The organism is uncultured Brevundimonas sp. (assembly GCF_963977465.1).
GTDB lineage: Bacteria > Pseudomonadota > Alphaproteobacteria > Caulobacterales > Caulobacteraceae > Brevundimonas.
Map to the genome: position 1 here is coordinate 723,991 of NZ_CAXBOQ010000001.1, position 40,537 is coordinate 764,527.

At 66.6% G+C, this 40,537-nt stretch carries 38 protein-coding genes, 1 tRNA gene and 2 pseudogenes (1 of these 41 cut by a window edge); 16 read left to right on the forward strand and 25 right to left on the reverse strand.

Annotated features, from left to right (window positions below; genetic code table 11):
• The 3 genes from AAC067_RS03785 to AAC067_RS03795 form a co-directional block, all read left to right on the forward strand.
• Window positions 1-183 carry the 3' end of an acyltransferase gene (locus AAC067_RS03785; protein WP_339929669.1) on the forward strand. 942 nt of this gene lie to the left of the window's left edge, so only the last 183 of its 1,125 coding nucleotides appear in the window; its start codon lies off the left edge, out of view; it ends in the stop codon at window positions 181-183.
• Window positions 184-391: 208 nt separating this feature from the next.
• Window positions 392-892 carry a DUF305 domain-containing protein gene (locus AAC067_RS03790; RefSeq protein WP_339929671.1) on the forward strand — a complete coding sequence of 167 codons (501 nt, stop codon included), beginning with the start codon at window positions 392-394 and terminating at the stop codon, window positions 890-892.
• Window positions 893-1,349: 457 nt separating this feature from the next.
• The gene (locus AAC067_RS03795; RefSeq protein ID WP_339929790.1) at window positions 1,350-1,613 is read left to right on the forward strand and encodes a hypothetical protein; all 264 of its coding nucleotides are present in this window, start codon (window positions 1,350-1,352) and stop codon (window positions 1,611-1,613) included.
• Here the strand turns inward: AAC067_RS03795 and AAC067_RS03800 are convergent.
• Window positions 1,542-1,811: a manganese efflux pump gene (locus AAC067_RS03800; protein WP_339929673.1), complete on the reverse strand. Its 270-nt coding sequence runs from the start codon at window positions 1,809-1,811 to the stop codon at window positions 1,542-1,544. The two genes, AAC067_RS03795 and AAC067_RS03800, sit on opposite strands and share 72 nt — an antisense overlap.
• Window positions 1,812-1,829: 18 nt before the next feature.
• Between AAC067_RS03800 and AAC067_RS03805 the strand changes: the two genes are divergently transcribed.
• Window positions 1,830-3,776 carry a cytochrome c/FTR1 family iron permease gene (locus AAC067_RS03805; RefSeq protein WP_339929675.1) on the forward strand — a complete coding sequence of 649 codons (1,947 nt, stop codon included), beginning with the start codon at window positions 1,830-1,832 and terminating at the stop codon, window positions 3,774-3,776.
• A gap of 203 nt (window positions 3,777-3,979) precedes the next feature.
• Here AAC067_RS03805 and AAC067_RS03810 read toward each other — a convergent pair.
• A pseudogene (locus tag AAC067_RS03810) lies at window positions 3,980-4,279 on the reverse strand (HipA N-terminal domain-containing protein); the annotation flags it as partial.
• A 326-nt stretch (window positions 4,280-4,605) separates the two neighbouring features.
• Here AAC067_RS03810 and AAC067_RS03815 point away from each other — a divergent pair.
• The 3 genes from AAC067_RS03815 (at window position 4,606) to AAC067_RS03825 (ending at window position 9,118) form a co-directional block, all read left to right on the forward strand.
• Complete coding sequence (locus tag AAC067_RS03815) at window positions 4,606-6,810, forward strand: ATP-binding protein (protein WP_339929677.1); 2,205 nt, start codon at window positions 4,606-4,608, stop codon at window positions 6,808-6,810.
• 920 nt (window positions 6,811-7,730) lie between these two features.
• Window positions 7,731-8,609, forward strand: a complete 879-nt coding sequence (locus tag AAC067_RS03820; RefSeq protein ID WP_339929679.1) for a hypothetical protein — start codon at window positions 7,731-7,733, stop codon at window positions 8,607-8,609.
• 77 nt (window positions 8,610-8,686) lie between these two features.
• Window positions 8,687-9,118, forward strand: a complete 432-nt coding sequence (locus AAC067_RS03825; protein WP_339929681.1) for a ribonucleotide reductase subunit alpha — start codon at window positions 8,687-8,689, stop codon at window positions 9,116-9,118.
• A 48-nt stretch (window positions 9,119-9,166) separates the two neighbouring features.
• Here AAC067_RS03825 and AAC067_RS03830 read toward each other — a convergent pair whose 3' ends face one another.
• From AAC067_RS03830 to AAC067_RS03840, 3 genes are read right to left on the reverse strand one after another with little or no spacing between them, the layout of a single operon-like run.
• Window positions 9,167-10,621: a TolC family protein gene (locus tag AAC067_RS03830; protein ID WP_339929683.1), complete on the reverse strand. Its 1,455-nt coding sequence runs from the start codon at window positions 10,619-10,621 to the stop codon at window positions 9,167-9,169.
• Window positions 10,621-13,878 carry a multidrug efflux RND transporter permease subunit gene (locus AAC067_RS03835; protein ID WP_339929685.1) on the reverse strand — a complete coding sequence of 1,086 codons (3,258 nt, stop codon included), beginning with the start codon at window positions 13,876-13,878 and terminating at the stop codon, window positions 10,621-10,623. Before AAC067_RS03835 ends, AAC067_RS03830 begins: the two co-directional genes overlap by 1 nt.
• Window positions 13,879-13,883: 5 nt before the next feature.
• Window positions 13,884-15,086 carry an efflux RND transporter periplasmic adaptor subunit gene (locus AAC067_RS03840; protein WP_339929687.1) on the reverse strand — a complete coding sequence of 401 codons (1,203 nt, stop codon included), beginning with the start codon at window positions 15,084-15,086 and terminating at the stop codon, window positions 13,884-13,886.
• A 147-nt stretch (window positions 15,087-15,233) separates the two neighbouring features.
• On the opposite strand from AAC067_RS03840, the gene AAC067_RS03845 reads away from it, so the two are divergent.
• Window positions 15,234-15,803, forward strand: coding sequence for a TetR family transcriptional regulator (locus tag AAC067_RS03845; protein WP_339929689.1), 570 nt, complete (start codon window positions 15,234-15,236; stop codon window positions 15,801-15,803).
• Window positions 15,804-15,860: 57 nt separating this feature from the next.
• On the opposite strand, the gene AAC067_RS03850 is transcribed toward AAC067_RS03845, so the two are convergent.
• Window positions 15,861-18,158 (reverse strand): caspase family protein, encoded by a 2,298-nt coding sequence (locus tag AAC067_RS03850; protein ID WP_339929691.1) that lies wholly within the window; start codon window positions 18,156-18,158, stop codon window positions 15,861-15,863.
• A gap of 195 nt (window positions 18,159-18,353) precedes the next feature.
• Between AAC067_RS03850 and AAC067_RS03855 the strand changes: the two genes are divergently transcribed.
• Window positions 18,354-20,540, forward strand: coding sequence for a DEAD/DEAH box helicase (locus AAC067_RS03855; protein ID WP_339929693.1), 2,187 nt, complete (start codon window positions 18,354-18,356; stop codon window positions 20,538-20,540).
• A 521-nt stretch (window positions 20,541-21,061) separates the two neighbouring features.
• Here the strand turns inward: AAC067_RS03855 and AAC067_RS03860 are convergent.
• Together AAC067_RS03860 and AAC067_RS03865 are read right to left on the reverse strand one after the other, a co-directional pair.
• On the reverse strand, window positions 21,062-21,481 hold the full coding sequence (locus AAC067_RS03860) for a cupin domain-containing protein (protein ID WP_339929695.1): 420 nt from the start codon (window positions 21,479-21,481) through the stop codon (window positions 21,062-21,064).
• A 101-nt stretch (window positions 21,482-21,582) separates the two neighbouring features.
• Window positions 21,583-22,308 carry an alternative oxidase gene (locus AAC067_RS03865; RefSeq protein WP_339929697.1) on the reverse strand — a complete coding sequence of 242 codons (726 nt, stop codon included), beginning with the start codon at window positions 22,306-22,308 and terminating at the stop codon, window positions 21,583-21,585.
• A gap of 213 nt (window positions 22,309-22,521) precedes the next feature.
• Here AAC067_RS03865 and AAC067_RS03870 point away from each other — a divergent pair, with 213 nt between their 5' ends.
• The 3 genes from AAC067_RS03870 to AAC067_RS03880 are packed head-to-tail and all read left to right on the forward strand — an operon-like array spanning window position 22,522 to window position 23,389.
• Entirely contained in the window at window positions 22,522-22,797 is a 276-nt protein-coding gene (locus AAC067_RS03870; RefSeq protein WP_339929699.1) for a DUF4160 domain-containing protein, read from the forward strand.
• Window positions 22,794-23,075 carry a DUF2442 domain-containing protein gene (locus tag AAC067_RS03875; protein ID WP_339929701.1) on the forward strand — a complete coding sequence of 94 codons (282 nt, stop codon included), beginning with the start codon at window positions 22,794-22,796 and terminating at the stop codon, window positions 23,073-23,075. The genes AAC067_RS03870 and AAC067_RS03875 overlap by 4 nt, the downstream gene beginning before the upstream one ends.
• Entirely contained in the window at window positions 23,072-23,389 is a 318-nt protein-coding gene (locus tag AAC067_RS03880; RefSeq protein ID WP_339929703.1) for a hypothetical protein, read from the forward strand. Before AAC067_RS03875 ends, AAC067_RS03880 begins: the two co-directional genes overlap by 4 nt.
• Here AAC067_RS03880 and AAC067_RS03885 read toward each other — a convergent pair.
• From AAC067_RS03885 to AAC067_RS03935, 11 genes are all read right to left on the reverse strand, one after another.
• Window positions 23,386-24,804: an NAD(P)(+) transhydrogenase (Re/Si-specific) subunit beta gene (locus tag AAC067_RS03885; RefSeq protein WP_339929705.1), complete on the reverse strand. Its 1,419-nt coding sequence runs from the start codon at window positions 24,802-24,804 to the stop codon at window positions 23,386-23,388. The genes AAC067_RS03880 and AAC067_RS03885 overlap by 4 nt on opposite strands.
• Window positions 24,805-24,827: 23 nt before the next feature.
• Window positions 24,828-25,217, reverse strand: coding sequence for a hypothetical protein (locus AAC067_RS03890; protein WP_339929707.1), 390 nt, complete (start codon window positions 25,215-25,217; stop codon window positions 24,828-24,830).
• A complete protein-coding gene (locus tag AAC067_RS03895) occupies window positions 25,214-25,507 on the reverse strand; it encodes a hypothetical protein (RefSeq protein ID WP_339929709.1) in 294 nt (97 codons plus the stop codon). Before AAC067_RS03895 ends, AAC067_RS03890 begins: the two co-directional genes overlap by 4 nt.
• A complete protein-coding gene (locus AAC067_RS03900) occupies window positions 25,504-25,806 on the reverse strand; it encodes a hypothetical protein (protein WP_339929711.1) in 303 nt (100 codons plus the stop codon). Before AAC067_RS03900 ends, AAC067_RS03895 begins: the two co-directional genes overlap by 4 nt.
• Window positions 25,803-26,126, reverse strand: coding sequence for an NAD(P) transhydrogenase subunit alpha (locus AAC067_RS03905; protein ID WP_339929713.1), 324 nt, complete (start codon window positions 26,124-26,126; stop codon window positions 25,803-25,805). Before AAC067_RS03905 ends, AAC067_RS03900 begins: the two co-directional genes overlap by 4 nt.
• Before the next feature lies 1 nt (window position 26,127).
• Complete coding sequence (locus AAC067_RS03910; protein WP_339929715.1) at window positions 26,128-26,358, reverse strand: hypothetical protein; 231 nt, start codon at window positions 26,356-26,358, stop codon at window positions 26,128-26,130.
• Window positions 26,355-27,488, reverse strand: coding sequence for a Re/Si-specific NAD(P)(+) transhydrogenase subunit alpha (locus AAC067_RS03915; protein ID WP_339929717.1), 1,134 nt, complete (start codon window positions 27,486-27,488; stop codon window positions 26,355-26,357). The genes AAC067_RS03910 and AAC067_RS03915 overlap by 4 nt, the downstream gene beginning before the upstream one ends.
• 87 nt (window positions 27,489-27,575) lie before the next feature.
• Window positions 27,576-29,162 (reverse strand): ATP-binding protein, encoded by a 1,587-nt coding sequence (locus tag AAC067_RS03920; RefSeq protein ID WP_339929719.1) that lies wholly within the window; start codon window positions 29,160-29,162, stop codon window positions 27,576-27,578.
• A 152-nt stretch (window positions 29,163-29,314) separates the two neighbouring features.
• On the reverse strand, window positions 29,315-29,566 hold the full coding sequence (locus AAC067_RS03925; protein WP_339929721.1) for an aa3-type cytochrome c oxidase subunit IV: 252 nt from the start codon (window positions 29,564-29,566) through the stop codon (window positions 29,315-29,317).
• Between the two features lie 78 nt (window positions 29,567-29,644).
• Window positions 29,645-30,988, reverse strand: a complete 1,344-nt coding sequence (locus tag AAC067_RS03930) for a serine hydrolase (RefSeq protein ID WP_339929723.1) — start codon at window positions 30,986-30,988, stop codon at window positions 29,645-29,647.
• A gap of 59 nt (window positions 30,989-31,047) precedes the next feature.
• Entirely contained in the window at window positions 31,048-32,853 is a 1,806-nt protein-coding gene (locus AAC067_RS03935) for a M3 family oligoendopeptidase (RefSeq protein ID WP_339929725.1), read from the reverse strand.
• A gap of 128 nt (window positions 32,854-32,981) precedes the next feature.
• Between AAC067_RS03935 and AAC067_RS03940 the strand changes: the two genes are divergently transcribed.
• The 3 genes from AAC067_RS03940 (at window position 32,982) to AAC067_RS03950 (ending at window position 36,928) form a co-directional block, all read left to right on the forward strand.
• Complete coding sequence (locus AAC067_RS03940; RefSeq protein WP_339929727.1) at window positions 32,982-33,455, forward strand: DUF1203 domain-containing protein; 474 nt, start codon at window positions 32,982-32,984, stop codon at window positions 33,453-33,455.
• A 67-nt stretch (window positions 33,456-33,522) separates the two neighbouring features.
• Complete coding sequence (locus AAC067_RS03945; protein ID WP_339929729.1) at window positions 33,523-35,334, forward strand: DUF4153 domain-containing protein; 1,812 nt, start codon at window positions 33,523-33,525, stop codon at window positions 35,332-35,334.
• 139 nt (window positions 35,335-35,473) lie between these two features.
• Window positions 35,474-36,928: a sigma-54 dependent transcriptional regulator gene (locus AAC067_RS03950; RefSeq protein WP_339929731.1), complete on the forward strand. Its 1,455-nt coding sequence runs from the start codon at window positions 35,474-35,476 to the stop codon at window positions 36,926-36,928.
• A gap of 35 nt (window positions 36,929-36,963) precedes the next feature.
• Here AAC067_RS03950 and AAC067_RS03955 read toward each other — a convergent pair whose 3' ends face one another.
• The 5 genes from AAC067_RS03955 to AAC067_RS03975 all read right to left on the reverse strand — a co-directional run bounded on the left by AAC067_RS03955 (window position 36,964) and on the right by AAC067_RS03975 (window position 38,681).
• Window positions 36,964-37,395, reverse strand: coding sequence for a hypothetical protein (locus AAC067_RS03955; protein WP_339929733.1), 432 nt, complete (start codon window positions 37,393-37,395; stop codon window positions 36,964-36,966).
• A 55-nt stretch (window positions 37,396-37,450) separates the two neighbouring features.
• Window positions 37,451-37,780: a hypothetical protein gene (locus AAC067_RS03960; protein WP_339929735.1), complete on the reverse strand. Its 330-nt coding sequence runs from the start codon at window positions 37,778-37,780 to the stop codon at window positions 37,451-37,453.
• A 117-nt stretch (window positions 37,781-37,897) separates the two neighbouring features.
• The gene (locus AAC067_RS03965; RefSeq protein WP_300443780.1) at window positions 37,898-38,173 is read right to left on the reverse strand and encodes a DUF2312 domain-containing protein; all 276 of its coding nucleotides are present in this window, start codon (window positions 38,171-38,173) and stop codon (window positions 37,898-37,900) included.
• Window positions 38,174-38,346: 173 nt separating this feature from the next.
• The gene (gene ykgO, locus AAC067_RS03970; RefSeq protein ID WP_006274063.1) at window positions 38,347-38,472 is read right to left on the reverse strand and encodes a type B 50S ribosomal protein L36; all 126 of its coding nucleotides are present in this window, start codon (window positions 38,470-38,472) and stop codon (window positions 38,347-38,349) included.
• Between the two features lie 132 nt (window positions 38,473-38,604).
• Window positions 38,605-38,681 (reverse strand) — tRNA-Cys (locus AAC067_RS03975).
• A 162-nt stretch (window positions 38,682-38,843) separates the two neighbouring features.
• On the opposite strand from AAC067_RS03975, the gene AAC067_RS03980 reads away from it, so the two are divergent.
• Window positions 38,844-40,127 carry a lytic murein transglycosylase gene (locus AAC067_RS03980; RefSeq protein ID WP_339929737.1) on the forward strand — a complete coding sequence of 428 codons (1,284 nt, stop codon included), beginning with the start codon at window positions 38,844-38,846 and terminating at the stop codon, window positions 40,125-40,127.
• Window positions 40,128-40,178: 51 nt separating this feature from the next.
• On the opposite strand, the pseudogene AAC067_RS03985 reads toward AAC067_RS03980, so the two are convergent.
• Window positions 40,179-40,537 (reverse strand): annotated as a pseudogene (locus AAC067_RS03985) (hypothetical protein); the annotation flags it as partial.

Here is a 40,537-nt window from a genome sequence, read left to right on the forward strand (position 1 = left end):
ATCGCATCGGAACTTCGCGGGATCGACAGCGGTTTCTACATGTCGCCCTTGGAATTGGCAGGCCTGTTCGTGGTCACCGTCGCCGCGGCCGCGGCGCTGCATCTGGGTGTAGAAAAGCCTGGACGCCGCTGGATCCGGCGACGCTTCGAAGGCCGGACACCCTCCCCGTGCGGGACCGTCTGACGCCCCTTCGCCGGGCGCGCCTCGTGCACCCTCGCCTCAGACGTGGCGAGTCAGGGCGGCCCGGAACGACAGGCCCAATACGTCTCCCGAGCCCAATTCCCTTATCGACATGCCCCGAATTCATCGGGCCGACCGATCTTTCTTCATCTACGCAACCTTGAGGCTGCAGGACACGTTTCGGCCGGACTTGAAGGACCGGAGGTTTACCATGGAAGCCAAGAGCTATCTGCGCTTCGGCGCGATGATCGCGACATCCACGCTCGTCATGTTCGGATTGATGTATCTGAACACCTACCAGCTGGACCACGCCCGGTTCAGCGAGACCCGGGCCTGGATGGCGCTGGTGATGGGCGCGGTGATGACCGTCATCATGCTGCTCTTCATGCTCAAGATGTACACGGACAAGCGTTTGAACCTCGCCATCGTCGGCGGAGCCATCCTGGTGTTCGCGGGATCCCTCTGGCTCGTCCGCAGTCAGGAGACCGTCAACGACGTCGACTACATGCGCGCGATGATCCCGCATCACTCGATCGCGATTCTGACCAGCGAACGCGCCCATATCCGCGACCCGCGGGTTCGCGAACTCGCCGACGGCATCATCGAGGCGCAAAAGCGTGAGATCGCCGAGATGGACGCGCTCATCACCGACCTCGAACGCAATCCGACGCCCTCCTCAGCTCCCGATCTACCCGCCTACACCCAGCGCTGATCCGGATCTGCGATCGGGGAGTTTGCCCACGCCGGCGTCGTCGAATGATCCGTCGAAAGCCCCGGCTGCCTGCGTTTCGTTCCTCGATCACGCGGTTGATTTCATCGCCTGCAGGACCGTCACTTACCGTCGCTCTCGCCGCCCATGTCTTGCCTGGAACGCGTCCTTCCTGCCGTGCAGGTCATCTCGGTCTAAAAAGGGGCGCAGCCCAGGCTGCCGGCGCCGACAGCGCGCTCGCCCGTCGGACCTCCGGGCCTGTTCGTCCCCACGGAGCCGCCCACCCGGAACCTGCCCGTTGAAAAGCCCGGTGGACCGAAAGGATGTAGTTGCCGGCCGAGCGCCAGTGTATCGCCCTGACAGGTCCGCGGCGCTCTACCACTTGGGGACGATGACAGCTTGTTGAGTTGCGGCAATCTCCCCGACGGCGTCTCTCCGATGCTCGGGCAGGAGGGCTGTCGTGATCAAGCCAACGGATATCGAGGTCGATGTCGCCGAACCTCGACAGGGTGAGATCGCCCGCGTCGCCAGGGAACTGGCGGGGTACGGCTTCTATGTGATGGACGCGCTGTTGCCCGACGACATCCGCGCCAGACCCATTCCTTCGCGAACTCCGGCTCCGCCCGGGCCTGAAGCCGGGCCCGGAGGCCGCCTAGGCACCGAGGACGCCGAGGTGTTCGAGCAAGATGGTCAGGCCGAGCCCGACGAGGGCGAGACCTCCTAACAGCTCAACCACCTTGCCAAAGCGCCGACCGACCATCCGACCGATCACCATGCCGACGGTTGCGAGAAGGAAGGTCGTGAGCCCGATTGAGGGGGCGATGACCCAGATATTAGCCCCGTTGAAGGCCAGCCCGGCGACCCCTTCAGGGCCTCGCGCTAGACTAGGACACCCAGATCCATAGTTGCTAATGCGAGCCATTCACAGTAAGACTCGGCAATGCGCTCCTTCATTCGGTTGATCTTCCTGGCCTTCGCATTGGTCGTGGCAGGTGGGGCCCAAGCCCAGGACCAGGCCTCGACAGCCTCCGAAGCCCAGGTTGCCTGGCGTCTCCTGGACTATGTGTCGGTCGACTACGCCGGCGCCGTCGCCGACGGCCGGGTCGTCAATCCCGCCGAGTACGGGGAGATGACGGAATTCGCTGGCCAGATCCGGACCCGGATCGACGGGCTGCCGCAGACCGGTGCCAAAACCGACCTCGTTCGTGACGCCGCCCGGCTGGAAGGCCGGATTCGATCCAGGGCGGCACCGGACGTCGTCGGGGCCGAGGCCAAGGCCCTCGCGGGTGCCCTGCTTGCCGCCTATCCGAGCCCGCTGGCCCCATCCTTCCCGCCAGATCTCGCCAGGGGTGCGGCGCTTTACGGCGCGCAATGTGCGGCCTGCCACGGCACCGCCGGAGGTGGCGACGGCGAGGCCGCGCAGGGACTTGATCCGGTGCCGATCGCCTTTACCGATGTCGAACGCGCCCGCCAGCGCAGTGTGTTTGGTCTTTACCAGGTGATCGAACAGGGTCTGGACGGCACCGCCATGGCCAGCTTCGCGAACCTGCCGGAAGGAGATCGCTGGGCCCTCGCCTTCTATGTCGGCCGTTTCGCCTTCACCGACGCCGAAGCCGTCGAAGGCGAGCGACTTTGGAAGAGCGATGCTTCGATCCGGGCCGCCTTCCCCAACCTCGCGGCGGTCACCCAGGCGACGCCCGCCGACCTGGCGACGCGCATCGGCGAGACCAGGGCTCGGGCGATCACCGCCTATCTTCGCCGACATCCGGAAGCGGCGGTCCAGGCGACGGGCGGGACGCTCACTCTCGCCCGCACGCGACTGACGGAAAGCCTGGCGGCCTATCGCCAGGGAGACCGCAAACAGGCCACCGATCTGGCGCTTTCCGCCTATCTCGACGGCTTTGAACCGGTCGAGCCGGCGCTGGGTGCCCGTGACGGGGCGCTGTTGCGCCGGATCGAAACGGCCATGACCGAGCTGCGGGCCGCCATCGGACGCGGTGCCCCTGAGGCGGAAGTCGCCTCCCGGACCGAGCGGGTGGCCGCCCTACTCGACACCGCCGAACGGGCCCTGGCCCCGCAGGAGGCCGACAATGTCGCGAGCTTCATCGGCGCCCTCACCATACTGCTGCGCGAAGGGCTGGAGGCGCTGTTGATCGTCGTCGCCATGATCGCCTTCCTGCGCAAGGCTGAACGCCCTGAAATGCTGCGCTATGTCCACGGCGGCTGGATCTCCGCGCTGGCGGCGGGCGGCACCACCTGGGCAGCGGCGACCTTCTTCATCTCCATCAGCGGCGCAAGCCGGGAACTCACTGAAGGGATTGGATCGTTGCTGGCCGCCGTCGTCCTCGTGTCGGTCGGCATCTGGATGCATGGAAAATCCCATGCCGACGCCTGGCAGATCTATATCCGCGACAAGCTGACGAAGGCGCTGTCCGGGCGATCAGCGTGGTTCCTCTTCCTGCTCGCCTTCGTGGTGGTCTACCGGGAGGTGTTCGAGACGATCCTGTTCTACGCCGCCATCTGGAGCCAGGGCGGCCATCTGGGCATGCTGGGCGGTGCCCTGGTGGCGGTCGCCATTCTCGCGGTCACCGCCTGGGCGCTGCTGGCCTGGAGCAAACGCCTGCCCATCGGCCGCTTCTTCTCGCTCAGCGCCATCCTGATGGCCGGACTGTCCATCGTCCTCATCGGCAAGGGTGTAGCCGCCCTGCAGGAGGCCGGCTGGATCGACGTCCATCCCCTCTCATGGATCCCGCGGATCGAAATCCTCGGTGTCTATCCCACCGTTGAAGGGGTCGTGGCCCAGCTCGCGACGATCGTCGTGCTGGTGATTGGTTTCGTTCGCACGTCCGGCCCGCGCCCCGGCGAAACCGTCGGCCAAATGGACTGACGGCCAAGCGTCGTCGGTCTTGACCTCGCAAGCCTCGCGCCTCGCTCTCCCTGCATACAAATCGCCTCTTTTGGCGATTTGTCCGCCATAACGTCCATAACTCGCCAAATCTGACGAGATAAAATACTGATAGCGCTTTTTTACAAGCCGCCACTTTTTGCGACTTAATGCACATTGCGGTACATAAATCGTCGAAAGTGGCGAATGACGTTGAAGCTCTCGGGCGTCCGACCCTGGGTGGCGAGCCAGGCGTCGATCAGCGTGTTTCCGTATTTGTCGGACAGGGCATCAGCCAGCATGCCGGGCAGGCCGTGGAAGCTGCGCGGGTTGAGATCGGGGAAGCTGTAGATCTCAGGGCCCAGGGGCATCATCAGCGGCGGGACCTGGATACCGCGGCTCGCGAAAGCGGGGTCATAGGCGAAGGCGGCGACGTCGGTGCCGACTTCGAGCGAGACAGCGCCGATGCGCCTTCCCCACAGACGGACCTCGGCGACGGTCGTCACTGTTCGTCACCCCAGGTCCATGGCGGAGTCGGTTCCGGGGTGTCGACCGGGCGGGCGCGTTGGCGCGCCTTACCGTGGCGTTCGAGCAGGGTAATGGGATTGGGCGGGGTCCCGGGCACCAGCCGGTCGAGGCCCTCCAGCTTGTCCAGGGCCCGAAGACAACGGATCAGATTACCGAACTGGGTGGAGGCACCGTCTTCGAGGCGCTCGATGGTTCGCTTTGAAACCCCTGCGGCCCCGGCGAGCTGCGCCTGGGACTGCGTTAACCGAAAAGAGGAAGTTGCCGTGCTCGCATCACTTCAAATAGTGGTGGCCGGAGAATTGTTTTGGATCCTGAGTTGAACTATCGAGGTCCTGGCGAGGAAAAGCCGACCGCTGCCTCCCCGGAGGTGTTTTCGCTGGAAGTCGCTGCCCTGGATCAGCCTCTGTCGGAGTCACTCCAAGACATCGTGGGACTTGCCGAGCGAACCCATCCAGGAGCCATGACAAGTATCATGCTCCTCGATGAGGCAGGGGAACATCTTCTTCTGGGCGCGGCTCCAAGCTTGCCGGACATCTACAATCAGACGATCAGCGGATCGGCAATCGGGCCGGATGCCAATCCGTGCGGCACGGCGGCCTTCGGCAACTGCATGGTCGTTGTCGAGGATATTCAATCTGACCCGCTGTGGGCCAAGTTCAAATCCTTCGCGGTCGATCTGGGTTTGCGCGCGTGTTGGTCGCAACCCATCCGGGGCCTGGTCGGGCAAGTTTTGGGGGTAATAGCAATCTATCACCGTGAAGCCTGCTCGCCGACAGGATGGCAGATTCAATCAATTCAAAATCTCTCGGTCCTCGCGTCAAACGTTATCGAAAGGCACGCCGCAAAAGCAGCGACGGCCGAGATTGAGCAGCGACTGTCCGAGACCTCTTTGCGCCTGAGCGAGGTGGAGGAGCACGCTGATGACGAACGTCGCTCGGTCGCGAAGAGAGAAGCCTTCTACTGGACGATCATGGAAATGTTGCCGGCCCTGCTGGTCGTGAAGGAGGCCAGCACCGGCAAATTTGTCCTCATCAATCGCGCGGCTGAGGCAGCTACGGGCCTGTCGTCAGCCGCGGCTGTGGGGAAGACAGTTCATGAGCTATTTCCCGCCGAAGAGGCGAATCGATCCTGGGACGAGGATCAGGAGGTCATTCTCACAAAGCAGGTGAAGGTCGAGCAGGGCGCGCTGGTCACAACCCGGGATCTGGGCGAGCGGTACTGGACGACCAGGAAAACCGCGACCTTTGATGATGGTGGGGAGCCGGCCTATATTGTCACCATCAGCGAGGACGTAACCGAGCAGCACCAGTTGAATGTTGCACTCCGGGCCGCCCTGGACGCTGCCGAGGCCTCCGGGCGTGCCAAATCGGCATTCCTGGCGAACATGAGCCACGAACTCCGCACGCCCCTGAATGGAATTGTGGCGGCCTCGGACATTCTGACCCGAAAATGCGATCAGAGCGACCAGCTTGAACTGCTGGAAATCATTCGCTCATCCGGCGAAACACTGACGGCCTTGCTGGCGGATTTGTTGGATACGGCCAAGATTGAAGCTGGCGAACTCAAAATAAACAACGAAGCATTTGATCTGCGGGAATTGGCTGAATTCAATCACGAAAAATTCAAGCTGCAGAACATCAATGCAGACGTGGCTTATGAACTCTTCGTCGAAAAGAGCCTTAGCGGATTTTATCGCGGAGACCCGCTACGAATCCGGCAGGTATTGGGCAACTTCTTCAGCAACGCAGCCAAATTTACCTCGACAGGCAAGATCGCCCTCTCGATTGAACAAACCTCACGCGGGCTGATCCGCTTCTCTGTGTCGGACACCGGGGTCGGTTTTCCGCCGGAATCCAAGGACCGGCTTTTTGCCAGGTTCCAACAGGCAGATGAGACGATTACGCGCAAGTTCGGTGGGACCGGCCTTGGCCTGTCCATCTGTCGCGATCTGGTGGAAATGATGGATGGCACGCTGGACTGCGAGAGCCGACCGGGAGTCGGGTCGACATTCTGGTTCGACCTTCCGCTGGAATCGGTCAGCGCCCCGAGAGACACAAGCTCGATTGCCGCGGCCGTCGAATCCCCGGATCGCCCCCTGCGGGTGCTCATCGCCGATGATCACCCGACGAACCGCAAGGTCGCCGAGTTGATGTTGTCAGGAGTGGCCGAGGTTGTGAGTGTGGTCGATGGTCAAGAGGCCGTAGACGCCGCGTTCGCTTCGCTCTTCGATATCATCCTCATGGACATGCAGATGCCGGTCATGGACGGCCTCACGGCCGTGCAGATGATCCGTGCCTCGACATCACCCTGCCGAAACGTTCCGATCGTCATGATGACAGCGAATGCGATGCGGGAACACGTTGAGGCCAGCCGGACTGCGGGCGCTGACGTTCACTTGGCCAAGCCGATCACCGCCCAGACCCTGTTTGCAGCGATGAATGAGGCCACAGAAAGAGCTGTCCCCGATCATCAGAACACCCGTCACACAGAGAACTCGGCCCAAATATGACTGAGGAACTGCCAAACGGCGTGATCTAGCAGGCAACGAACCGAACTCAGTACAAGTCTGGGGCAGAGCTGAGAAGGTTCGAACCGGCCGCTCGTATCGCCGATCGGCGGCACTTCGACGTTAGTGTTCGTAAAGTCGATGTTCCGCTTTTGCCTAAGAAGCGACTACCAAGATCGTAACCGCAAGTCGCCTGGGGTTGCGTGCGGTCATCAGCTCCCCACTGCAGAGCGGACTTTCCGACGCCCCCCTAAGGATCGAATGGGAGCTTTCAGCGATAAGTTGTCCACCCTGCGTGACCCGATATTGGATGGGATGCTCAGAGCCCTTCTTCCTCCCAACGCGATTCCTGTAATTCGTCCAGGGTGCCGGAGATGCCCGCGGAAATCCCTGTTGGGGTGGATTGTTTCACGGCTTTCTTCTCAAGCTTATCGGAACCCGCTGATCCAGTCTTCGAGCTCAGTGCGCGACCCTCCCATGGCCCGTTGGAGACCAACCTTGCCGAGGATCGCCAGATGCGAACTCGCGGTGCCTGGATGACGGGACAAATCCATGCCGATCGAGAGCACCGCCTCGTGCAGATCTCCCTTCTCACACAGAGCGAGTGCGCTGCAAATCAAACGCCACCCAGACTGGCATTTTCTGGGGCAACAGTGGGACGCCGAATGCAGAATTTCGCGAAAAAGCAAGAAAAACGCTGAAAAATTAAGTCACCAATTTTCTGTGGCTTATCGATTTATGCACAGCTCTGAAATGTCCTGAAATTGGCTTTGAGGCCTTTCACACCGAGGGGGTCACAGGTTCAATCCCTGTCGCATCCACCATTTCTCATCGTCCCGAAATTCCGCCCCTGACGCCCTGCGGTTGCTCCGCACGGCCTGTCGGTTAAGCTGCGCAGTCATCCTGGATCAAGGAGCGGGCCGATGAAGATGCGCGGACACGGACTGACGGCGGCGGTGATCACGCTTGCGCTGGGGATTGCGGTTTCCGCCGGACAGCCGGCCCGGGCCCAGACCAACACGGTCATCGAACGCAGCAGCGACGGCGCGTTGACGGCGGCCGACCGGACCGAAACCGACGGCAGTTTCTTCGATTGCCACGCCCTGTCGATCGCGCCGGGAGACGTGGCCACGGTCGTCGTGACCTCCGACGCGTTTGAGCCCTATCTGTCGGTCACGCCCGGATCGGACTGTCGCGGCCTGCGGCCGATCTGGTTCGGCATGGACACCGGCACGGGGCAAGGCGATACGTTCGCACGCTTTCGGGCGCAGCAGGAAACGTACGGCTTGATCGTCAATGCCGGAAACGTCGGCGAGACCGGGGCCTACACCGTGCATATCCGCATCGAGCCCGCCGCCATGGTGGGGGATGACGGCAATTTCTCACGCCCGGTTCCGGAAGTCTTCGTCACCGAACTGCTGAAAGCAGGATCGCCCGATCCCTGTTCGCAAGCCGCGCTTCGACGCTGGACGACCGAAGACCTGGCCGCGCGCTGGTTCGCATTGGCTGATCGGGGCGGCTATGCCGACGGTGCCAACCGGGGGATCAAGATCAGCGGTGCAGGCTACGAATTGTTCAGCGAAATGTCGGCGGACGGCAGATCCGCCACGGTGGTGGAGGGTATACAGCTTGGCGGAACGGCCTATTTCACGACCTTCACGCTGCTGAATTCCGAGCGGGGATGGCGGCTCGACGATTTTCACAGGGACAGCCCGATCGCGGCCACAGGGACCTTGCGGGATGATATCGCCGCGGCTTCCGCTATCGGGAGCGGACGGTCCGGACAGTGCCGGGCGGGCTAGACCGACAGGGGGGCGCCTCCAAACAACAAAGCCTGCCCCCATCGCTGGTCGCGGCGCGCTGTCGCAGGACAGGGCCCGTGCTTTCGCGTATGCCGCAGCGCATGAACCGTAACATGCATTTCGCGCAGCTTCTGGCTGCCGCCGTCGCCCAGTCCGAGCCGCAACGGCTGTTGTTTGTCTTTGCCGGGGCCGAATTGCCCGACGGGGCCACGCCCGAGCAGGCGCGCCTGTTCCATGCCGGCAAGGGGGGCGCGCTGGCGCCGCAGATGTGCGTCGACAAGGCCCCGGCCGACCTGGCCGATTTCGCCGCCCTGGTGGCGGAGTCGCAGCGCGCCGGTCCGCCGTGGAGCGTGGTGTTCGCCGCCAGCCTGGGCGGACATGCCGGGCAGGCCCCGGACGGAGAGAAGGTCGAGCAGGCGCTGCAGATCATGGTCGAGGCCGTGCGCACCGGCCAGATCAAGGGCTTCGCCGCCTATGATCCCGAGGGTGAATTCCTCGAACTCGCCTGAGGCTGGACACGCGGCGCGCCGGATCACCGGCGTACAGGGTACGACCCCTTACGGCCTCAAAGCGTCCCCGGCGTCGCCGGACCATCCCCCCGCCAGCACCTTGAACAGGGTGATCTGGTTGGTGGTCACCTGGGCGTCCGACTGCGCCAGCTGGGCATCGGCGGCGGCCAGGGTGCGCTGGGCGTCCAGCACAGTCAGGAAACTATCGGCCCCCGCGTCGAAACGCAGCCGCGACAGGCGTTCGGCATTGGCGGCCTGGGTGCGTGCCGCCTGCAGGGCGCTGCGCCGATCCAGTTCGTTGGCATAGTCGGCCAGCGCTGTTTCAGCCTCTTGCAACGCCACCAGCACCGTCTGGTCAAAGGTCGCCAGCGCCGCGTCGGCGGCGGCCCCGGCCTGGGCGATCCGGGCCCGGGCGGCGAAGACATTAGGGAAGGACCAGCTGATCAACGGGCCCAGACCGAAGCGGAAATTGGCGGACTCGCCCAGATCGCCAGCGGCCCCCGCCGTCGTGCCCAGCGACCCGCCCAGGCTGATGCGCGGATACAGGTCGGCGGTGGCGACATTGACGCGCGCGGCGGCGGCGGCCAGATCGCGCTCGGCCCGGCGCACGTCGGGACGGCGCGCCAGCAGGCTGGCCCCGTCACCGACCGGGATCGGCTGCAGCAGTTCGGGTGGTCGGGCGCAGTCACGCGCGGCCGTCGAAGTCTCGGCCGGCGGGCGTCCGGTCAGGGTGGCCAGACGGAACACCGCACCTTCGCGCAGGGCCCGCAGCGGCGGCACGCTGGCCCGGGTCTGTTCCAGCACCACCCGGGCGCGGGCGACGTCGAGGCCGTTGCCGACGCCGCCGTCCAGCAGGCGCTGGGTCAGGCCGACAGTCTCGGTCTGCAGGCCCAAGGTCCGTTCGGCCACGGCGATACGGGCATTGGCGGAACAGGCGTCGGCATAGGCGCGTGCGGTCTCGGCGGCGACGGAGACCCGCACCACCTCCAGCGCCGCCGCAGCGGAGTCGGCATCGGCGCGGGCGGCGCGGATCGACGATCCGACCCGGCCGAACAGATCAATCTCATAGGCGACGTCGAGTCCGGCGTCATAGACCTCGGTCTCGTCCAGCGCCTGACCGGGCGCAGCGCCCGGAACCGTCGCGGCCGAGGCCCGACCGTAATTGTAGCCGGCACTGGTCGTGGTCGACGGCAGGCGTCCGGTGCGCGCCTCGCCCAGCACAGCCCGGACACGACGCAGGTTGGCGGCCGCGGCCTCGAGTTGGTTGTTATTGGCCAGGGCCTCGCGGACGAGGTCATCCAGCACCGGATCGGCATAGAGCCGCCACCAGTCGCCACGCACGGCATCGGAAGTCACGGCCGGGGTAGCGGCCCCTTTGAAGGCACCCGACGCCGCAGGGGGGAGGACGGCATCGGGTGCCCTCGGCCCGACCGCGCACGAGGCCAGCGCCAGGGCGGCGAAGGCGGTCGCGGTCGGAACTCGGAAAGCGAAGGACAGGGTCATCAGAGGTCTCCCGGACGGGCCGTGACGGACGGGCTCGCGGTTGGAGGCGGGTCGAGGGCGGGATGATCGTCTGCAGGAGGGGCCGCGTGCGCCCTGCCCCGCCCGGTCGGCATCTTCGTCGCGATCCAGCGGCTGATGACATAGAAGACCGGGGTGAAGATCAGGCCGAAGAAGGTCACCCCGATCATCCCGGCGACGACCGCCGTGCCGAGGGACTGGCGCATCTCGGCCCCGGGTCCCGTCGCCAGCATCAGGGGCATGACGCCGAAGATGAAGGCGAAGGAGGTCATCAGGATCGGCCGCAGGCGGGTCTTGGCCGCGCGCACGGCGGCGTCCCAGCGGTCCAGACCCTCGTCCTCGGCCTGTTTGGCGAATTCGACGATCAGGATGGCGTTCTTGGCTGCCAGCGCGATCAGCACCACCAGCCCCACCTGGACCAGGATGTTGTTGTCCAGACCACGCAGGTTGATGCCGACCATGGCGGCCAGGATGCACATCGGCACGATCAGCACGACCGCCAGCGGCAGGGTGAAGGCCTCGTACTGGGCCGCCAGCACCAGGAAGACGAACACCACGGCCATGATGAAGACGATGGTCGCGCCGCCGGACGACTGTTTCTCCTGCAGGGCCAGACCGGTCCATTCGTACGAGAAGCCCGGTGGCAAGGTGGCCGCGGCCAGTTGCTCCATGGAGGCCAGCGCCTCGCCGGACGAGACGCCCGGAGCGGCCTGTCCCTGAAGCTCGGCGGCCGGGAACAGATTGTAGCGCACGATGCGGGACGGACCGGAATCCTCGCGCAGGCTGGCGACCGACCCGATCGGCACCATGGCCCCCGAGGCCGAGCGGGTCTTCAGATTGGCGATGTCGGCGATGTCGTCCCGCGCCGTCGGCTCGGCCTGCGCTGTCACCCGGAAGGTGCGGCCCAGATAGTTGAAATCGTTGACGTAGGCCGAACCGAGATAGACCCCGAGCGTGTTGAACACGTCCGATGGCTGGACCCCCATTATCAGCGCCTTGTCGCGATCGATATCGGCAGCGATGCGCGGCGAACCGGTGTTGTAGGTCGAGAACACCTGCTGCACCTGATCGGGCGCCTGGGCGGCCGCGCCCATCATGGCGAAGGTCGCCCCTTCCAGCGGGCGGTAACCCGCGCCGGAACGGTCCTGGACCATCATCTGGAAGCCGTTGCCGTTGCCCAGACCCTGAACCGCGGGCGGGGCGATGACGAAGATGTTGGCGTCCTCGATGCCCATGGTGGCACCGGTGATGGCCCCGGCCAGGGCGGCGGCGGCCTGTTCGGCCGACTTGCGTTCCTCGAAGGCGTCGAGGCGGATGAAGATGGTCGCGGCATTGGAGCCGAACGAGAAGCTGGAGCCGTCCAGACCGGCGAAGGCGACCATGCCCTCGACGCCGTCGGTTTCGCGAATGATGTTGGAGGCGCGGGTCATCACCGCCTCGGTCCGGTCCAGGGAGGCCCCGGGCGGCAGCTGGACGACGCCGATCAGGAAGCCCTGATCCTGTTCCGGAATGAAGCCGGACGGGGTCTGGAACAGGGTGAAGCCGGTCGCCAGCAGCAGGACGCCATAGACCGCGAGCACCAGCCCGACCTTGCGGATCAGCCGGACCGTCAACCGTCCGTATCGGTCGGCCAGCCAGTCAAAGCCGTCGTTGAACTTCCGCCCGGCGTAGCCGAGGTAGTAGACGCCGCCGCCCAGCAAGCCGGGCTTGCGCACGTCGTCATGCGGCTTGTGCGGCTTCAACAGCAGAGCCGCCATGGCCGGCGACAGCGTCAGCGACACCAGCAACGACACGACCGAGGCCGTGGTGATGACGATGGCGAACTCGCGATAGAAGATGCCCGGGATGCCCGGCACGAACATCGTCGGCACGAACACCGAGACCAGCACCAGACCGATCGAGATCAGCGCGCCCGACACCTCCTGCATGGAGCGGTGGGCCGCCTCGCGCGGGGTCAGCCCCTCGCGGATATAGCGTTCCACATTCTCGACCACGACGATGGCGTCATCGACGACGATGCCGACCGCCAGCACCAGGGCGAACAGGCTCAGGGAGTTGATCGAATAGCCCAGCGCCAGCTGGACGGCGAAGGTCGCCACCAGCGCCACCGGGATGGCCACGATCGGGATGATCGCCGCCCGCCAGGTCTGCAGGAAGATGATGACCACCAGCACGACGAGGAACACGGCTTCGAACAGGGTGTGCTGCACGGACTCGACCGAGGCCGCCACGAACTCGGTCGGATTGTAGGCGATCGACACATCCATGCCCTGGGGCAGGCCGGGCTTGAACGCTTCGATCTCGGCCATCACGCGGTCAGCGGTGCCCAGGGCGTTGGCCCCCGGCTGCTGGATGATGGCGATGCCGACCCCCTGCTCGCCATCGAAGAAACCCTTGATGCCGTAGTCCTGCGCGCCCAGCACGACCCGCGCGACGTCGCGGACACGGGTCACGCGACCTTCGGCATCGGTCTTGATGACGATGTCGTTGAACTGCTCCGAGTCGGACAGACGGCCCTGCACCTGCACCGGCAGCTGGAAGGCGGCGGCGTTGGCATCGAACGGCGGCTGGCCGATGGCCCCGGCGGCGGCCTGCACGTTCTGGGCGCGAAGGGCGGCGACGATGTCGGGTCCGGTCAGATTGCGCGCGGCGGCCTTGGCCGGGTCGATCCAGACCCGCATCGAATAGTTGCCGCCACCGAAGACCTGGACCGAGCCCACGCCCTCGAGCCGCAACAGGCGGTCGCGCAGCGTCGAGTTGGCGTAGTTGCCGACGTAGTCGTTATCCAGCGACTTGTCCGGGGACGTCAGCCCCAGGATCATCAGGAAGCCGCTTTCCTGCTTGTTCACGGTCACGCCGATCTGACGAACCTGTTCCGGCAGACGGGGCTCGGCCAGGGCGACCCGGTTCTGGACCAGCACCTGGGCCGCATCCAGGTCGGTGCCCGGGTTGAAGGTTACGGTGACCGAGACCGTCCCATCGGAGGTGGACGAGGACGACAGGTACAGCATGCCCTCGACGCCGTTGACCTCCTGCTCGATCGGCGCGGCCACGGTCTCGGCCACGGTCTCGGCTGAGGCCCCCGGATAGGCGGTGTTGATGGTGATCGTCGGCGGCGCGATCTCCGGATACTGCGACAGCGGCAGCAGCGGATAGGCGAACACCCCCATCAGGGTGATGAACACCGCGATCACGGCCGCGAAGATCGGCCGGTCGATGAAGAAGCGTGAAATGTTCATGAGGCTCAGTCGCCGGCAGAGAGGCTGTTGGCGAAGGTGGCGCTGGAGGCGGGAGCCATCCGGGTGACCGGCTGCCCGGCCGGGGCACCGGCGACGGCGGTGATCTGACCGACGCGCGCCTGAACCTTCATGCCCGGCTGCTGGATGCGCTGGACCCCGGCGATGATGACGCGGTCAGTGGCGGTCAGGCCGGAGCGGACGACGCGCAGGCCCTCGACGATCGGCCCCAGCTGCACCGGTTTGGGCGCAACCGTCCCGTCCGCGGCGACCACATAGACGATGCGTCGCGCCTGATCGGTGGCGATGGCGGCGTCGGGCACCAGCATGGCCTGATAGGTGCCGGCTCCGGCCAGACGCGCCTGTCCGAACATGCCGGGCTTCAGAAAGCCGTCGACATTGGGCACCACCGCCCGCAGGCGGATCACGCCCGAGGCCGTGTCGACCGCATTGTCGGTGAAGTCCAGCGTACCGCTGCGGGTGAAGCCGGCTTCATCCTGCAACCGCAACCGGACCGGGGCCACGCCCTGGCGCGTCTGGCGCTGGTATTTCAGCAGCACCGCCTCGGAGGCGTCAAAGATGAAGTGAATGGGGCCGCTGGCGACGATGGTCGTCAGCACATCGGCCGCCGAGGACCCGCCGCCGACCAGATTGCCCGGGTCGATACGACGGTCCGAAACCCGGCCGGATATCGGCGCGGTGACGCGGGTGAATTCCAGGTCCAGCTGGCGGGCGCGCACCGCAGCATTGGCGGCAGCGACACTGGCCTCGGCCGTCTGTTGGGCCCCGCGCTGGGTGTCGACCTCGGCCTGCGAGACCGCCTGGGCCTCCAGCAGACCTTCCGAGCGGGTCAGATTGGTGCGGGCCAGCGACAGTTGCGCCTGGGCCTGGGCCAGCGAGGCCCGGGCCGCCGCCAGGGCCGCCTGGGCCGGACGCGGATCAAGGGTGAACAGCAACTGTCCCTGACGGACCTGGGCCCCGTCGCGAAAATGCACGGCCGTGACATAGCCACCGACCCGCGCCCGAACGTCGACTGCCCGGGTCGCCTCGAACCGCCCGGTGAACTCGTCCCAGTCCTGCACCTGACGCACCAGGGGAACGGCCACGGTTACGGCCGGCTCCGGCGGCGTCTGGGCCTCGCTACGAGGGGTGCAGCTTTGCAGGACGCCCGCCATCAAGACGGACGCAACCACGATCTTGACGGTGCGCATTGTGAGAAATCCCTGTCTCGGTCGACGGGCGGGCCTGGGGAGAAACCGCTAGTCAACGCTCGCTGACTTAATGGTGAGCGTCGCGACGCTTGTCAACGCCTGATGACAAAGCCATAACCGGCGTGGGGCCTTTTTGGAGATCACAAATTGTTATGTACCGCCGGGCCCAGGCCGCGGAATGCCGAGGCAACCCGCACTGCCATTCTGGACGCCGCGCTCGAGCGCTTCGCCCGTGAAAGCTACGATGACGTCGGCCTGCGCGACATCGCCGGCGACGTCGGAGTCGATGCCGCCCTGGTGTCCCGCTATTTCGGCTCCAAGGATGAACTGTTCGAAACGGTCATCGACAGCTGCGACAAGGCCGACGAACTGATGAGCGGCGATCGCGCCACCTTCGGCGCTCGCGTGGCCCGGGACGTGGTCTTTGAACCCAAGAGCGATACCAAGCTGAAAGGGCTGATGGTCTTCCTGCGCTCGGTCTCGTCGACCAAGGCGATGGAAGTGGTTCAGCGCATCGCCAACACCCGGTTCTACGGCCCGTTTTCCGAATGGGTCGGCGGTCCGGACGGCGCGATCAAGGCCCGCCTCGCGGCCGGCTTCATCATGGGCATGGCGATCAGCCGCGACATCACCGGCGGCTATGCCCTGACCCCCGAGGAATGCGAACGCATGGTCGAGCGGATGGCGACGACCCTGCAGACCCTCATCGACGGCTAGAGCCGCCAGACGCGGGAGGGCGGCAGGGGGTCCCGCCGCCCGCGCCGGTCCCCGCCCTCAGCGCGCGCCGACCGCACTGCCCGCCGACGCCAGTCGCAGGATGACGTCGTCAACCTGGACGCCGCCGCGGTCGATGACCAGATTCTGGTAGTTGCGCTGACCGTCGGCCGTCTCGGCCTCGACATTCTCGACCTCGGTACGGAACTGGCGGCGCAGATAGGTGGCCAGTTCGCCGGCCGTGACCAGCCGGTCGCCGTCACCGTCCGCCGCCCCGGCCATGCCGGCGCGCAGGAAGTGGGACAGATAGCCACCGGCGCGGAACTTGTCGGCCACGGCGCTGGTCAGATCCTCTTCCGAGCTGAACAGACCCATGACGCCCGGCCGGTCCACGACGTTGCGCGCGAAGCCGCCCGAATAGCAGGAATCCAGCACCAGCAGCGCCAGCCGCGTATTCAGGCTGCCGAACAGGCGCGACATCTCGACGTCGTCGATCTGGCCGTCACGCAGCACGATGGATTCGCTGCGGCCGTCCGGCTCGAGGCGGCTGACCGCGGTGTCGCTCTGATCGCCGTGACCGGAGAAGAAGAACAGGAACATGTCGTCGGGTCCGGCCTCGGCCGCGACCCGGGCAAAGGCCGAGCGCACGCTGCCGACCGTGGCCTGGGCATTGGTCAGGACGACGCTGGAACTGTTCAACACCCCTTCCCGCTGCAGGACCTCGGCCAGTTTGAGGGCGTCCTCGTCGGTATAGGGCAGGTCGTTCTGGCGACCGCCATAGTCGGACACCCCGACGATGATCGCGAACACCCGCGCGCCGGACTGGACCGCCGCCTGACGCGGCGACCCCAGACTGGGGCTGACGCTGAAGCGATAGGAGCCGGTTTCACCCGCCGCATAGGAGGTAACCATCACCTCATAGTCACCGTCCTCGGACAGAACGGTGTCGAGCCGGCTGTCAGTGCCGTCCTCACCGTCATCGTTGTCGGTCTGCTCGCCTGAGGGGGCACGCAGGATTGTGTAGGCGTCGAAAGCGGACGATGTCAGTTCGACCGCGACCCGCTGCCCGCGTCGACCGGCAAAGCTGTAGGTGTCGACATATTCACCGCTGTCGAGGGTCTCGTCGCCGCTGCCCAGGGTACCGGCTACGGTCTGGCCTACCGTGATCCGGCCACCCGCGCTCGCCTGCTCGTCCGCGCGCGACGCCGGCTCGGCCCGGGTCGGCCCTGTGTCAGCCTGGACCGACAGTTGGTAAGGGCCCATTTCTCCGGCGGCATAGCTGGTGGCCGTGATCCGGTACGGACCATCAGCCGGCAAGGTCACGCGCAACCGGCTGTCCGTGCCCCCGTCTGCATCATCGTTGAAGGCCGAAAACTCATTCGGGCCGCTGATGGCCAGATAGGGGTCGAAATCCCCCGAGGTCAGGCGCAGGTCCAGCCTCTGGCCGCGCCGCCCGTCGAAGACGAAGGTATTGATATATTCGCCGCTCTCCAGCCGGCTGTCCGTGGGGGTCAGCCAGCCATCGCGGGTTTCGCCGAGGCGCAGCGACGTGGTCTCCGGAGCGGCCCGGGCCACTGCGGGGCGCGTCCCGCGGCCGTCGAGATTCAGCACATAGGCCCCGGTCTCTCCGGCAGCATAGCTGGTCGCCGCCACCGTGGCCTCGCCATCCGCCGGGGCGGTGAAGCGGATACGGCTGTCGCGCGTGCCGCGCCGGGCCGGATCGTCGTCATTGTCCTCGCTCAACCCCCCGGGCCCGCGCACCAGAAGATAGGGATCGAAACCATCGGCGCTGAGGCTCAGCTCATAGGTCTGGCCGCGCCGCACCGGCAGGGCGTAGCGATCGACAAACTCGCCGGTGGACAGGGTCTGGTCCCCCCGCGCCAGCTCCCCGCGCCGGGATCCGGTCGTCAGCATCCCGTCCGTCGCAGCCTGGCCTCCGCCGGTCTGTCCGCCGGCGAACGCTCCGTCGATCAGGCTCAAGCGATAGGTTCCCCGCTCGCCGCTCGCATAGCTGGTGGCCGTGATGTTGTAGGCACCGTCCCGCGGCAGGCGCAGGTTCAGCAGGGCCGTCTGATCCGAGTCCGAGGCGTCGTCGTTGTCCTCGGAGAATCCTTCCGGACCGCGCACCATCAGATAGGGGTCGAAATCATCGGAGCTCAGGCGCAGGCCGATCTGCTGGCCGGCCCGGCCATGGAATTCGAACAGGTCCCGGTATTCCCCGCTGTCCAGTCGGTCGTCGTCGGATCGCAGCGTCCCCGTCACCTCGCTGCCCGTATGCAGTCGCTCCTGGGCGTGGGCCACGAACGGCGAGGTCATGACGACCAGGGCGGACGTGGCGAAGAGAATGGTTCTGAACATACTACCCCCGTGAGAAAACCGGCCCCCATCCGAAGCTTGGCCGCGACTATTAACCCTCACATAACAGGAATCGACCGACAGGAGTCGCTCGCACCACCATTCGGCCTTGTTCTTGCCGCACACGGCCGCCCCCGCGCCCCCTGTTCGCCCGCCCTCTGGCTGGCTCCTGTCGCCCCGGCGCCCTACGGAATTTGTATGCCCTTCCCCGCCAGCCACCCCGCCCTCGATCGCGCCCTCGCCGAACGCGGCTACGCCGAGCCCACACCTGTCCAGTCGGCCGTTCTGGAAGCCGGTCCCAATGAGGACGGCAGCGGCCGTGACCTGCTGGTCTCGGCCCAGACCGGTTCAGGCAAGACCGTCGCCTTCGGCCTGGCCCTGGCCCACACCCTGCTGGGCGGTGCCGAACGATTCTCCGAATACGGCGCACCGGTTGCGCTGGTCATCGCCCCGACCCGCGAACTGGCCCTGCAGGTCTCCAAGGAACTGCAGTGGCTGTATGCCCAGACCGGGGCACGCATCGTCTCCTGCGTCGGCGGCATGGACCCCAAGGTCGAACGCCAGGCGCTGAACCGCGGCTGCCACATCGTCGTCGGCACCCCCGGCCGCCTGCGCGACCATCTCGAGCGCGGCTCGCTGGACCTGACCACCCTGAAGGCCGTGGTGCTGGATGAGGCCGACGAGATGCTGGACATGGGCTTCCACGAAGACCTGACCTTCATCCTCGAGACGGCCCCGGCAGAGCGCCGCACCCTGATGTTCTCGGCGACTCTGGCGCGCGACATCGTGCAGCTGGCCAAGACCTATCAGAAGGACGCGCTGCGGATCGATACGGTCGCCGGCAATGCCTCGCACGCCGACATCGAATACAAGGCCATTCGCGTCGCCCCCAATGAAGTCGAGCTCGCGGTCGTCAATGTGCTGCGCTATTTCGAGGCCCCCGGGGCACTGGTGTTCGCCAACACGCGCGAGCGCGTCAAACACCTGACCTCGTCCCTGCGCGAGCGCGGCTTCTCGGTCGTCGGCCTGTCCGGCGAACTGACCCAGAGCCAGCGGTCCGAAGCGCTGCAGGCGCTGCGTGACGGCCATGCCCGCGTCTGCGTCGCCACCGACGTCGCCGCCCGCGGTCTGGACCTGCCCGACCTCGGTCTGGTCATCCACGCCGAGATCCCGGTCAACAAGGCCGGCCTGCTGCACCGCTCGGGCCGTACCGGTCGCGCCGGCAAGAAGGGCGTCTCCGTCCTGCTGGTCAGCTACACGCGCCGACGCAAGGTCGAGATCATGCTCAACTCGGCCTCGATCACTGCCGAATGGTCGGGCCCGCCCAGCGCCGAGATGATCGTCGCCAAGGACCGCGAGCGCATGCTGGCCGATCCGGTGCTGATCGCCCCGGTCGAGGACGAGGCGATGCTGGCCATGGGCAAGCAGCTGCTGGAGACCAGCTCGCCCGAGCAGATCGCCGCCGCCCTGATCCGTCTGTACCAGCAGAAGCTGCCGGCCCCGGAAGACGTCTATGACGACGAGCGGATGAAGCGCCAGCAGAAGGCCGGAGTGAACGACAAGGGCCAGCCCGACATGCCCTATACGGACTTCGCCCGGGGCGGCGACATGTCGTGGTTCCGCATCAATGTCGGTCGCGACAAGAATGCCGACCCGAAATGGCTGATGCCGACCATCTGCCGTCTGGGGCATGTGACCAAGCGCGATATCGGATCGATCCGCATCTTCGACCGCGAAACCAAGTTCGAGATCACCAAGGAGGCCGAGGCCAAATTCCTCGCCGCCATCGCCACGGGCCTCGAGGACGGGGTCAAGATCGAGACCGCCGTGGCCCCCGGCCCGCGCGAGCCGGCCGAGCGTCGTCCGCGTCCGGGCGGCAAGCCCTATGAAGGCAAGGCCGACGGCGGCGAGAAGAAGCCCTGGGTCAAGCGCGACGCCCCGGCTGACGGTGACAAGAAGCCGTGGGTCAAACGCGACAATGCCGCCCCTGCCGGTGAAAAAAAGCCCTGGGTCAAGCGTGAGGCTCCGGCCGACGGCGAGAAGAAGCCGTGGGTGAAACGCGACAACGCGGCCCCGACCGGCGAGAAGAAGCCCTGGGTCAAGCGCGAGGCTCCGGCCACGGGCGAGAAGCAGCCGTGGGCCGGTCGCGTCGACATGGGCGCAGGCGAGAAGAAGCCGTGGGTCAAGAAGACCGACGGCGGCAAGCCGGCTCCGTCCGGCGAGAAGAAGGCCTGGGCCCCGAAATCCGACGCCGCTGCACCTGCTGCTGCCGGTGATCAGGCCTGGAAGGGCAAGCCCAAGGGCGGCGACCGTCCCTGGGCCCCCAAGGACGCCCGCGGCAAGCCGCCGGCAAAGCCCTACAAGAGCAAGGCTCCGCGCAGCTGATGACGTCGGCCCGGCCCCGGTGATCCGGGGTCGGGCCCGTCAGGCCGGATAACGGTCGCGCATCGTCTCGACAGACCACACACAGGTCGCGCAGCGCCCCGGCATCCACCGCGTCCAGTCGCGGGATGTAGAGGCAGGACACGCTGGACTTGAGCTTGCCCAACCGCGCCATCAGGTCGGGGCGCTCGTTGAATCCGGGCACGATATAGAGCGTCAGGGCCGTTTTGCGCGGCGAGAAACCGATGATCGGCCAGATCCCTTCGCGCCCGCTGGCATAGACGTAGCGATAGCTGCCGAAGCCGACGATCGACGGGCCCCACATCACCGGCGACTGACCGCTGACCTGTTCCAGCATATTACACACGGTTTCCGCCTCGGCCCGGCGGCGTGCGTCGGGCACGGCGGCGATGAAATCGGCGACGCTGGCATCGGTGGGAACGGTCTTGGGGGCGTCGGCCATGCAGGCTCCAGTCGGGTTACCGGACGCCAGTGTGCCGCCGATCGGGGCGCGGGGAAACAGCTCAGACCGGCGACCAGTCTTCCGGCGCCAGCTCGAAAGCCCCGCCCAGATCCAGCCCCGGGGCCACGGTGGTGCCGATCAGGGTCCAGGGTCCCAGACTGCGCGCGGTGCGCCACGCCCCGGTCGGCACCGCCAGCTGCGGCTGCTGGTCGCCGGTCAGGCCGGGCCCGACGGTGGCTGTGACCGTCACCGCCCCGGCGATCTGCAGTTCCAGCGGTGCCCCGTCGTAATACTGCCAGAGCTCGGTCGCCGCGACCCGGTGCCAGGCCGACACCTCGCCCGCCGCCAGCAGCAGATAGGCGGTCACCCCCATGGACAGACCGTCGACCTCGCGCGGGTCACGAAATATCTCGCGATGATGCCCGCCCCCAGGATGCGGCGTCAGTTCCAGCAGGGCGATGATTTCGGCGGCAGTCATCATGGGGCGAATCGGATCCGGGCAGCGGGGCCACACACTAGCGCGCGCCTCACCCGGAGACAGCCGGTCCCGGTCATTCGGGACACGGCTTCACAGGCCGCCCCTCAGGCGGTGCCGCGCAGCTCCGTGGCATGCGGCGGATAGGCGGCGGCCGACTTCACATTGTCCGGCTTCCCGGCCAATGTGCTGGCGAAGCCGTGGTTGACGTCGCGGTGATGCGCCTCGTCGGCCCGCACCAGCAGGACCACGTCGCGCAGCGTCGCATCGGCCGGCAGCTTCCAGTAGTGGATGGCGATGTCCGGTGCGGGGACGTTGGGCGAGCGGCCCTCATCGATCTCTTTCAGATACAGGGTGTAGCTGATCACGGCCTCTTCCTCGAAATAGCCGACGACCCGGTGCGCCGTGCGCGAGGAGATCAGATAGAGCAGGAAGAAACCGATGTAGAAGACGGCCTGGGCCAGCTGGACCACCAGCCGTTCGAACCAGGTCGGCTGGGCCACCTGGATGAAGGTCATCAGGTGCATCCGCTCATTCTCCGCCTCCTCCATCAGGGTGCGGATCCAGCCCTCGTCGTCCTTCATTTCCCGCAGGCAGCGCAGATGCTGCAGTGTCGCCCCGACCATGCCGGGCACGGCCGCCACGGTCTCCAGCACGATGGCGCGGTGGCCGTAACGTTTGGCAAAAAAGGTGTCGGCGCAGAAGCGCAGCAGTCGGGTGAAGCCGAGGGCGAACCGGTCCGAGAATCCGTTGGGTTCATGGTGGATCACCGGTTCGGCGTCCTTCTCCTCGTCGAGGGCGCGGGCGTCGGGGGCGAGAATCTTGTTGACCATGGGGGCAGGCTTTCCGGCGCCCGAGCCGCAATGGGCCGGCGCTCACCCCTTCTAACGCGCGAAACGCCGCGACGGGGCCGGACGCAGTGTCGCAATCGGTGGCCAGACTGACGCAGCGGGGATCACCCGGAAACAGCCCCGCCATCGGCCCCTCGAACCAGGTGATCACGTTGTGTACTGCCAGGTACCGCTACCACATGCTATGGTTGTGTTATGCCGACGATCTCATGGTTCTATGGTATAGCGATACGAATGTGGTTCAACGACCACCCGCCGCCGCATTTTCACGCCTACGAGCAGGACAACGAGGCGCAGGTCGGGATCGCGGACGGAGAGATCATGCACGGTCGCCTTTCGAAGGGTGCCCAACGACTGGTGAAGCAATGGACGGAAATCAATCGGGACGCTCTGATGACGAACTGGCGGGCCGCGCGCCCGGGTTCGAGGAAACCGCTGGAACGGATACCGGGCCTCGATACGCCCCAGTGACCGACATCGTTCACGTCATCCGGGTACTGCGACTTGGCGACTATCGGCTGAAACTGTGGTTCAGCGACGGCACCGCCGGCGAATGGGACTTCTCGGAGCTCGCCATCCGCGAAACCGGCCCGATGGTGGAGCCGTTCAAGGACCCCGCCTTCTTCAACCGCGTGTTTGTCGAGTTCGGAGGCCTCACCTGGCCTAACGGCTTCGACTGGAGCCCGGAGGCGCTTCACGCCGACATGGCGGCGGCGGGTGTATTGAAGGTCGAGACGGCGGCGGCGTGAAGCTCGCCCTCGCATTAGGCTGCACCTTCCTATTGCTGTTCACCGGCTCCTGCGGTGAAGCACGGGATTGGACGCTCTTCGTTTACCCCGGAGGCTCAGGCGGATTCGCAGTCGTCACCCCGGGATTCAATAAGGAGATGTGCAGATTCGCGGGCAAGGAAGCCGTTCAATCTCACCTCTACGACCCCGGTCGGCGTTCCATGATCGACGAAGGCAGCAGCGGCACCCCAACGTTCGAATGCGGCCGCGCCTGCAAAATCGGTGATGTAAAAACGGTCGCGACCTGCAGCGAGACGTTCGACGCTAACGACTAAAGCGCCTTCACGATCCCCTCGACCATCTTCTTGGCGTCCGAGAACAGCATCATGGTGTTGTCGCGGAAGAACAGTTCGTTCTCGACCCCGGCATAGCCCGAGCTCATGCCGCGCTTGATGAACAGCACGGTGCCGGCCTTGTCGACGTCCAGCACCGGCATGCCGAAGATCGGGCTCTGCGGGTCAGTCTTGGCGGCGGGGTTGGTGACGTCGTTGGCACCGATGACGAAGGCCACGTCGCACGAGCTGAACTCGCTGTTGATGTCGTCCAGCTCGAACACCTCGTCATAGGGGACATTGGCTTCAGCCAGCAGCACATTCATGTGGCCGGGCATGCGGCCGGCGACGGGGTGGATGGCGTATTTCACCTCGACCCCCTCCTCCTTCAGCTTGTCGGCCATCTCTCTCAGAGCATGCTGGGCCTGGGCCACGGCCATGCCATAGCCGGGCACGATGATGACCTTGGAGGCGTTCTTCATGATGAAGGCGGCGTCTTCGGCGCTGCCCTGTTTGACCGGCCGGGTCTCGGCCGCGCCCTCGGCCCCCGCCGGGCCCGCGTCGCCGCCGAACCCGCCCAGGATGACGCTGATGAAGCTGCGGTTCATCGCCTTGCACATGATGTAGCTGAGGATCGCGCCCGAGCTACCGACCAGCGCCCCGGTGATGATCAGGGCGATGTTCTCGAGCGTGAAGCCCAGCGCCGCCGCGGCCCAGCCGGAGTAGGAATTGAGCATCGACACCACCACCGGCATGTCGGCCCCGCCGATAGGGATGATCAGCGTCGCGCCGAGGATCAGGGCGATGACGAACACGCCCCAGAATGCCCAGACCGCACCGCCGCCGGTACCGATCAGGATGCCGATCAGGAAGACCAGGGCTAGGGCCAGGCCGATATTGATCAGATGCCGCGCGGGCAGGATGATCGGGGTGCCGCTCATATTGCCGTTCAGCTTGGCGAAGGCGATGACCGAGCCGGTGAAGGTGATGGCCCCGATGGCCACGCCCAGCGACAGCTCGACGATCGACAGGGTCTTGATGCCGCCCAGACCGTTCGAGATGCCGAAGGCTTCGGGCGCATAGACGGCCCCGATGGCCACAAGACAGGCAGCCATGCCGACCAGCGAGTGGAAGGCGGCGACCAGCTGCGGCATCTGGGTCATGGCGACCTTTTGCGCGATCAGGGCCCCGACGCCGCCGCCGACGATGACGCCGCCGGCCAGCAGGGTCAGGGTCAGGGGATCCAGCGCCCCGGACGTGCCAAGCGTCAGCAGGGTCACACCGATGGCCAGAGCCATGCCGACCATGCCGAACATGTTGCCGCGCCGGCTGGTCTCGGGACTGGACAGCCCACGCAGGCTGATAATGAACAGTACGCCGGCGGCCAGATAGGCCAGAGCCGCGATGGATGCATTCATGGCGTCCCCCTCATAATGTTCATCTAGACGAAGCCGACGCGGGCCGGGCGCGCGGTATCGTTGGTGGCCTGCGCGCGGGCCTCGCCGTTCTTGACCATGGCGATGGCCACGGAACCGGAGCCGGCCGTCTTGGTCAGGATGCACCAGCCGTTGTCGACCGGCAGCCGTCCGCGCATGGCCCCTTGGCCGCCGCGGGTCAGGCCATTGGCCCAGTGCTTCCGGTCGTAGTTGTTCATTTCCATCGTCACCGGCGAGAAGCGGCAGACCAGCGACCAGCTGGCCCCGCCGGGCGCGGCCACCGACCATGGCAGACCGGCCGCATGCACGGTGCCCACATCGGTCTGGGCCGAGGCACTACCTGCCAGGCTGAGGACGAATATGGCGGCAGCGGCCGCGGCGACCCGGGCGCTCATCGCTTGCCGGATCCCGGCAGGTCACTGGTCCGGTCCAGCCGCCACAGGGCCGCAGCGATGAATATCGGCGACAGCACAACCCAGGCCCAGTCGAAGACCGTCATCGGCCGCGTCTGGGCCACGACCCGCAGCAGCACCGAGCCGAACATCAGCACCACGGCGAAATCCTGGAAGCGCAGCCGACGGATGGCGTCGCTCTCGCGCACGAAGCTCCAGATGAACAGGGCAAATCCCGCCCCCGTGGCGACCCACGAGACAATCGTCGCGAACAGATGCAGGTCGAAGATCACGACGGCACCGACTGCCGCGAGGCGATCACCCGCCCGCGCCGGAAGGCCTTGACGCCCTCGACCGCGAAGAAGCCGGCAAGTACGGCCATCACACAGGCCATCAGCAGATTGTCGTCATCCAGATAGATCAGCGCCCGCCAGATCCAGAAGGCCGCGAACAGCGGATAGACGATCGCGGCCACCACACGCTCGACCCGCGTGCGCAGCGTCGGCTCCAGCCGGGCACCGAGCAGCGCGGCACCGAGGGCCAGGGCCACGGCGACCGGTATCAAGGCGGTGAAGATCATCGCCGTCGTCATGCCTTGGGCTTCTCCTTCTTGCGGTACATGGCCAGCATGCGCCGGGTCACCATGAAGCCGCCGAAGATGTTGACGCTGGCTAGAGTCACGGCCACGACCCCCGCCCCCTTGGCGATGACGGCATTGGGACCGGACACATCACCCGACACCGAGGCCGCGGCGATCAGGCCGCCGACGATGATGACGCTGGAGATGGCATTGGTCACCGCCATCAACGGCGTGTGCAGGGCCGGCGTGACGCTCCAGACGACGTAATAGCCGACGAAGATCGCCAGCACGAAGATGGCCAGACGAAAGACGGTGGGGTCGACGTGTTCCATGTCAGGCTCTCTGCTCCAGACGTTCATCAATGCTCGCAAGGAGCCACAATCCACCGCCTGCAACGATCGTGGGAATGACGTTTCTGAACACGCTGTCCAGCACGGCTCCGAGGGCCTGAGCGGACTCAGGCCACCCCCCAGTTGCGATGGTGAAGACGACCGCGAACAGACCCCAGCAGGGGGCGGCGACGATCAAAAACAGACCGAGACCTTTGAGGAAACGCCGGATCATCCCCGCACCCCTTCATGCACCACGGCCCCGCCGTGGGTGACGACGGCGGCCTTGAGAATCTCGTCCTCGAGGTCGAGGTTCAGGGCCCCGTCCTTGATCAGCAGGCCGGTGAAGGCCAGCAGGTTCTTGGCGTACAGGGCGCTGGCGTCGGCGGCGATGCGGCCGGGCAGGTTGGTATAGCCGACGATGCGCGCGCCATTCGACGTGGTGACCACCTCTCCGGCCTTGGCCCCCTCGACATTGCCGCCGGCCTCGACGGCCAGGTCGATCAGCACCGAGCCCGGCTTCATCGTCGCCACCTGTTCGGCGGTGACCAGCACCGGGGCCGCGCGGCCGGGGATCAGGGCCGTGGTGATGACGATGTCCTGCTTCCTGATGTGTTCGCCGGTCAGGATCGCCTGTTTGGCCTGATACTCGGCCGACATCGGCTTGGCATAGCCGCCGGCGGTCTGGGCGTTCTTGAACTCCTCATCCTCGACGGCGAGGAATTTGGCTCCGAGGCTTTCGACCTGTTCCTTGGTCGCCGGTCGCACGTCGGTGGCGGTGACCACCGCCCCCAGACGACGCGCCGTGGCGATGGCCTGAAGCCCGGCGACGCCGACGCCCATGATGAAGACCTTGGCCGGAGCGACCGTGCCCGCCGCCGTCATCATCATCGGAAAGCCCTTGCCGTAGGCATAGGCCGCCTCGATCACGGCGCGATAACCGGCCAGATTGGCCTGGGACGACAGGGCGTCCATCACCTGGGCGCGGCTGATCCGCGGCACAAATTCCATGGCGAACGACGTCAGATTGGCCCCGGCCATGGCCGCCACCGTCTCCTTGTCGCGGAAGGCGTCCAGCATGGCGACGACGATGGTGCCCGGCTTCATCGCGCTGGTTTCCTGGGCCGTGGGGCCGCGCACCTTCAGCAGGATGTCGGCCCGGTCCAGCACCGCCTTGGTGTCCTTGGCCACGGTGACCCCGGCCTCGACATAGTCGGCGTCAGGAATGGACGAGCCGGCTCCGGTGCCGGCCTCGACCGTCACGGTCGCACCGAGGGCGATCAGCTTCTTCGCCGTCTCCGGTGTCAGGGCGCAGCGGGTCTCGCCTTCCCGGCGTTCGCGCGTCACAGCAATGGCGATGGCCAAGCGAATCTCCCCTGTTCAGACTGAACCTGACGACGTTAGGCCCAACCGCAAGCATGCGTCAAAGACGCGCTATCGTCCCCGTCCCGATCAGACCGGGGCGTCATCGTCGCGCGGTTCGGCCCGGCGCTCCAGCGGCAGATGGATCTCGAACACGGCCCCGCCGGTCGGGCGGTTGCGAACAGTGACCGTGCCGCGCGCCTGATGGGCCATGCCTGCGACCTGGGCCAGGCCCAGGCCCGTGCCCTGCTGCTCGGCCTTGGTGGTGAAGAAGGCTTCAAACAGCCGGTCGCGGGTCGACTCGTCGATACCCGGCCCTGTGTCGGTGACCGTGACGACCGCCTCGTCTCCGACGGCATCGACCCGGACGTTGACGGTGCCGGAACCGTCCATCGCATCGCGGGCATTGATAACCAGATTGACCAGCGCCACCTCGAACTGATCCTGGTTCAGCGTCACCGGCATCGGTTCGTCGTCCGTGGACACCTCGACGCGGACGCCGCCGCCCGCCGACTGACGCAACAGGTCGCTCATCCCGCGGGTGGCGACGGCGACATCCACCACCGTCAGCTCGGCCCCGCCGTCGCGGGCGAAGGCCAGCAGTTGGTTGACCAGCCGCGACCCACGCCGCGCCGCCTCGAGCCCGCGACCCGCCGCCTGCTTGATCTGCGGGGTCTCGGCCCGGGTCTCGATACGCTCCAGATTGACGAGAATGACCGTCAGGAGGTTGTTGAAATCATGGGCCACGGTACTGGCGAACTGACCGATGGCCCCGGTCCGCTGCCGATCAAACATCATCTGGGCCTCGCGCCGGCGCAGGGTGATGTCGCGGAGGGCCCAGACGATCAGCACACCGGCGACCAGCAGCGGCAGCAAGGCCCCGCCGACGATGGCGACGAAGCGCCACAACCGCGGCGAATCCAGCACATTGCGGTTGACCGCCACATGGACCGACCAGCCGGTTTCAGGCGAAACCCGGTAGGAGGTGTAGTTCACCAGCCCCTCGTAGGTGACCCCCTCATAGGTGCCCGCCCCGCCGCGATCGACCGCACGACGGACATAGATGGTGGCCGGCTTTCCGACCCGGTCGGCATAGTCGAGCGAGCGAGCGGCGAACCGACCCTGGCGGTCGACGATGGCGGCGACCTGTCCCGGCTCCATCCCCTTCATCAGCAGAGTCTGGAACTGCCCTGGATCAATCAGCGCGATCAGGTACTGGCCGCGCCGACCGGGAATCGGCTCGGAAATGGCGATGCAGGGACAGGGCGCGCCATCGCGCCACACCGATGCCGTCGGCCGGGGCAGCGGTCTCAGGGGCAGCGATGGAACCCCCGTATCCATCAGAACGGCACCATCGACCTCTGTGACCAGAACACCCTTCCAGCCGGGCAGCAGGTTCACCGCCTGCAGGGCGCGATTGCGGAAGCTGGTCAGATCGCCCCGTTGCAGCGCATTGGCTGTCGTCAGCACGCGCAGGGCATTGCGGTCGGACAGGAGTTGGGCGTCGATATCGGCAAGGGTCTGCTGCACCGATTCCGCAGCGCGCCCCTCGACGCGTTCGCTCTGACGCGTCAGCGCCATCGTCAGCGACAGCGCGAACAGGATGATCGTCGGCAAGGTCAGCGCCGCAGCGAAAACCAGCAGGGCGCGCTGAACTGACGTGATACCTTTGAGCAAGCGCGACTCCCGTTCCGCCCCTAAAGGCGCGAGCTAAAGCCAAGGTTCCGTCTATCGACAGAAACGCCTGCAATCTGAGCGGGATTCAGCTCGACGAAACCCTGTACGATCACCCGAGGCATGACAAGTCGGGGCTGACAGGTTCGGTAGATTCAGTGGGCGGAGGGTTTGGAGCGCAGGAAGAACCAGCCGACGACCAACACGACGCCCGCCGTGATGAACCCGGTGATCGCGCTGCCACCCGGCTGGAACCACAGGGTCAGCAGCGTGACCAGGGCGGCAAAGACCAGCGAGCCCCATTTCGCCAGGGTGACGAAGAGACCAAAGGTCGACTTCTGCTCATCGATCGCCTGGGAGCCGTGCACATAGGCGCGGGCGGCGGAGGGCTTGCGGGGATCGGCCATGGGAAGCGTCCGGACAGAGGAGTCGATGCGCCGTCTTATAGCGATGCCCGCGCCCGGCTCAAGGCCTGCCGCGCGCGTCTAGTCGAGGGTGGGGAGAACGTCGCGGGTGAAGGCGGCGATGTCGAAGCGGTTGCCGGCCGGGTCCTCGCCGCGACGGACGATGACAATCCCCCGGCTGGGCACGATCACCACATACTGGCCGCGGTTGCCGAAGGCGGCGATGGTGTCGGCGGGCACGCCCTCGGAGTGGTTCATCAGCCAGAAGGTCGCGCCATAGCCAAAATCCCCGTCGGGCTGTGGCCCGGACGGGCGCGAGACATAGGCCAGCCAGCCCTCGGGCAGGACCCGCTGCCCGTCCTGCATCCCGTCATTCAGATACAGCTGGCCGAAGCGGGCCAGATCGCGGGCGGTGGACCAGACCTGGCTCGACAGGATGTAGTTGCCGCGCCAGTCGGTCTCGGCCACCGTGTCGTACATGCCCAGCCGGTCGAACAGTTCAGACGGCGGATGATCGGCGAAGGTCGGGGCCAGGCCGAGCACTGCCAGCAGGATGTCGTTGTTGGCATAGCGGAAGCGCGTTCCGGGATTGGCCAGCAACGGCCAGCCGGGCACCTGTTCATCGACGGTGGTGCCGCCGAAATACAGGGCGTCGGTGCGGTTGCCCGCCGTGTCGCTGGTCAGGCCCGAGGCCATGCGCATCAGGTTGTCCGTGGTGATGGCCTGTCGGGGATCACCCGCGACCTGCCAGTTGGCGATGGCAGCGGGCGCGCTGACGTCAATCTCGCCGCGTTGCACCGCCGCCCCGATCACGGTGCCGGCCAGGCTCTTGGCCACTGACCAGGTGCGCTGCGGCGTATCGATGCCAAAGCCTTCGGCATATTCTTCAGAGACAATCCGATCGTTCTGGACGATGAGGACCGCTGTGGTGTTAGCGCCTTCGCCATAGCCGCCCTCGAAAGCCTGCGCGACCGTCACGTTCAGGAGGGCGGCATTCCCTGCGGGTTCGCCAGTCGGGAAGGATCCGTTGCGCCGCGGATGGTACGTGGCCACCCAGATCGATCCATCGTCGATCCAGCCCACGGGCATGATCACACAACCCTTGCCGGGCCGATGGGTCGCTACCCTCGCGGGCATCGTCTCGTCCCACGCGACGGCGACGCTTTGCCTTTTGATCTCGACCGGCATTTCCCTCACCAGCGCATCGAGCTCCGGATAAATGCCGACGAGTTCGTTGGCCTCGACACTCGCCAGAGTTCGGGTTCCGCCCACTGCGGCCTCCGCAGCGGAATTCAGGGCGCTGCAGACGGTCAAGGCCTTGTAGCCGGCGGCCATGGCCCGGACGGTCGGCGACGGCGCGGCGGTCTGGGCCGCGGCCGACAGGGGGAGGACAGCCAAGGTCGCGGCAAGGATCAGGATGCGCATGAACCGACGCTGGCGCGCCGGTCCGGTTGCGTCAATGGCCTCGTCCTGTCTTCAGGCGGTCAGACCAGGGTCTCGAACTGGTCGATCAGCCGTTCCAGACGGCGGCAGCCGATGGTCCAGAAGGCCGGGTCGCGCGGGTTCAGCCCGAACGGGGCCAGCGCCTCGACATAGGTCCGGGTGCCACCCCCGGCCAGCAGCTCGCGATACAGGGGGGTGAAGGCCTCGGGGTCCCTGGCCCGGGTCTCCATCAGCGCTGCCACCAGCAGGTCGCCGAAGGCATAGGCGTAGACGTAGAAGGGCGCGTGGACGAAATGGCTGACATAGGCCCACCAGTGCTCATAGCCGGGGTTCAGCGTCACCGCCGGGCCCAGGGCCGCACCCATCTCCTCCATCCAGATCTCGCCGATCCGCTCGACCGAGACCTCGCCCGCCAGCCGTTCGTCGTGAAAGCGGGTCTCGAAGCGGTGGAAGGAGATCTGGCGCACCACCGTGTTCAGCCCGTCCTCGATCCGTCCGGCCAGCAGACCGCGTTGCTCGGCCTTGGGGGCCGTGGCCAGAAGCCGGTCGAAGGTCAGACCCTCGGCGAAAATCGAGGCCGTCTCGGCCAGGGTCAGCGGCGTGTCGGCCAGCAGGGTACCCTGATCGGCGGCCAGGGTGTTGTGCACCGCGTGCCCCAGCTCGTGCGCCAGCGTCAGCACGTCACGTCGCTCGCCCATCCAGTTCAGGAACACATAGGGATGCCGGTTGGCGCTGACCGGATGGCAATAGGCCCCCGACTGCTTGCCGGCCCGGGCCCGACCGTCGATCCACGGCTTGTCGAAGAACCCCTGGGCCCGTTCGGCGAACTCGGGGCCGAGGTCGGCGAAGCTTTCCAGCACCAGGGCCTTGCCCTGGGCCCAGTCGAAACCGCGCGGGGCGGTGGTCTCGATCGGGGCGTTGCGGTCCCACTGGTCCAGCGTCGTCTTGCCCAGCGCCTTCGCCTTCAGCGCATAATAACGGTGCGACAGTTTCGGATAGGCGGCGGCCACGGCCTCGGCCATGGCGTCGACCGACTCACCGTCGACCTCATTGCCCAGGTGGCGGCTGTCGGCCGGGCGTTTGAAGCCGCGCCATTTGCTTTCCAGCGCCTGATCGGCGGCCACGGTGTTGATCACCAGACCGAGAGTCGCGGTGCGGGCCGCCAAGGCGGCGTTCAGCCCCTCGGCCGCTGCCTTGCGCCGCGCCGCCTTGGGATCGCTGAGCCGGTTCAGGGTCTCGGCCAACGTCAGCGACTCCTTGCCGACCGACACCGTCATCGCCGCCAGGGTCTCGTCGAACAGGCGTGGCCACTGGGCCATGATCGGCATGCTCTCGGCGATGAAGGTCTCCAGCTCGCCGGACAGTTCATGCGGCTTCATCGCCCGCACCCGCCGCAGCCACGGGGTCCAGCGCGCCGCCGCCGGCACCGCCTTCAACGCCGCGGCCAGCTCGGCCTCGTCCAGCTGGTTGATCTCCAGCGTGACCCAGACGGTCGGGGTGACGATGGCGGTGGTCTTCTCGCGCAGATTGGCCTCGAACCCCTGGGCCGCCGCGTCATTGCGGTCGGTCGAGGCGGCGAGGAAGGCATAGGCCCCCAGCCCGCCCAGCGCCTCGGTCGCCTGTTCATACAGGGAGATGACCCGATCCAGCGTCTGCCCCAAAGCCACCGGGTCGGCGCGCACCGCGATCAACTGCCCCTGCAGGCCGGTCAGCTCGGTCACCAGAATCCGCCCCCGCTCCAGATCGGCCGCGATGCGCGGATCGGTGCGGGAGGCATAGAGGTCGGACAGGTCCCACAGCGGGGCGTCAGCGGTCGGGGCGGTCGAGGCTTTGAAGGGTGCGTTCATGCCCTCTAGTGTGGGCAGGGCGGGGTCGCAGCGCAACCGCACGGGTGCCTCGAAACTCGCCGTCGGTGACGCGACGCCGCGTCCGAAAACCGCCAGACAGACCCGACCGAACCGACCATCTTCCGGGCATGACCTACGCCATCGAAGCCCTGCCGCTGGCCCCGTTCGCGCCGCTGCTCGCCCTGTCCGACGACGCCCTGATCGCCGTCGGAGCCCGGCGCATGGTCGCCGACAGCCCGCACAGCGCCCCCTGCCGCGTCAGTCTGGTCGACGCCGACCCCGGCGACCGGCTGATCCTGACCCATCACATCCATCTGGACGCCCCCGCCTCGCCCTATCGCGCCGGGGGGCCGGTGTTCGTGCGCGAGACGGCGGTCGAGGCCACGCCGGTGATCGGGGTCGTCCCCGACCTGCTGGAGCGTCGCCTGCTGTCGGCGCGGGTCTATGACGCCGACGGGATGATGACCGACGCCGATGTGGTCGAGGGTACGGCGCTGGACGCCCGGCTTCGCCTGTGGCTGGCCAACCCGGTCACGGCCCAGGTCCAGCTGCATACGGCCCGGCGCGGCTGTTATCTGGCGCGGGCGGTCCGTCAGGACTGACGGCCCCTTTCAATTGGTCGGGACGACGGGCAACCTCCGGTCACGCTTCGGTCTGGGGGACGCGCACATGACCATCTTCGGCGACAACGAGACCGGCGGCGGCACCGGCCGCTCCAGCCTGACCACCGGCGACCGCCGTGGCCTGGCCCTGGCCCGGATCGGTATCGGCCTGGCCCAGGGTCTGGTTCTGTATCTGCTGTGGCGTTCGGTCGGCACCGGCTATGGCGATGACGCGGTCCGCGCCTGGCCCGCCACCGTCCCGGCCCTGTTCGGGCCCCTGCTGCTGGTCAGCGCCTTCCTGCCCGTGGTGCTGCTGGCCGGGGTCGGGCGACTGCGCCTGACCACGCTGGCGATCTGGACCGTCGTGGCCGGGATCAGCCTGGCCCTGCTGGCCTGGCACGATGTCATCCGCCAGACGGCGGACCAGCTCGACAGCCCGCCCTTCCTCAGCGTCCCGATGGTGGCCTTTGCGGTCGCCGCTTTGTTCATCGCCCACCATCTGGTGGTGCCGGCGGATCAGGGCCGGCGGCGCTTCGCGCCTTACCCGGCCTATTTCGACACCGCCTGGAAGGCAGGGGTCCAGCTGGCGCTGTCGCTCGGCTTCACCGGGGCGTTCTGGATCCTGCTGGTTCTCGGGGCCGCCCTGTTCAACATCATCGGTCTGAAATTCTTCGGCGAACTGCTGCAGAAGGCGTGGTTCGCCATCCCGGTCACCACCCTGGCCTTCGCCATCGCCGTGCAGCTGACCGATGTGCGCGACGCCCTGATCCGCGGCGTGCGCTCGGTGGTGCTGATGCTGCTGTCGTGGCTGCTGCTGGTGATCACCGTGCTGGTAGCGGGCTTCCTCGCCGCCCTGCCCTTCACCGGTCTCGACGGCCTGTGGGACACCGGCAGCGCCACCGCCCTGGTACTGTCGGCGGCGGCGATCCTGATCATCCTGATCAACACCGCCTATCAGGACGGCCTGGCCGACAACCTGCCACCGGTCGTGCTGCGCGCCGCCGTGCGCGTGGCCGCCGTGCTGCTGACCCCGCTGATCGCCATCGCCGTCTGGGGTCTGGCCCTGCGCATCGGCCAGCACGGCCTGACGCCGGACCGGATCATCGCCGTGGCCTGTACCGTAATCGGTGTCGCCTATGCAGCCGGCTACGGCGTCGCCGCCCTGCAGCCGTTCTGGCGGCGCGCCCGCTGGATGCGCCCGCTGGAGCCGACCAATATCGCCACCGCCGTACTCAGCGTCGGCGTCATCCTGGCCCTGTTCAGCCCGGTCGCCGACCCGGCCCGGCTGTCGGTGGCGGATCAGACCGCCCGGCTGGCGCGCGGCGCGGTGACACCCGACAAGTTCGACTACCGCTTCCTGCGCTTCGAAAGCGGCCGCGCCGGTGAAGCCGCCCTGGCGCGTCTGGCGGCCTCGACCGACACGGACATCGCCACCCGGGCCAGGGCGGCACAGTCGGCCAAGTACCGCTATGGCAATCAGGCGACCGGGGCGCCGGACGTTACGCCCCTGATCGAGGTCTGGCCGGCAGGCACGGCCTTGCCCGCCGGATTCACTGCCGCTGTCCCGGCCGACGATGATCGCGCGACCTGCGACCAGCCGGGCGAGTGCGTCGCCACCCTGATGGACATGAACGGCGACGGCAGCCCGGAAGTCCTGATGGCCCGGCAGAATGATACCCTGCTGTACAGCCGCACCGGGGATGGTCGGTGGACCAAAAGCGCGCGCTATTCCCAGACCTTCTGCCCCGAGGCGACGCGCATCGATCCTCGTGTCGCTCTGAAGGCTGGAGGCCTGGCACCGATACCGCCGCATTGGCCCGACCTGTCGCTGGGCGACTCGGCCCGGGCCCTCGTAAATCCGTCTATTTGCGAGGACTGACCCCGCACCGTTAACCCCCGACTCACCACCCCTTCCAACCCGATCTTCACCTTGCCGGGGGTAAAACCGTCCCGAAACGAGCCAGTCCCGCTTGAATGAGGATCGGCCGTAACCGGTGATGACAAGGGGTGTTTCTGCCATGGCCAAGACCGTTCTGGTGGTCGACGACGATCCGACGCAACGCCGCCTGGTCCAGGCGGTGCTGGAGCGCGAGGGCTATGCCGTGGCCCAGGCCGAGAGCGGCGGCGAGGCCATCGACCGCCTGACCAAGGGCGGCGGGGCCGACGTGATCCTGCTGGACATGGTCATGCCCCACATGTCGGGCCTGGAATGCCTGGCCGAGATCCGCACCGCCGGGGTCACCACCCCGGTCATCGTCCTGACCGCCAACGGCGGCATCGAGACCGTGGTCAAGGCCATGCAGGCCGGAGCCCAGGATTTCTTCGTCAAACCGGTCTCGGCCGAGCGCCTGCTGATCGGCGTGCGCAACGCCCTGCAGATGACCCAGCTGACGGCCGAGGTCGGGCGGCTGAAGAAACACGTCACCGGCCGCACCACCTTCGACGATCTGGTCGGCACCAGCCCGGCCATGCGTATGGTCAAGTCGCTGGGCACCCGCGCCGCCAAATCGACCATCCCGGTGCTGATCACCGGCGAGAGCGGCGTCGGCAAGGAAGTCATCGCCCGCGCCCTGCACGGCGTCAGCGACCGCGCCGGAAAGCCGTTCGTGGCCGTCAACTGCGGGGCCCTGCCCGCCAACCTCGTCGAGTCGATCCTGTTCGGCCACGAGAAGGGCAGTTTCACCGGGGCCAGCGACAAACACCTCGGCAAATTCATGGAGGCCAACGGCGGCACCCTGTTCCTCGACGAGATCGGCGAACTGCCCCTGGACATGCAGGTCAAGCTGCTGCGTGTGCTGCAGGAGGGCGAGGTCGACCCGGTCGGGGCCAAGCGCGCCGTCAAGGTCGACGTGCGCATCGTCTCGGCCACCAATCGCGACCCGGCCCAGCAGGTCAAGGAGGGGGCCTTCCGCGAGGACCTGTTCTATCGCCTCAACGTCTTCCCGATCGAGGCCCCGTCCCTGCGCGAGCGGCGCGAGGACATCCCGGCCCTGATCGAGCATTTCGTCGCCCGCTTCAACGTCGAGGAAGGCCGCCGCATCGCCGGCTGCGCCCCCGAGACCATCGCCCTGCTCAGCGCCTTCGACTGGCCCGGCAATGTCCGCCAGCTGGAGAACAGCGTCTATCGCGCCATCGTCCTGGCTGACGCGCCGTTCCTGCAGCCGCACGACTTCCCGGCCATCTCGGGCATCGCCCAGACGCTGGACGAGCCCGCGACCGCCAATGACGCCGCCGCCCCGGCCGAGCCCTATGCCAACCTGCCGCCCCTGCCGGACACGCCGATCCGCATCCTCGACGACCGCGGTCATCTGCGCACGCTGGAAGACATCGAACGCGACCTGATCCAGCACGCCATCGAGGTCTATGCCGGCCACATGTCCGAAATCGCCCGCCGCCTCGGCATCGGCCGCTCCACCCTGTACCGCAAGGTCCGCGAACAGGGTCTGGAGGGCGTGCTGAAAGAGGCGGGTTAAACTCTGCCTAGTCCGGCAACGGCGGCCACCTGAGCCTAGAGTTTGGGAAGTATTTTTCGCCCGTGTGCGGCCGAAGTTCTGGCGAACATCCAGGCGAAAACCGCGCCCGCCAGCAGCGCCGCATGCCCCAACCCGGCCCGCAACGGAAACGGCAGGCTGGTAAAGATGAGCGTGATGACAACGCCGAACGCCAGGATCATCGCCAGCATCCAGGCGGTATTGGTGACGAGGAAGTTGCGACGTTCGTCACGCGAGATCAGCGACAGGTCTGCAGTGCCCGTCCGGAATGCCTTGCCCGCCGCAACGGCAAACAGAGCCCCGGCGATGGCGACCGCAGTCGTAATCAGACCCGCGTGAACCGGCGAAACCAGCAACGCCAGCGACAGGCTTGCCGCGATGACCAGCCCCCCGACGCCGGCGAGCCGGAGAGATCGTCTGGTATGAACCCTCACCAACACTTGAAACATCTCCGCTGAATCGTCTGCGACCTGGGTAGCTCAATGCGCGTGAATGGCTCGTCCGTCATCGGATTTCGGGGGGCACGTCTTTCGGCTTCCGCCCCCATCGGCGTTTGGGCTCCTCACCCTTGGCCTTGGCGGTGATTTCCTTGAGCTTGCGGCCCTGCATCGACGAGAGGGCCTGACCGGGCGCGCCCTTTTCCGGATCACCGAAGGCGCGACCGTAGGTCTTGACGCGGTCGCCGACCGACTCGAGGAACTCGCCCTCCCATTCGGACAGCGAAACCCCGGCCTTGTCGGCGGCGCGGCGGGCGCGTTTCAGGGCATTGAGGGCGGCGCGTTGCGCGGCCTGACGCTGGGCTTCGAAGGGGCTGACGGGCCGCTTGGGTTTCATTGGGTCGAGGGCTTAGGACTTAGGAATTAGGGCTTAGGCGGAAGGATACACTCGCCGCGCCCGAATTGCCTGTCCCCTAAGCCCTAAGCCCTAAGACCTAAGACCTACCCCTACGCTTCAGATCTCGCCCAACGCCGACATATAGAGGTCGAGGATCGCGTCCTCTTCCTGGCGCTTGGCCTTGTCCTGTTTGCGGATGCGGATGACCTTGCGCAGGATCTTGACGTCGTAGCCCTCGCCCTTGGCCTCGAGGAAGACCTCCTTCATGTCAGCCATGATGGCGGCCTTGTCCTCTTCGAGACGCTCGAGGCGCTCGATGATGGTGCGCAGCCGGCCCTGGGCCGTGGCGTTGAGGATGTCCGGGCTGGCGTCAAAGGTGGCGTCATCGGCCATGTGGATCTCCTCGGGTCAGTAAAAACTCAGGCGCGGACGCTAACCATGCCGGGGCGAAACGCTCAACGGCAGGCACGAAAAAGGCCGCGGACAAAGCCCGCGACCCTGTGGGTAGTTCAGAACCGGCTGCGCTAACGCCCGTCGCGCGGCGACGGGCTGCTTGAGCGCGGTCCTTAGCCCTGCTTCGCCTTGAAGCGCGGGTCGGTCTTGTTGATCACATAGACCACGCCCTTGCGGCGAACGATCTTGCAGTCGCGATGGCGACCCTTGAGCGACTTGAGCGAGCTACGGACCTTCATGGTCTTGTCCTGGGTCGAAACAAACAGAAAAAGCCCCGGGACCAATGTGCGGACCAGCGGCGGAGCGGTGCGTATAGAGAGAGGGGGCGGTCTCGTCAACGCCCTGCTGCAGATGTAGTACATCTGTGTCCTTGGAGGCCCGGCCCCCGGATCGAACGGAGGGTCTGCGGGGTTGCATCCCCGCCGCGTCGCCACTCCGCCACCGGGCCATTGAGAGGTCGCGGCCACAGTGACCGATGCAACCTTCAACCCCGTATAGGAAACTGGTTAGCGCCAATTTCATCTTTGCCTGCGCCCAGTCAGGGCAACAATTTTCACCATTCACGCGCTAGCGTTACTCAGGTCGTCGTCGGGGACATATGTCTAAAATCATGCGGTTCAGCACTCGCCTCCTTCTGATCGGCAGCGTCGCCGCCTGCGCGCCGATGCTGCCGGAGAGGTTGCCGCCCCTGCCCGGGGCGGTTGTGACGCCGGCCCCGACGCCCACCCCGGCTCCCGCGCCGGTGCCGACGCCGATACCCCCCCAGGCCGACGCCAACGACCAGGCCGGGTTCGAGGGCTGGAAACAGGGCTTCCTCAGCCGCCACGGCGGCAACCGCCGCGCCGCCTATGAACGCGAACTGGCCGGGCTGTCGCCCGACGCCACGGTGCTGCGCCTCGACCGCAACCAGCCCGAGTTCAGCCGCCCCGCCGGGGCCTATATCCAGAACGCCGCCAGCGCGGCGCGAATCGCCCAGGCGCGTCAGCGCTATGACCGGGTGCCGTGGGAAGTGACGCAGCGGTTCGGCGTGCCTGCGGAAATCCTGATCTCGATCTGGGGCAATGAGAGCAGCTTCGGTCAGGTCCAGGGCGACCACGACGTGATCCGGTCCCTGGCGACCCTGGCCTATGACGGCCGCCGTCGCGACTGGGCCGAGGCCCAGTTGAAGGATGCGCTGGACATCGTCGTCGACGGGCGGCGGTCGCGCGCCGGACTCAAGGGCAGCTGGGCCGGGGCCATGGGCCAGACCCAGTTCATGCCCGACAACTATCTGCGCCTCGGCGTCGATCAGGACGGGGACGGCAAGGTCGACATCTGGGGCTCGGACGTCGACGCCCTGGCCTCGGCCGCCAATCTGCTGGACCGGGCCGGGTGGAAGCGTGGCCAGTCGTGGGGCTATGAAGTCACCCTGCCGTCCGGCTTCGACTACGCCGAGGCCGAGGGGCCGAAACATCCGTGGCGCTTCTGGGCGGCCCGGGGCGTGACCCTGGCCCGTGGTGGCACCCCGACGACGGCCGAGGCGTTGGAAGACGCGACCCTGCTGCTACCGCAGGGCGCGCGCGGACCGGCCTTCCTGGCCCTGCCCAACCATTATGTGATCCGCCGCTACAACAATTCGGTCAGCTACGCCCTGGCCATCGGCCTGACGGCGGATGGCATCGCCGGCAAGCCGGGTCTGGTGGGCACATGGCCCGACGACGCCCCGCTGTCGCGCGAGCAGCGTATCGGCACCCAGGCGGCCCTGACCCGGCGCGGCTATGACACCCAGGGCATTGATGGGGTGATCGGCTCAAACACGCGGGCGGCCCTGCGCCGCTGGCAGATCGCCAACGGCCGGGTCGCCGACGGCTATCTGACCGCCGAACTGGCTGATGAGCTGATGAGCGCGCGCTAGAGCAGAAATCGCACCCACCGCCGGCCGGAAGGCCAGCGGCGGGTCCGGGTCTCAGTGCTGGTGAGCGGGTTCAGCCGCGGCCTCGGGGGCCGGGTGCATGCCGGACATGGCTGAATGATCCATGCCCTCCATGCCGGCACAGGACGCCATCATGGCCTCGTGTTTGGCCTTCATCGCCGCATGCTCTTCGCTGGACATGTTGGAATGGTCCATGCCCGCCATCATGGTCTGATGACGTTCCATCATCGCGGCGCGTTGCTCGGGGGTCATGGACGAATGATCCATGCCCGCCATGCCTTCGTGTCCGGCCCCATCGGCCGAGGCCGCGCCGTGGTTGGCCATCATGGCCTGACGGCGTTCCATCATCGCGGCGCGTTGCTCGGGGGTCATGGACGAATGATCCATGCCCG

Coding starts and splice junctions, on each gene's coding strand:
- AAC067_RS03790 (WP_339929671.1), top strand. CDS start 392: ATGGAAGCCAAGAGCTATCTGCGCTTCGGCGCGATGATCGCGACATCC.
- AAC067_RS03800 (WP_339929673.1), bottom strand. CDS start 1,811: ATGGCTCGCATTAGCAACTATGGATCTGGGTGTCCTAGTCTAGCGCGA.
- AAC067_RS03805 (WP_339929675.1), top strand. CDS start 1,830: ATGCGCTCCTTCATTCGGTTGATCTTCCTGGCCTTCGCATTGGTCGTG.
- AAC067_RS03820 (WP_339929679.1), top strand. CDS start 7,731: ATGAAGATGCGCGGACACGGACTGACGGCGGCGGTGATCACGCTTGCG.
- AAC067_RS03830 (WP_339929683.1), bottom strand. CDS start 10,621: ATGACCCTGTCCTTCGCTTTCCGAGTTCCGACCGCGACCGCCTTCGCC.
- AAC067_RS03835 (WP_339929685.1), bottom strand. CDS start 13,878: ATGAACATTTCACGCTTCTTCATCGACCGGCCGATCTTCGCGGCCGTG.
- AAC067_RS03840 (WP_339929687.1), bottom strand. CDS start 15,086: ATGCGCACCGTCAAGATCGTGGTTGCGTCCGTCTTGATGGCGGGCGTC.
- AAC067_RS03850 (WP_339929691.1), bottom strand. CDS start 18,158: ATGTTCAGAACCATTCTCTTCGCCACGTCCGCCCTGGTCGTCATGACC.
- AAC067_RS03855 (WP_339929693.1), top strand. CDS start 18,354: ATGCCCTTCCCCGCCAGCCACCCCGCCCTCGATCGCGCCCTCGCCGAA.
- AAC067_RS03860 (WP_339929695.1), bottom strand. CDS start 21,481: ATGATGACTGCCGCCGAAATCATCGCCCTGCTGGAACTGACGCCGCAT.
- AAC067_RS03865 (WP_339929697.1), bottom strand. CDS start 22,308: ATGGTCAACAAGATTCTCGCCCCCGACGCCCGCGCCCTCGACGAGGAG.
- AAC067_RS03870 (WP_339929699.1), top strand. CDS start 22,522: ATGCCGACGATCTCATGGTTCTATGGTATAGCGATACGAATGTGGTTC.
- AAC067_RS03885 (WP_339929705.1), bottom strand. CDS start 24,804: ATGAATGCATCCATCGCGGCTCTGGCCTATCTGGCCGCCGGCGTACTG.
- AAC067_RS03890 (WP_339929707.1), bottom strand. CDS start 25,217: ATGAGCGCCCGGGTCGCCGCGGCCGCTGCCGCCATATTCGTCCTCAGC.
- AAC067_RS03900 (WP_339929711.1), bottom strand. CDS start 25,806: ATGACGACGGCGATGATCTTCACCGCCTTGATACCGGTCGCCGTGGCC.
- AAC067_RS03905 (WP_339929713.1), bottom strand. CDS start 26,126: ATGGAACACGTCGACCCCACCGTCTTTCGTCTGGCCATCTTCGTGCTG.
- AAC067_RS03910 (WP_339929715.1), bottom strand. CDS start 26,358: ATGATCCGGCGTTTCCTCAAAGGTCTCGGTCTGTTTTTGATCGTCGCC.
- AAC067_RS03925 (WP_339929721.1), bottom strand. CDS start 29,566: ATGGCCGATCCCCGCAAGCCCTCCGCCGCCCGCGCCTATGTGCACGGC.
- AAC067_RS03930 (WP_339929723.1), bottom strand. CDS start 30,988: ATGCGCATCCTGATCCTTGCCGCGACCTTGGCTGTCCTCCCCCTGTCG.
- AAC067_RS03935 (WP_339929725.1), bottom strand. CDS start 32,853: ATGAACGCACCCTTCAAAGCCTCGACCGCCCCGACCGCTGACGCCCCG.
- AAC067_RS03940 (WP_339929727.1), top strand. CDS start 32,982: ATGACCTACGCCATCGAAGCCCTGCCGCTGGCCCCGTTCGCGCCGCTG.
- AAC067_RS03945 (WP_339929729.1), top strand. CDS start 33,523: ATGACCATCTTCGGCGACAACGAGACCGGCGGCGGCACCGGCCGCTCC.
- AAC067_RS03950 (WP_339929731.1), top strand. CDS start 35,474: ATGGCCAAGACCGTTCTGGTGGTCGACGACGATCCGACGCAACGCCGC.
- AAC067_RS03955 (WP_339929733.1), bottom strand. CDS start 37,395: ATGTTTCAAGTGTTGGTGAGGGTTCATACCAGACGATCTCTCCGGCTC.
- AAC067_RS03960 (WP_339929735.1), bottom strand. CDS start 37,780: ATGAAACCCAAGCGGCCCGTCAGCCCCTTCGAAGCCCAGCGTCAGGCC.
- AAC067_RS03965 (WP_300443780.1), bottom strand. CDS start 38,173: ATGGCCGATGACGCCACCTTTGACGCCAGCCCGGACATCCTCAACGCC.
- ykgO (WP_006274063.1), bottom strand. CDS start 38,472: ATGAAGGTCCGTAGCTCGCTCAAGTCGCTCAAGGGTCGCCATCGCGAC.
- AAC067_RS03980 (WP_339929737.1), top strand. CDS start 38,844: ATGCGGTTCAGCACTCGCCTCCTTCTGATCGGCAGCGTCGCCGCCTGC.